The sequence below is a fragment of the Pseudomonas brassicacearum genome (assembly GCF_000585995.1).
GTDB lineage: Bacteria > Pseudomonadota > Gammaproteobacteria > Pseudomonadales > Pseudomonadaceae > Aquipseudomonas > Aquipseudomonas brassicacearum_A.
Genome location: NZ_CP007410.1, coordinates 1,030,687 through 1,086,850 on the forward strand (window position 1 = coordinate 1,030,687; position 56,164 = coordinate 1,086,850).

Annotated in this window: 57 protein-coding genes and 1 pseudogene (2 of these 58 running past the window's edge); 36 read left to right on the plus strand and 22 right to left on the minus strand. The window is 61.6% G+C overall.

Translation table 11 applies throughout. The features are described from left to right. The 4 genes from CD58_RS04260 to CD58_RS04275 form a co-directional block, all read left to right on the plus strand. Positions 1–36, plus strand: partial view of an ATP-binding protein gene (locus CD58_RS04260; RefSeq protein ID WP_025211825.1) — the 3' portion only. Its footprint begins 1,227 nt before the window's first position; the window shows 36 of its 1,263 coding nt (coding positions 1,228–1,263); the start codon falls outside the window, past its left edge; the stop codon is at positions 34–36. Next, positions 29–589, plus strand: a complete 561-nt coding sequence (locus CD58_RS04265) for a response regulator transcription factor (protein ID WP_025211826.1) — start codon at positions 29–31, stop codon at positions 587–589. Before CD58_RS04260 ends, CD58_RS04265 begins: the two co-directional genes overlap by 8 nt. Positions 590–840: 251 nt before the next feature. Further along, positions 841–2,568: an ABC transporter ATP-binding protein/permease gene (locus tag CD58_RS04270; RefSeq protein WP_025211827.1), complete on the plus strand. Its 1,728-nt coding sequence runs from the start codon at positions 841–843 to the stop codon at positions 2,566–2,568. A 276-nt stretch (positions 2,569–2,844) separates the two neighbouring features. Continuing rightward, on the plus strand, positions 2,845–3,591 hold the full coding sequence (locus CD58_RS04275) for a FadR/GntR family transcriptional regulator (protein WP_025211828.1): 747 nt from the start codon (positions 2,845–2,847) through the stop codon (positions 3,589–3,591). Between the two features lie 188 nt (positions 3,592–3,779). Here CD58_RS04275 and CD58_RS04280 read toward each other — a convergent pair whose 3' ends face one another. Beyond that, entirely contained in the window at positions 3,780–4,139 is a 360-nt protein-coding gene (locus tag CD58_RS04280; protein ID WP_025211829.1) for a hypothetical protein, read from the minus strand. Positions 4,140–4,508: 369 nt separating this feature from the next. Here CD58_RS04280 and kdgD point away from each other — a divergent pair, with 369 nt between their 5' ends. From kdgD to garD, 4 genes are all read left to right on the plus strand, one after another. Next, positions 4,509–5,420: a 5-dehydro-4-deoxyglucarate dehydratase gene (kdgD, locus tag CD58_RS04285; protein ID WP_025211830.1), complete on the plus strand. Its 912-nt coding sequence runs from the start codon at positions 4,509–4,511 to the stop codon at positions 5,418–5,420. Between the two features lie 129 nt (positions 5,421–5,549). Continuing rightward, positions 5,550–6,995 carry an aldehyde dehydrogenase family protein gene (locus tag CD58_RS04290; protein WP_025211831.1) on the plus strand — a complete coding sequence of 482 codons (1,446 nt, stop codon included), beginning with the start codon at positions 5,550–5,552 and terminating at the stop codon, positions 6,993–6,995. Between the two features lie 85 nt (positions 6,996–7,080). Next, positions 7,081–8,445, plus strand: a complete 1,365-nt coding sequence (locus CD58_RS04295) for an MFS transporter (RefSeq protein WP_025211832.1) — start codon at positions 7,081–7,083, stop codon at positions 8,443–8,445. Between the two features lie 13 nt (positions 8,446–8,458). Further along, entirely contained in the window at positions 8,459–10,012 is a 1,554-nt protein-coding gene (gene garD / locus CD58_RS04300; RefSeq protein ID WP_025211833.1) for a galactarate dehydratase, read from the plus strand. 28 nt (positions 10,013–10,040) lie between these two features. Here garD and CD58_RS31775 read toward each other — a convergent pair. Further along, positions 10,041–10,127: pseudogene (locus tag CD58_RS31775) on the minus strand (metal ABC transporter ATP-binding protein); the annotation flags it as partial. A 148-nt stretch (positions 10,128–10,275) separates the two neighbouring features. Between CD58_RS31775 and CD58_RS04305 the strand changes: the two are divergent. After that, entirely contained in the window at positions 10,276–11,217 is a 942-nt protein-coding gene (locus tag CD58_RS04305; RefSeq protein ID WP_025211834.1) for an AEC family transporter, read from the plus strand. Between the two features lie 127 nt (positions 11,218–11,344). Here CD58_RS04305 and CD58_RS04310 read toward each other — a convergent pair whose 3' ends face one another. The 6 genes from CD58_RS04310 to gatC form a co-directional block, all read right to left on the minus strand. After that, positions 11,345–11,725, minus strand: coding sequence for a carboxymuconolactone decarboxylase family protein (locus CD58_RS04310; protein WP_025211835.1), 381 nt, complete (start codon positions 11,723–11,725; stop codon positions 11,345–11,347). Further along, positions 11,722–12,783 carry a calcium/sodium antiporter gene (locus CD58_RS04315; RefSeq protein WP_025211836.1) on the minus strand — a complete coding sequence of 354 codons (1,062 nt, stop codon included), beginning with the start codon at positions 12,781–12,783 and terminating at the stop codon, positions 11,722–11,724. Before CD58_RS04315 ends, CD58_RS04310 begins: the two co-directional genes overlap by 4 nt. Before the next feature lie 49 nt (positions 12,784–12,832). Continuing rightward, positions 12,833–13,210: a septal ring lytic transglycosylase RlpA family protein gene (locus CD58_RS04320; protein ID WP_025211837.1), complete on the minus strand. Its 378-nt coding sequence runs from the start codon at positions 13,208–13,210 to the stop codon at positions 12,833–12,835. 185 nt (positions 13,211–13,395) lie between these two features. Beyond that, on the minus strand, positions 13,396–14,841 hold the full coding sequence (gene gatB / locus CD58_RS04325; RefSeq protein WP_025211838.1) for an Asp-tRNA(Asn)/Glu-tRNA(Gln) amidotransferase subunit GatB: 1,446 nt from the start codon (positions 14,839–14,841) through the stop codon (positions 13,396–13,398). Between the two features lie 10 nt (positions 14,842–14,851). Further along, complete coding sequence (gatA, locus tag CD58_RS04330) at positions 14,852–16,303, minus strand: Asp-tRNA(Asn)/Glu-tRNA(Gln) amidotransferase subunit GatA (protein WP_025211839.1); 1,452 nt, start codon at positions 16,301–16,303, stop codon at positions 14,852–14,854. A 16-nt stretch (positions 16,304–16,319) separates the two neighbouring features. After that, on the minus strand, positions 16,320–16,607 hold the full coding sequence (gene gatC / locus CD58_RS04335; RefSeq protein WP_003197816.1) for an Asp-tRNA(Asn)/Glu-tRNA(Gln) amidotransferase subunit GatC: 288 nt from the start codon (positions 16,605–16,607) through the stop codon (positions 16,320–16,322). A gap of 214 nt (positions 16,608–16,821) precedes the next feature. Here gatC and mreB point away from each other — a divergent pair, with 214 nt between their 5' ends. From mreB to tldD, 8 genes are all read left to right on the plus strand, one after another. After that, entirely contained in the window at positions 16,822–17,859 is a 1,038-nt protein-coding gene (gene mreB / locus CD58_RS04340) for a rod shape-determining protein MreB (protein WP_002555108.1), read from the plus strand. Positions 17,860–18,001: 142 nt separating this feature from the next. Continuing rightward, entirely contained in the window at positions 18,002–19,135 is a 1,134-nt protein-coding gene (gene mreC, locus CD58_RS04345; RefSeq protein WP_080712505.1) for a rod shape-determining protein MreC, read from the plus strand. After that, entirely contained in the window at positions 19,132–19,620 is a 489-nt protein-coding gene (mreD, locus tag CD58_RS04350; protein ID WP_003197820.1) for a rod shape-determining protein MreD, read from the plus strand. Before mreC ends, mreD begins: the two co-directional genes overlap by 4 nt. 38 nt (positions 19,621–19,658) lie before the next feature. After that, a complete protein-coding gene (locus CD58_RS04355; RefSeq protein ID WP_025211841.1) occupies positions 19,659–20,255 on the plus strand; it encodes a Maf family protein in 597 nt (198 codons plus the stop codon). Between the two features lie 56 nt (positions 20,256–20,311). Continuing rightward, positions 20,312–21,769: a ribonuclease G gene (rng, locus tag CD58_RS04360; RefSeq protein WP_025211842.1), complete on the plus strand. Its 1,458-nt coding sequence runs from the start codon at positions 20,312–20,314 to the stop codon at positions 21,767–21,769. Between the two features lie 60 nt (positions 21,770–21,829). Further along, on the plus strand, positions 21,830–25,633 hold the full coding sequence (locus CD58_RS04365) for a YhdP family protein (protein WP_025211843.1): 3,804 nt from the start codon (positions 21,830–21,832) through the stop codon (positions 25,631–25,633). Positions 25,634–25,773: 140 nt separating this feature from the next. Further along, the gene (locus tag CD58_RS04370; protein WP_025211844.1) at positions 25,774–26,637 is read left to right on the plus strand and encodes a carbon-nitrogen hydrolase family protein; all 864 of its coding nucleotides are present in this window, start codon (positions 25,774–25,776) and stop codon (positions 26,635–26,637) included. Positions 26,638–26,642: 5 nt separating this feature from the next. Then, positions 26,643–28,085, plus strand: coding sequence for a metalloprotease TldD (gene tldD / locus CD58_RS04375; protein WP_025211845.1), 1,443 nt, complete (start codon positions 26,643–26,645; stop codon positions 28,083–28,085). Between the two features lie 147 nt (positions 28,086–28,232). On the opposite strand, the gene yjgA is transcribed toward tldD, so the two are convergent. Next, positions 28,233–28,757, minus strand: coding sequence for a ribosome biogenesis factor YjgA (gene yjgA / locus CD58_RS04380; RefSeq protein WP_025211846.1), 525 nt, complete (start codon positions 28,755–28,757; stop codon positions 28,233–28,235). Between the two features lie 129 nt (positions 28,758–28,886). Between yjgA and pmbA the strand changes: the two genes are divergently transcribed. The 6 genes from pmbA (at position 28,887) to CD58_RS04410 (ending at position 34,308) form a co-directional block, all read left to right on the plus strand. Continuing rightward, positions 28,887–30,233, plus strand: a complete 1,347-nt coding sequence (pmbA, locus tag CD58_RS04385; RefSeq protein ID WP_025211847.1) for a metalloprotease PmbA — start codon at positions 28,887–28,889, stop codon at positions 30,231–30,233. A gap of 307 nt (positions 30,234–30,540) precedes the next feature. Beyond that, the gene (locus CD58_RS04390; RefSeq protein ID WP_025211848.1) at positions 30,541–30,936 is read left to right on the plus strand and encodes a hypothetical protein; all 396 of its coding nucleotides are present in this window, start codon (positions 30,541–30,543) and stop codon (positions 30,934–30,936) included. Beyond that, positions 30,929–32,305, plus strand: a complete 1,377-nt coding sequence (locus CD58_RS04395) for a class II fumarate hydratase (RefSeq protein WP_025211849.1) — start codon at positions 30,929–30,931, stop codon at positions 32,303–32,305. Before CD58_RS04390 ends, CD58_RS04395 begins: the two co-directional genes overlap by 8 nt. Before the next feature lie 27 nt (positions 32,306–32,332). Continuing rightward, on the plus strand, positions 32,333–32,773 hold the full coding sequence (locus CD58_RS04400) for a hypothetical protein (protein WP_025211850.1): 441 nt from the start codon (positions 32,333–32,335) through the stop codon (positions 32,771–32,773). A gap of 2 nt (positions 32,774–32,775) precedes the next feature. Then, the gene (locus tag CD58_RS04405) at positions 32,776–33,387 is read left to right on the plus strand and encodes a superoxide dismutase (RefSeq protein WP_025211851.1); all 612 of its coding nucleotides are present in this window, start codon (positions 32,776–32,778) and stop codon (positions 33,385–33,387) included. Positions 33,388–33,417: 30 nt separating this feature from the next. Further along, on the plus strand, positions 33,418–34,308 hold the full coding sequence (locus CD58_RS04410; RefSeq protein ID WP_025211852.1) for a ZIP family metal transporter: 891 nt from the start codon (positions 33,418–33,420) through the stop codon (positions 34,306–34,308). A 193-nt stretch (positions 34,309–34,501) separates the two neighbouring features. Here the strand turns inward: CD58_RS04410 and CD58_RS04415 are convergent, their stop codons facing one another. The 10 genes from CD58_RS04415 to CD58_RS04460 all read right to left on the minus strand — a co-directional run bounded on the left by CD58_RS04415 (position 34,502) and on the right by CD58_RS04460 (position 41,510). After that, positions 34,502–34,777, minus strand: a complete 276-nt coding sequence (locus CD58_RS04415) for an HPr family phosphocarrier protein (RefSeq protein WP_025211853.1) — start codon at positions 34,775–34,777, stop codon at positions 34,502–34,504. 15 nt (positions 34,778–34,792) lie between these two features. After that, positions 34,793–35,650: an RNase adapter RapZ gene (gene rapZ, locus CD58_RS04420; protein ID WP_025211854.1), complete on the minus strand. Its 858-nt coding sequence runs from the start codon at positions 35,648–35,650 to the stop codon at positions 34,793–34,795. A gap of 2 nt (positions 35,651–35,652) precedes the next feature. Beyond that, positions 35,653–36,117, minus strand: coding sequence for a PTS IIA-like nitrogen regulatory protein PtsN (gene ptsN, locus CD58_RS04425; protein ID WP_025211855.1), 465 nt, complete (start codon positions 36,115–36,117; stop codon positions 35,653–35,655). Positions 36,118–36,129: 12 nt separating this feature from the next. Continuing rightward, positions 36,130–36,438, minus strand: coding sequence for a ribosome hibernation-promoting factor, HPF/YfiA family (hpf, locus tag CD58_RS04430; protein WP_025211856.1), 309 nt, complete (start codon positions 36,436–36,438; stop codon positions 36,130–36,132). Between the two features lie 76 nt (positions 36,439–36,514). Next, entirely contained in the window at positions 36,515–38,008 is a 1,494-nt protein-coding gene (locus tag CD58_RS04435; protein ID WP_025211857.1) for an RNA polymerase factor sigma-54, read from the minus strand. A 165-nt stretch (positions 38,009–38,173) separates the two neighbouring features. Next, positions 38,174–38,899, minus strand: coding sequence for an LPS export ABC transporter ATP-binding protein (gene lptB / locus CD58_RS04440; RefSeq protein ID WP_025211858.1), 726 nt, complete (start codon positions 38,897–38,899; stop codon positions 38,174–38,176). After that, a complete protein-coding gene (gene lptA, locus CD58_RS04445; RefSeq protein ID WP_025211859.1) occupies positions 38,899–39,447 on the minus strand; it encodes a lipopolysaccharide transport periplasmic protein LptA in 549 nt (182 codons plus the stop codon). Before lptA ends, lptB begins: the two co-directional genes overlap by 1 nt. Further along, positions 39,434–40,003: an LPS export ABC transporter periplasmic protein LptC gene (gene lptC, locus CD58_RS04450; RefSeq protein ID WP_025211860.1), complete on the minus strand. Its 570-nt coding sequence runs from the start codon at positions 40,001–40,003 to the stop codon at positions 39,434–39,436. Before lptC ends, lptA begins: the two co-directional genes overlap by 14 nt. A gap of 7 nt (positions 40,004–40,010) precedes the next feature. Next, a complete protein-coding gene (locus CD58_RS04455) occupies positions 40,011–40,535 on the minus strand; it encodes a KdsC family phosphatase (RefSeq protein WP_025211861.1) in 525 nt (174 codons plus the stop codon). Next, complete coding sequence (locus tag CD58_RS04460) at positions 40,536–41,510, minus strand: KpsF/GutQ family sugar-phosphate isomerase (protein ID WP_025211862.1); 975 nt, start codon at positions 41,508–41,510, stop codon at positions 40,536–40,538. It lies immediately after the preceding gene. Positions 41,511–41,785: 275 nt separating this feature from the next. On the opposite strand from CD58_RS04460, the gene CD58_RS04465 reads away from it, so the two are divergent. The 10 genes from CD58_RS04465 (at position 41,786) to hisC (ending at position 49,759) form a co-directional block, all read left to right on the plus strand. Next, positions 41,786–42,595 (plus strand): ATP-binding cassette domain-containing protein, encoded by an 810-nt coding sequence (locus tag CD58_RS04465; RefSeq protein WP_025211863.1) that lies wholly within the window; start codon positions 41,786–41,788, stop codon positions 42,593–42,595. After that, on the plus strand, positions 42,595–43,392 hold the full coding sequence (gene mlaE, locus CD58_RS04470) for a lipid asymmetry maintenance ABC transporter permease subunit MlaE (protein WP_025211864.1): 798 nt from the start codon (positions 42,595–42,597) through the stop codon (positions 43,390–43,392). The genes CD58_RS04465 and mlaE overlap by 1 nt, the downstream gene beginning before the upstream one ends. After that, complete coding sequence (mlaD, locus tag CD58_RS04475) at positions 43,392–43,859, plus strand: outer membrane lipid asymmetry maintenance protein MlaD (protein ID WP_025211865.1); 468 nt, start codon at positions 43,392–43,394, stop codon at positions 43,857–43,859. Before mlaE ends, mlaD begins: the two co-directional genes overlap by 1 nt. A gap of 10 nt (positions 43,860–43,869) precedes the next feature. Continuing rightward, positions 43,870–44,523, plus strand: a complete 654-nt coding sequence (locus CD58_RS04480; protein WP_025211866.1) for an MlaC/ttg2D family ABC transporter substrate-binding protein — start codon at positions 43,870–43,872, stop codon at positions 44,521–44,523. Positions 44,524–44,531: 8 nt separating this feature from the next. Then, positions 44,532–44,837 carry an STAS domain-containing protein gene (locus CD58_RS04485; RefSeq protein WP_025211867.1) on the plus strand — a complete coding sequence of 102 codons (306 nt, stop codon included), beginning with the start codon at positions 44,532–44,534 and terminating at the stop codon, positions 44,835–44,837. A gap of 114 nt (positions 44,838–44,951) precedes the next feature. Further along, positions 44,952–45,191 (plus strand): BolA family protein, encoded by a 240-nt coding sequence (locus CD58_RS04490; RefSeq protein ID WP_025211868.1) that lies wholly within the window; start codon positions 44,952–44,954, stop codon positions 45,189–45,191. A 22-nt stretch (positions 45,192–45,213) separates the two neighbouring features. Beyond that, positions 45,214–46,479, plus strand: a complete 1,266-nt coding sequence (murA, locus tag CD58_RS04495; protein WP_025211869.1) for a UDP-N-acetylglucosamine 1-carboxyvinyltransferase — start codon at positions 45,214–45,216, stop codon at positions 46,477–46,479. Positions 46,480–46,607: 128 nt separating this feature from the next. After that, the gene (hisG, locus tag CD58_RS04500; protein WP_025211870.1) at positions 46,608–47,243 is read left to right on the plus strand and encodes an ATP phosphoribosyltransferase; all 636 of its coding nucleotides are present in this window, start codon (positions 46,608–46,610) and stop codon (positions 47,241–47,243) included. A 123-nt stretch (positions 47,244–47,366) separates the two neighbouring features. Next, positions 47,367–48,710 carry a histidinol dehydrogenase gene (gene hisD / locus CD58_RS04505; RefSeq protein ID WP_025211871.1) on the plus strand — a complete coding sequence of 448 codons (1,344 nt, stop codon included), beginning with the start codon at positions 47,367–47,369 and terminating at the stop codon, positions 48,708–48,710. Next, positions 48,707–49,759 (plus strand): histidinol-phosphate transaminase, encoded by a 1,053-nt coding sequence (gene hisC / locus CD58_RS04510; protein WP_025211872.1) that lies wholly within the window; start codon positions 48,707–48,709, stop codon positions 49,757–49,759. Before hisD ends, hisC begins: the two co-directional genes overlap by 4 nt. A gap of 129 nt (positions 49,760–49,888) precedes the next feature. Here the strand turns inward: hisC and CD58_RS04515 are convergent, their stop codons facing one another. The 3 genes from CD58_RS04515 to algW form a co-directional block, all read right to left on the minus strand. Next, the gene (locus CD58_RS04515; protein ID WP_025211873.1) at positions 49,889–50,608 is read right to left on the minus strand and encodes a DUF4198 domain-containing protein; all 720 of its coding nucleotides are present in this window, start codon (positions 50,606–50,608) and stop codon (positions 49,889–49,891) included. Between the two features lie 12 nt (positions 50,609–50,620). Next, positions 50,621–52,726 (minus strand): TonB-dependent siderophore receptor, encoded by a 2,106-nt coding sequence (locus CD58_RS04520; protein WP_025211874.1) that lies wholly within the window; start codon positions 52,724–52,726, stop codon positions 50,621–50,623. A 234-nt stretch (positions 52,727–52,960) separates the two neighbouring features. Further along, complete coding sequence (algW, locus tag CD58_RS04525; protein ID WP_025211875.1) at positions 52,961–54,121, minus strand: Do family serine endopeptidase AlgW; 1,161 nt, start codon at positions 54,119–54,121, stop codon at positions 52,961–52,963. A 104-nt stretch (positions 54,122–54,225) separates the two neighbouring features. Here algW and CD58_RS04530 point away from each other — a divergent pair, with 104 nt between their 5' ends. The 3 genes from CD58_RS04530 to cysN form a co-directional block, all read left to right on the plus strand. Next, positions 54,226–54,984 (plus strand): Nif3-like dinuclear metal center hexameric protein, encoded by a 759-nt coding sequence (locus tag CD58_RS04530; RefSeq protein ID WP_025211876.1) that lies wholly within the window; start codon positions 54,226–54,228, stop codon positions 54,982–54,984. A gap of 249 nt (positions 54,985–55,233) precedes the next feature. Next, a complete protein-coding gene (cysD, locus tag CD58_RS04535; protein ID WP_003178041.1) occupies positions 55,234–56,151 on the plus strand; it encodes a sulfate adenylyltransferase subunit CysD in 918 nt (305 codons plus the stop codon). 9 nt (positions 56,152–56,160) lie between these two features. Continuing rightward, positions 56,161–56,164, plus strand: the start of a protein-coding gene (gene cysN / locus CD58_RS04540) for a sulfate adenylyltransferase subunit CysN (protein ID WP_025211877.1). Its footprint extends 1,895 nt past the window's final position; only the first 4 of its 1,899 coding nucleotides appear in the window; it begins with the start codon at positions 56,161–56,163; its stop codon lies beyond the right edge, outside the window.

The window sequence follows — 56,164 nt, forward strand, 5'->3', positions numbered from 1 at the left end:
CTGCCCCATGCCGACCGAGGAAACGAACATGAGTGACGAGATCCAAGTCGACGGCGAAGAACTGCCGCACCTGTTGCTGGTAGATGACGACGCCACGTTTACCCGCGTCATGGCCCGGGCGATGTCCCGTCGCGGCTTTCGCGTCAGCACCGCCGGTTCCGCCGAGGAAGGCCTGGCCATCGCCCAGGCTGACCTGCCGGACTACGCCGCCCTGGATTTGAAAATGGACGGCGATTCCGGCCTGGTGCTGCTGCCCAAGCTGCTGGAGCTGGACCCGGAAATGCGCGTGGTGATTCTCACCGGTTATTCGAGCATCGCCACCGCGGTCGAAGCCATTAAACGCGGCGCCTGTAATTACCTGTGCAAACCGGCGGATGCCGATGACGTACTGGCGGCGCTGTTGTCCGAGCACGCCGACCTCGACACCCTGGTGCCGGAAAACCCCATGTCGGTGGACCGCCTGCAATGGGAACACATCCAGCGGGTGCTGACCGAGCACGAAGGCAATATCTCCGCCACCGCCCGCGCCCTGGGCATGCACCGGCGGACCTTGCAGCGCAAATTGCAGAAGCGTCCCGTGCGACGCTGAACCTGTGCTGAACAGGTGTTGTCCACCCTCGCGACACATCGGGCCGTTGCTTTATGATCGGCCCCAGCGTCATGTATCACAAATACTGTTCCTTTTTGACGGCGTCTGTTGCCGTCATGCTGCGTTGCCGCTCCTCGCCATAGCGGGCTATGACACGTCGCAGCGCCTTGCCTGACGACAACAGCCACTCATCAAAAAGAAACGTATTTGCGAAACATGACACTAGTTCTTTTCTTTATCGAGCCTTAACCATGAATCAGAACGCTGAATATTCCGCGGTCAATGACGCGGTGAGCGGGCAGTTTTTCCGCCGTGTCTGGCAAATGACCACGCCGTACTGGCGCAGTGAGGAGAAGGGCAAGGCCTGGACGTTGTTGATTGCCGTCATCGCGCTGTCGCTGTTCAGCGTGGCGATTTCGGTGTGGATCAACAGTTGGTACAAGGATTTCTACAACGCCCTGCAAGAGAAGGACAGCGCGGCGTTCTGGCAGTTGATCCTGTATTTCTGCGGCATCGCTGCGGTGGCGATCCTGGGCGCGGTGTACCGCTTGTACCTCACTCAGATGCTCACCATCCGCTGGCGGGCCTGGCTGACGGAGCAGCACTTTACCCGCTGGCTCAGTGACAAGAATTATTACCGGCTGGAGCAGGGCGGCTACACCGATAACCCGGACCAGCGGATTTCCGAAGACCTCAACAGCTTTACCACCAATACCCTGAGCTTGGGTCTGGGCCTGCTGCGCACCGTGGTCAGCCTGGTGTCGTTCTCGATCATCTTGTGGGGTGTGTCGGGCAGCATCGAAGTGTTCGGCTATACCATCCCGGGCTACATGTTCTGGTGTGCCTTGGTGTACGCGGCGGTGGGCAGTTGGCTGACGCATCTGATCGGCCGCCGCCTGATCGGCCTGAACAACAACCAGCAACGCTTCGAAGCCGACCTGCGTTTTTCCATGGTCCGGGTGCGTGAGAACGCCGAGAGTATTGCGCTGTACAACGGCGAGCCTAATGAGAACCGCCGCCTGAGCGGGCGGTTCGGCCTGGTCTGGCATAACTTCTGGGACATCATGCGGGTGTCCAAGCGCCTGACGTTCTTCACCTCCGGTTATGGTCAGATCGCGATCATCTTCCCGTTCATCGTTGCTGCGCCGCGCTACTTCGCTGGCAAGATCCAACTGGGCGAGCTCATGCAGATCAACTCGGCGTTCGGCAACGTGCAGGAGAACTTCAGCTGGTTCATCAGTGCCTACTCCGACCTCGCCGCGTGGCGCGCCACCTGTGATCGTCTGCTGAGTTTCCGCCAGGCCATGAGCGACAATGAAGGCCGCGTGCCGGCCATCGATGTGCAAAACCAGGGCAACGCCTTGGAGGTGCACAACCTGGGGCTGGACCTGGCCGACGGGCGCCATTTGCTCAGCAGCGCCGACATGACTGTTGAATCCGGCGAGCGGGTGATGCTCAGCGGTCGTTCAGGCAGTGGCAAATCAACCCTGTTTCGAGCGATGGGGCATTTGTGGCCCGCGGGGCACGGCGCGATCCGGCTGCCGGCCGCGCGTTATCTGTTCCTGCCGCAGAAACCTTATCTGCCGATTGGCAGCCTGCGCGAAGTGCTGAGTTATCCACAGCCCGGCGATGTCTACCCCAACGAACGTTATGCACAGGTGCTGGAAACCTGCCGCCTGCCGCACCTGATCGCGCGGCTGGATGAAAGCAACCACTGGCAGCGCATGCTCTCGCCCGGCGAGCAACAGCGCCTGGCCTTTGCCCGCGCGTTGCTTTATGCACCGCAATGGTTGTACATGGATGAAGCCACATCGGCGATGGATGAAGAAGACGAGGCAACGCTGTATCAGGCGCTGATCGACCAGTTGCCGGGCCTGAGCATCGTCAGCGTTGGCCACCGAAGCAGTTTGAAACGTTTCCACCCGCGACATGTACGTATCGAAAATGGCCAACTGGTGGAGCGCACCGTGACAGCATAAACACTCAAAACCTGTGGGAGCGAGCTTGCTCGCGATAGCGATGTATCAGTTGGTGTTGATGTGGCTGACCCTCCGCCATCGCGAGCAAGCTCGCTTCCACAAGGGTTTGTGGTGAATCGGATGTTCATGTCTACAACCGATCCAATGTGGGAGCGAGCTTGCTCGAGATGAAGGCGACTCGGTCTCAGCACCCGACTCGCCACTGCATCCACGGTGATCGTACAACCACGTTGCGCTATGATGATGCCATTCAGCCGCTTGCCGAGACACTGACACATGGAAACTCCGATCGACATACCCCGCCTTCCCCGCAAGCGCCGCAGCCTGGCGCAGGAGCTGGTGACGGTGCTGACCGAGCAGATTCGCGACGGTCTGCTCAAGCGCGGCGATAAATTGCCCACCGAGTCGGCGATCATGGAAGCCCATGGCGTCAGCCGCACCGTAGTGCGCGAGGCGATTTCCCGCTTGCAGGCGGCCGGCCAGGTGGAAACCCGCCACGGCATCGGCACTTTCGTGCTGGATCCGCCCAGCCCGAGCGGCTTTCGCATCGACCCGGCCACGGTGGTCACGTTGCGGGACGTGCTGGCGATCCTGGAATTGCGCATCAGCCTGGAAGTGGAATCCGCCGGGCTGGCGGCACAGCGCCGCAGCGCCGAGCAGTTGGCCACGATGCGCGCCGCCCTCGACGCATTGAACGAGAGCGCGGCCCATGCCACCGACGCGGTGGCCTCGGACTTCGCCTTCCACCTGGAAATCGCCCTGTCCACCGGCAACCGCTATTTCACCGACATCATGACCCACCTGGGCACCAGCATCATCCCGCGCACCCGGGTGAACTCGGCGCGCCTGGCCCATGATGACCATCAGCACTACATGAACCGCCTGAGTCGCGAGCACGAAGAAATCTACGAAGCCATCGCCCGCCAGGACTCCGATGCGGCCCGTGCCGCCATGCGCCTGCACTTGACCAACAGCCGTGAGCGGCTGCGCCAGGCTCATGAAGAGGCGCAGGCGCAGGGTTGAAGCGGCTTCGCTGCTAGAGTGACAAGGATGCTTTGTGGCGAGGGAGCTTGCTCCCGCTGGGCTGCGAAGCGGCCCCGTTTTTTGAGTGAGTGCTTCGCACTCAAGCGGGAGCAAGCTCCCTCGCCACATGGGAGTGGTGTCCGGTTTTCTATCGGTGCGCCTGTCTACCAAATAGCAGGCACGCCGTCCTACGCGCTGATCCGCAACATTTGCGGCTCGGATATATCGCTGTCCCTGCCGCTCTCGTAACTAACCTCGTAACAAAGCTCGACCAATTGGCCGACGTAAGCTGTCAAGTCGGCATTGGTTAGCGTCACTGTCACACCCTTGCGTGGCGTACCTTCCTCGCCTTCGGTCAGCGATGTAAACGCGCCTACCGAAGTGGGAGGCATCGAGCCGACGCCCACAGTCAGTTGGGCGTTCGAGTACTGGTGGAAAGCTGCATCCGGAATTTTCACGGTTAACGTCTTTGTCTTTGACAAGCTGACCGTGACTTCCCCGGTGGCCGGAAAATCCTTGAGCGTCGGTTTCGCATACGTCTTCACCATGATGTCACTCCTTGTGAGGTGGCCCTGATCGTTGCGTAAGGGCGACTCACTTTAAAGATTTCGGAAAAGGACCACGGCCGGCGCCGCACGGCCACACTGCCGTTATGCCTCCTTCCCGTAACGTCGCCTACTGACAGAGTTGACAGTCGCGATGAGCGGTCCGGGGTACTCGATCGCAAGTTTCAATGGCTTCCCAATCCGCCAAGTGGCCTGATTTACAAGGCTTTGCGACCACCCCTCCATGCCCCCACACCGCACAAAAGACGAAATGCAGTTGACGTGTGTATTTTAAGTTGTACGATGACCTACAACTTCTGGCCGAAGCTTAACCTTTCATACACATCATTTGCGTACCAGGGTGTTCGAATAATGAATCCACAAGAACTGAAGTCCATCCTCTCGTCTGGCCTGCTGTCGTTCCCGGTCACCGATTTCACTGCCCAAGGCGATTTCAATCGCGCCAGCTACATCAAGCGCCTCGAGTGGCTGGCCCCGTATGGCGCCTCTGCACTGTTCGCGGCGGGCGGCACCGGTGAATTCTTCTCCCTGGCGGCCAGCGAGTATTCGCAAGTCATCAAGACCGCTGTCGATACCTGCGCCACCAGCGTGCCAATCCTCGCCGGTGTTGGCGGCGCCACCCGCCAGGCCATCGAATACGCTCAAGAAGCCGAGCGCCTGGGCGCCAAGGGTCTGCTGCTGCTGCCGCACTACCTGACCGAAGCCAGCCAGGACGGTGTTGCCGCCCACGTTGAAGCCGTGTGCAAGTCGGTGAAGATTGGCGTGGTGGTGTACAACCGCAACGTCTGCCGCCTGAACGCCACTCAGCTGGAACAACTGGCCGAGCGCTGCCCGAACCTGATCGGCTACAAGGATGGCCTGGGCGACATCGAACTGATGGTGTCGATCCGTCGTCGCCTCGGCGATCGTTTCAGCTACCTGGGCGGCTTGCCGACCGCTGAAGTCTACGCCGCGGCCTACAAGGCCCTGGGCGTGCCGGTCTACTCCTCGGCGGTGTTCAACTTCATCCCGAAAACCGCGATGGATTTCTACCACGCCATTGCCCGCGACGATCACGAAACCGTCGGCAAGATCATCGACGACTTCTTCCTGCCTTACCTGGACATCCGCAACCGCAAGGCCGGTTACGCCGTGAGCATCGTCAAGGCGGGCGCGAAGATCGTTGGCTATGACGCAGGTCCTGTGCGCACGCCGCTGACCGATTTGCTGCCAGAGGAATACGAAGCCCTGGCCGCGCTGATCGACAAGCAAGGCAAGCAATAACAGACCCGACAAGGCCGCTGAGTAATCAGCGGCTTTTTGCGTAAGGCTTGATCGTTCCCATGCTCTGCGTGGGAATGCAGCCAGGGACGCTTGGCGTTCCTAGACAGCTTTTGTAGAAGGAGTAGCTCCGTGGCAGATGCAAAGCGTTTCGATAACTACATCAACGGTCAGTGGGTGGCCGGTGCCGACTATTGCACCAACATCAACCCGTCTGACCTGTCCGATGTCATCGGTGAATACGCCAAGGCTGACGCAGCGCAAGTCAATGCCGCCATCGAAGCCGCCCGCGCCGCATTCCCGGCCTGGTCGACCTCGGGCATTCAGGCCCGTCACGATTCGCTGGACAAAGTCGGCAGCGAGATCCTCGCCCGCCGTGAAGAACTCGGCCAATTGCTGGCGCGGGAAGAGGGCAAGACCCTGCCCGAAGCCATCGGCGAAGTGACCCGCGCCGGTAACATTTTCAAGTTCTTCGCCGGTGAGTGCCTGCGCCTGTCCGGCGATTACGTGCCGTCGGTGCGTCCGGGCGTCAACGTCGAAGTCACCCGCGAAGCCCTGGGTGTGGTCGGCCTGATCACCCCGTGGAACTTCCCGATCGCCATCCCCGCCTGGAAAATCGCCCCGGCCCTGGCCTATGGCAACTGCGTGGTGATCAAGCCCGCCGAGCTGGTGCCGGGTTGTGCCTGGGCCCTGGCGGAAATCATTTCCCGCGCCGGTTTCCCGGCTGGTGCGTTCAACCTGGTGATGGGCAGCGGCCGTGTGGTCGGTGAAGTCCTGGTCAACAGCCCGAAAGTCGACGGCATCAGCTTCACCGGTTCCGTGGGCGTGGGCCGCCAGATCGCCGTCAACTGTGTGTCGCGCCAGGCCAAGGTGCAACTGGAGATGGGCGGCAAGAACCCGCAGATCATCCTCGACGATGCCGATCTCAAGCAGGCCGTCGAACTGGCCGTGCAGAGTGCGTTCTACTCCACCGGCCAGCGTTGCACGGCCTCGAGCCGACTGATCGTCACCGCTGGCATTCACGACAAGTTTGTCGAGGCCATGGCTGAGCGCATGCAGTCGATCAAGGTCGGTCATGCCTTGAAGTCCGGCACTGATATCGGCCCGGTGGTTTCCGAAGCCCAGCTCAGCCAGGACTTGAAGTACATCGACATTGGCCAGAGCGAAGGTGCACGGCTGGTGAGCGGTGGTGGCTTGGTGACGTGCGATACCGAAGGTTACTTCCTGGCGCCGACCCTGTTCGCCGACAGCGAAGCGTCGATGCGCATCAGCCGCGAAGAGATCTTCGGCCCGGTGGCCAACGTCGTGCGCGTGGCTGATTACGAAGCGGCGCTGGCGATGGCCAACGACACTGAATTCGGTCTGTCCGCCGGTATCGCCACCACATCGCTGAAGTATGCCAACCACTTCAAGCGCCATTCCCAGGCGGGCATGGTGATGGTCAACCTGCCGACCGCCGGCGTGGATTACCACGTGCCGTTCGGCGGGCGCAAAGGTTCGTCCTATGGTTCGCGTGAGCAAGGTCGCTACGCGCAAGAGTTCTACACCGTGGTTAAAACTTCTTACATCGGCTCGTAAGTGCGACACCGCCAGGGCCGGTGATCCAGCCCTGGCGTCACAATCTGCTGACCCGCATAAAAATAAATAGTGGGAGTACCTCTACATGCAAGCGACCAAGCCGACACACGTCCGCTATTTGATCCTGCTCATGCTGTTTCTGGTGACGACGATCAACTATGCCGACCGTGCCACCATCGCTATCGCAGGCTCCAGCCTGCAGAAAGACCTCGGCATCGATGCCGTTACCCTCGGTTATATCTTCTCCGCTTTCGGCTGGGCCTACGTGGCCGGGCAGATTCCTGGCGGCTGGCTGCTCGACCGTTTCGGGTCGAAGAAAATCTATGCCTTGAGCATTTTCACCTGGTCGCTGTTCACCGTGCTGCAAGGCTATGTCGGTGAGTTCGGCCTGTCCACGGCCGTGGTTGCGCTGTTCATGCTGCGCTTTATGGTCGGGCTGGCCGAAGCGCCGTCCTTCCCGGGCAACGCACGGATCGTCGCCGCCTGGTTCCCCACCGCTGAACGCGGCACCGCCTCGGCGATCTTCAACTCGGCGCAGTACTTCGCCACGGTGCTGTTCGCGCCGCTGATGGGTTGGATCGTCTACCGCTTCGGCTGGCAGCATGTGTTCATCGTGATGGGCGTGATCGGCATCGTGTTCTCGCTGATCTGGTTGAAAGTGATCCACAGTCCGCGCCAGCACCCGATGATCAACGAAGCCGAGTTCAATCACATCGCCGCCAACGGCGCGATGGTCGACATGGACCAGGACAAGGGCAAGGACAAGAAAGCCGATGGTCCGAAGTGGGATTACATCCGCCAACTGCTGACCAACCGCATGATGCTCGGCGTTTACCTGGGTCAATACTGCATCAACGGCATCACTTACTTCTTCCTGACCTGGTTCCCGGTGTACCTGGTGCAGGAACGCGGCATGACCATCCTCAAGGCTGGTTTCATCGCGTCCTTGCCGGCGATCTGCGGTTTTATCGGTGGCGTCCTGGGCGGGGTGATTTCCGACTACCTGCTGCGCAAGGGCCACTCGCTGACCTTCGCTCGCAAAGCGCCGATCATCGCCGGCCTGCTGGTGTCCAGCAGCATCGTGGCCTGCAACTACGTGGACATCGAATGGATGGTGGTGGGCTTCATGGCCCTGGCCTTCTTCGGTAAAGGCGTGGGCGCACTGGGCTGGGCCGTGGTGTCCGACACCTCGCCAAAACAGATCGCCGGTTTGAGCGGTGGCTTGTTCAACACCTTTGGTAACCTGGCGTCGATCACGACGCCGATCGTCATCGGCTACATCATCAGCGCCACCGGTTCGTTCAAGTGGGCACTGGTGTTCGTCGGGTGCAACGCGTTGGTGGCGGTGTTCAGCTACCTGGTCATCGTTGGGCCGATCAAGCGTGTGGTACTCAAGGAACCGACGGCCAAGGATGCCGGCATCTCCAGTCTGTCTGAAGCGAAATCCTGAAGGAGCGGCGTCAATGCAACTGATTGAACATGCCGATTCGCCGCGTTACATCCGCCTGCACGAGCGGGACAATGTGGTGATCGTCGTCAATGACCAAGGCGTACCGGCCGGGACCGAGTTCCCGGACGGCCTGGTTACCGTGGACTTTGTACCCCAGAGCCACAAGGTCACCCTGGAAGATATTCCCGAGGGCGGCGAGGTGATTCGCTACGGCCAGGTCATTGGCTATGCGTTGCAACCGATCCCCCGTGGCAGTTGGGTCAAGGAAGACCAGCTGCGCATGCCCACCGCGCCGCCGCTGGACAGCTTGCCGCTGTCTACCGATGTGCCGGTGGCCGATGCGCCGCTGGAGGGCTACACCTTCGAGGGCTATCGCAACGCCGACGGCACCGTCGGTACGCGCAATATCCTCGGTATCACCACCACGGTGCAGTGCGTGACCGGGGTACTGGACCACGCGGTCAAGCGCATCAAGGATGAATTGCTGCCCAAGTACCCGAACGTCGATGACGTGGTGGCGCTGACCCACAGCTACGGCTGTGGTGTGGCGATCACCGCCACCGATGCGTACATCCCGATTCGCACCGTGCGCAACCTGGCGCGCAATCCGAACCTGGGTGGCGAAGCGTTGGTGATCAGCCTGGGCTGCGAGAAATTGCAGGCCGGGCAGGTGATGCACGAAAACGACAGTTCGGTGGACCTCAGCGAACCGTGGTTGTATCGCTTGCAGGATTCCAGTCACGGCTTCACCGAAATGATCGAACAGATCATGGAACTGGCCGAGACCCGCCTGAAGAAACTCGACCAGCGCCGCCGCGAAACCGTACCCGCGTCGGAACTGATCCTGGGCATGCAGTGCGGCGGCAGTGATGCGTTCTCCGGCATCACCGCCAACCCGGCGCTGGGCTACGCCTCGGACCTGTTGCTGCGGGCGGGGGCGACGGTGATGTTTTCCGAAGTCACCGAAGTGCGCGATGCGATTTACCTGCTGACCTCCCGGGCGCAAACCCAGGAAGTCGCCCAGGAACTGGTGCGCGAAATGGACTGGTACGACCGTTACCTGGCCAAGGGCGAAGCCGATCGCAGTGCCAACACCACGCCGGGCAACAAGAAGGGCGGCTTGTCGAACATCGTCGAAAAATCCCTGGGCTCGATCGTCAAGTCCGGCAGCAGCGCGATCAATGGCGTGCTCGGCCCGGGCGAGCGCTTCAAGCAAAAGGGCTTGATCTTCTGCGCCACACCGGCCAGCGATTTCGTCTGCGGCACCTTGCAACTGGCGGCGGGGATGAACCTTCACGTCTTCACCACCGGCCGGGGTACGCCGTACGGCTTGGCCATGGCCCCGGTGGTGAAGGTCTCGACCCGCACCGAACTGGCCCAGCGCTGGCCGGACCTGATCGACATCGACGCCGGCCGCATCGCCACCGGACGGGCAACCATCGAGGAGCTGGGCTGGGAGCTGTTCCACTACTACCTGGACGTGGCCAGCGGCAAGAAGCAGACCTGGGCCGAGCGGCACAAGCTGTACAACGACATCACGTTGTTCAACCCGGCGCCGATTACCTGATGATTTCGTGATCGTTGGAGACCCAGTGTGGGAGCGGGCTTGCTCGCGAATGCGGTGGTTCAGCTAGCATTGATGTTGGATGAGCCGACGCCTTCGCGAGCAAGCCCGCTCCCACAGGGGATGTGGGGGTGAATGTGGATTTTTGCGTTCACCAAAGAACAAATGTAGGAGCGAGCCTGCTCGCGATAGCACTTCACCAGACGCCAATGTCGCGAGTGGCTTATCATTAGCCACCTAACGACATCCCTCTCAAGGTCCCCGGCATGCTGGCAATTTTCCTCGAAACCCTGAACATCACCGCGCCGGTGTTTGCCATGCTGTTTCTGGGGGTGTTGCTCAAGCGCATCTATTGGATCAACGACAACTTCATCCACATCGCCTCGTCCCTGGTGTTCAACGTCACCATGCCGGCGCTGCTGTTCCTCGGCATCCTCCATGCCGACCTGCATGCGGCGTTGCAGCCAGACCTGCTGATCTACTTCTCCATCGCCACTCTGGTGAGTTTTTCCATGGCCTGGGGCTGGTCGATCTGGCGTTGCCCGCGGGAGGATCGCGGCATCTATACCCAGGGTGCGTTTCGCGGCAACAACGGCGTGATTGGCCTGGCGTTGGCGGCGAGTATGTACGGCGACTACGGGATTTCCCTGGGGGCGATCCTCGCGGCGCTGGTGATCCTGTTCTACAACACCTTGTCGACCATCGTGCTGGCGGTCTACAGCCCGGTGATCAAGTCCGATCCGTGGAGCATCTGCAAAAGCGTGGTCAGCAACCCGCTGATCATCAGCGTGATCGTCGCCGCGCCGTTCGCCTATTGGCAGATCGGCCTGCCGAACTGGTTCGAGACCTCGGCCAAATACCTGTCGCAAATGACCTTGCCCCTGGCGCTGATCTGCATCGGCGGCACGCTGTCGCTGGCGGCGTTGCGCAAGAGCGGCAAGATGGCCCTGAGTTCGAGCCTGGTGAAAATGGTCGGCCTGCCGCTGCTGACCACCCTCGGTGCCTGGCTCTGGGGCTTTCGCGGTGCGGAGTTGGGCATCCTGTTCCTGTACTTCGGCAGCCCCACCGCCGCCGCCAGTTACGTCATGGCCCGGGCGGCCGATGGCAACCATGAACTGGCCGCGGCGATCATCGTCATCACCACGTTGATGGCGGCGATTACCACCAACCTGGGGATTTTTGTGTTGCAGTGGGGTGGGTGGATCTAGACTTGGGCTTGTGGTGTTCTTGAGGTCCAATCGCGAGCAAGCTCGCTCCCACAGTGGTCTGCAGGTGCATTCAAATTTCCCATACACCCCTGTGGGAGCGAGCTTGCTCGCGATAGCGATCTAACGGTCACTCCGGTTTTTGATAGCTATCGATCACTTCCTGCGCCGCCCGAAACGCATCGATCGCCGCCGGCACCCCGGCATACACCGCGCAATGCAGCAACGCCTCGCGAATTTCTTCCACCGTGCAGCCATTGTTCAGCGCACCGCGCACATGGCCTTTGAGTTCCTGCGGGCACTTGAGGGCGGTGAGGGCGGCGAGGGTGATCAGGCTGCGGGTCTTCAGCGGCAACCCCTCGCGCTGCCAGACACTGCCCCAGGCATGTTCGTTGACGAAGTCCTGCAGCGGCTGGGTGAATTCCGTGGCATTGCCCAGGGCGCGGTCGACGAATGCGTCGCCCATGACCTGGCGACGCATGTCCAGGCCGGTCTTTGGAGTGTCGGTCATGGCAAATCCCTCTTGTGATGTTGGCGGCGCCAGGCGCGCAAGGAGGTGAACAGCAAAAACGCGAGCAGGGCCGGCAGCACGTAAAACAGCATCAGCCGTTCCAGCTGGCCGGCCAAGGGCATGCCGGTGGTGAACGACATCACGTGCAGCCCGTAGGCCAGGTACAAGCCCAAAAACAGCAGGCCTTCGGCGCGGGTGACGCGATAGCCGGAATAAAACACCGGCAGGCACAGCACGGCCACGCCGAGCATGACCGGCAGGTCGAAATCCAGGGCGTTGGGCGAGACCGAGAGAGGCGTTGGCGCGACGAGGGCCGTCACCCCCAGCACGCCCAGCAGGTTGAACAGGTTGCTGCCGATGACGTTGCCCACCGCGATGTCCCGTTGGCCCCGCAGGGCGGCGATCAGCGAGGTGGCGAGTTCCGGCAACGAGGTGCTGATGGCGACGATGGTCAGGCCGATGACGCGTTCTGAAAGCCCGAGATCCGTCGCCACTTCTACCGCCGCGCCCAGCAGCAGGTGCCCGGCAAAAATCAGCATCGCCAGGCCCAGCACGATCATCGACAGGCTCTTGAACCAGGACACCTGGGCCACGTCGACGCCCACCGGATGCGGTCGTCCCGAGTGCCGTGATTGGCGCAGCAACAGGCCCAGGTATACCGCCAGGGCGATGAGCAGCAGCACACCGTCCAGTCGCGTCAGTTCCTCGTTCCAGGCCAGCACGAACACCAGCAGGGCGGCGCCGATCATCAGCGGGATGTCCAGGCGCACCAACTGGCGCGAGACGCGCAGCGGAATGATCAGTGCCGACAACCCGAGGGTGACGAGGATGTTGAAGATGCTGCTGCCGATCACGCTGCCCACCGCGATGTCAGCGTTCTGCGCCAGGGTCGCCTGCAGGCTGACCGCCATTTGCGGTGCGCTGCTGCCGAAGGCGACAACGCTCAGGCCGATGATGAGTGGCCGTACCTGCAAACGTGCCGACAGGCCCACGGCGGCGCGCACCAGCAGCTCGGCGCCGGTGATTAGCAACAGCAGGCCGCCGAGTAATTCGATCAGGCTGAGCAGCGGTAGGGCGGTGAGTAGGGAAATGGCCGGGCTCCGTCTATCAATCGTCGAGGGCTTGCACGCGTACCCGTGCGGTGCCTTTGCGCAACATGCCCAGTTGCTCGGCGGCTTCGCGGGATACGTCGATCAAACGACCACGGGAGTATGGGCCACGGTCGTTGATGCGGACCACGACACTGTTATTGTTGCCCAGGTTGGTGATTTTCACCCGTGTGCCGAACGGCAACTGGCGGTGGGCGGCGGTCAGGCTGTGTTGGTCGAAACGCTCGCCACTGGCGGTGCGCTTGCCATGGTGCCTGGCACCGTAATAAGAGGCGACGCCGGTCTGGTCGTAGCCGTGTGGGTCGACCGTCCCGCTCTGGCTGGCGCAACCGGCCAGCAGGGACAGCAGGGCGCAGGCGCCGAGGAGACGCTTCATGTAGAGGGTTCCCACATCAATGTGGTTGTGGAATGCATTGTGGCGAGGGAGCTTGCTCCCGCTGGGGCGCGAAGCGGCCCCCAACAATCTGCTGCCAGATACAGGGGGCTGCTGCGCAGCCCAGCGGGAGCAAGCTCCCTCGCCACAGGGAATTGAGCCAGGCTGAAAGACTGGCTCCATGGTCATCAACCTTCGAGCTTGCTTTTGAGCAGTTCGTTGACCTGTTGCGGGTTGGCCTTGCCCTTGGAGGCTTTCATGGCCTGGCCGACGAAAAAGCCGAACATCTTGCCGCGTTTGGCTTCGTCTGCCGCACGGTATTGTTCGACCTGCTCGGCGTTGGCCGCGAGCATTTCATCGAGCACGGCACTGATCGCGCCGCTGTCGGTGACTTGCTTCAAGCCGCGCTTCTCGATGATCTCGTCGGCGCTGCCTTCACCATTGGCCATGGCTTCGAACACCATCTTGGCGATCTTGCCGGAAATGGTGTTGTCCTTGATCCGCAGCAGCATGCCGCCCAGTTGCTCGGCCGAGACCGGCGATTCGTCGATTTCCAGGCCCTGCTTGTTCAGCAGGCTGCCCAATTCGACCATCACCCAGTTGGCCGCCAGCTTGGCGTCGCCGCCGATGCTCACGACTTTCTCGAAGTAATCGGCCTGCTCGCGGCTGGTGGCCAGGACGTTGGCGTCATAGCTCGACAGCCCGAACTGCGCCTGGAAGCGCTCGCGTTTTTGCGGCGGCAGTTCCGGGAGGGTGGCGCGCACGTCATTGAGGAACGAATTCTCGATGACCACCGGCAGCAGGTCCGGATCGGGGAAGTAACGGTAGTCGTTGGCTTCTTCCTTGCTGCGCATCGGACGGGTTTCGTCCTTGTTCGGGTCGTACAGGCGGGTCTGCTGGATGACCTTGCCACCGTCTTCGATCAGTTCGATCTGGCGCTGGATCTCGCTGTTGATCGCTTTCTCGATGAAGCGGAACGAGTTGACGTTCTTGATCTCGCAGCGGGTGCCGAACTCGACCTGGCCCTTGGGCCGGATCGACACGTTGCAGTCGCAGCGCAGCGAGCCTTCGGCCATGTTGCCGTCGCAGATGCCCAGGTAGCGCACCAGCGCATGGATCGCCTTGACGTAGGCCACGGCTTCCTTGGCGCTGCGCATGTCCGGTTCGGAGACGATTTCCAGCAGCGGCGTGCCAGCACGGTTCAGGTCGATGCCGGTGGCACCGTTGAACTCTTCGTGCAGGCTCTTGCCGGCGTCTTCCTCCAGGTGCGCACGGGTGATGCCGACGCGCTTGACCGTGCCGTCTTCCAGGGCGATGTCCAGGTGGCCCTTGCCGACAATCGGCAGCTCCATCTGGCTGATCTGGTAGCCCTTGGGCAGGTCCGGGTAGAAGTAGTTCTTGCGGGCGAACACGTTGTGCTGACCGATCTCGGCGTCGATCGCCAGGCCGAACATCACCGCCATACGCACGGCTTCGGCGTTGAGCACCGGCAGCACGCCGGGCATGCCCAGGTCGACCAGGCTGGCCTGGGTGTTGGGCTCGGAGCCAAAGGTGGTGGAGCTACCGGAAAAGATTTTCGACCGGGTGGTGAGCTGGGTGTGTATCTCCAGCCCGATCACGACTTCCCATTGCATGTGTTTCTCCTCAGAAGCCGGTTGGGGTGCGGGTGTGCCAGTCAGTGTTCTGCTGGTACTGGTGCGCCACATTGAGCAGGCGGCCTTCCTGGAAGTACGGCGCGAGCAACTGTACACCTACCGGCAGGCCATCGACGAAACCGGCCGGCATGGACAGGCCCGGCAAGCCGGCGAGGTTGGCGGTGATGGTGTAGACGTCTTCCAGATACGCAGCGACCGGGTCGCTGTTCTTGGCGCCGAGTTTCCAGGCCGGGTTCGGCGTGGTCGGGCCGAGGATGATGTCGACCTCATTGAAGGCGGCCATGAAATCGTTCTTCACCAGGCGCCGGATTTTCTGCGCCTTGAGGTAGTAGGCATCGTAGTAGCCGGCGGACAACGCGTAGGCACCGACCATGATCCGGCGCTGCACTTCGGCGCCGAAGCCTTCGCCACGGGAGCGCTTGTACAGGTCGATCAGGTTTTCCGGGTTCTCGCAGCGATGGCCGAAGCGCACGCCGTCGAAACGCGACAGGTTCGAGGACGCCTCCGCTGGAGCGATCACGTAGTACGCGGGAATCGCGTGCTGCATGTTCGGCAGGCTGATTTCCTTGACCACCGCGCCGAGCTTTTCCAGTTCCTTGATGCTGTTGTGGATCAGGTCGGCGATGCGCGGGTCGAGACCGGCGCCGAAGTATTCCTTCGGCACGCCGATGCGCAGGCCCTGCAGTGAGCCGTTGAGGCTGGCGCTGTAGTCCGGCACCGGTTCATCGATGCTGGTGGAATCGTTCGGGTCGAAGCCGGCCATGCCTTGCAGCAGGATCGCGCAGTCTTCGGCGGTGCGGGCCAGCGGGCCACCCTGGTCGAGGCTAGAGGCGTAGGCGATCATGCCCCAGCGCGAGACGCGGCCGTAGGTGGGCTTGAGGCCGGTGAGGTTGGTGAACGCCGCCGGCTGGCGAATCGAACCACCGGTGTCGGTGGCGGTGGCGGCTGGCAACAGGCGCGCGGCCACGGCGGCGGCGGAACCGCCGGACGAACCGCCCGGTACGTGTTCCAGGTTCCACGGATTCTTCACCGCGCCGTAGTAGCTCGACTCGTTGGCCGAACCCATGGCGAATTCGTCCATGTTGGTCTTGCCCAGGGTCACGGCGCCGGCGGCGGCCAGTTTGGCGACCACGGTGGCGTCGTACGGGGCCTTGAAGTTGTCGAGCATCTTCGAGCCGCAGCTGGTGCGGATGCCCTGGGTGCAGAACAGATCCTTGTGAGCAATCGGTGCGCCGAGCAGGGCGCCGTTCTCACCGTTGGCGCGACGGGCGTCGGCGGCCTTGGCCTGGCTCAGGGCCAGCTCCGGGGTGAGGCTGATGAAACTGTTGAGCTGTGGGTCGAGCTGGGCGATACGCGCCAGCAAAACCTGGGTCAGCTCTTCGGAAGAAAACTTTTTATCGGCGAGTCCGCGGGCGATCTCGGCCAGGGTCATGTGATGCATGAGAGGCTCTTTCCCTTTAGTCGATGACTTTCGGAACCAGGTACAGGCCGTTTTCGACCGCTGGTGCGATGGACTGGTAGGCCTCGCGGTGATTGGACTCGGTCACGACGTCGGCGCGCAGGCGCTGGCTGGCTTCCAGTGGGTGAGCCAGTGGTTCGATACCGTCGGTATTGACCGCCTGCATCTCGTCGACCAGCCCCAGAATGCTGTTCAGGGCAGAAGTAATGTGTGGAAGATCGGCTTCATTAAGGCCCAGACAGGCCAGATGAGCGATTTTTTCCACGTCGGAGCGTTCAAGCGCCATGGGATTCTCCAGTGGAAAACAAAACGGACGCAGTCTGTCCGTGTGTTAGATTGTCGGAACACTACCGCATTTCTACGGCCTTACGGCCGCGATTGTGGGGTTTGGTGCACAGAAAAGCGGCCAATTTAACATATTGGCGCCTTGCCCAAAATCCCTGTCGTTGTTAGAGTTTGCCGCACTTTTTTACCCACGCGTTGCCTAGGGTCCCTTTCCCATGTTCAAGAAACTGCGTGGCATGTTTTCCAGCGATCTTTCCATTGACCTGGGCACTGCCAACACCCTTATTTACGTGCGCGAGCGCGGTATCGTCCTGAATGAACCCTCGGTCGTGGCCATCCGTACCCACGGTAACCAGAAGAGCGTCGTGGCTGTCGGCACGGAAGCCAAGCGCATGCTGGGCCGTACGCCGGGCAACATTGCCGCCATTCGTCCGATGAAAGACGGCGTGATCGCCGACTTCAGCGTCTGCGAAAAGATGCTGCAGTACTTCATCAACAAGGTTCATGAAAACAGCTTCCTGCAGCCCAGCCCTCGTGTGCTGATCTGCGTTCCATGCAAATCCACCCAGGTGGAGCGTCGCGCCATCCGTGAATCGGCCCTTGGTGCCGGTGCCCGTGAAGTGTTCCTGATCGAAGAACCGATGGCCGCTGCCATCGGTGCCGGCCTGCCGGTCGAAGAAGCACGCGGTTCGATGGTCGTCGACATCGGTGGGGGTACCACTGAAATCGCCCTGATCTCCCTGAACGGTGTGGTCTATGCCGAATCCGTACGTGTGGGCGGCGACCGTTTCGACGAAGCGATCATCACCTACGTGCGTCGCAACTACGGCAGCCTGATCGGCGAGTCCACCGCCGAGCGCATCAAGCAGGAAATCGGCACGGCCTACCCGGGCGGCGAAGTGCGTGAAGTCGACGTGCGCGGCCGCAACCTGGCCGAAGGCGTTCCACGGGCCTTCACCCTCAACTCCAACGAAGTGCTCGAAGCGCTCCAAGAGTCGCTGGCGACCATCGTGCAGGCGGTCAAGAGCGCCCTGGAGCAATCGCCGCCGGAACTGGCGTCGGACATCGCCGAGCGTGGCCTGGTGCTGACCGGTGGTGGCGCGCTGTTGCGTGACCTCGACAAGTTGCTGGCCCAGGAAACCGGCCTGCCGGTGATCGTTGCCGAAGACCCGCTGACCTGCGTTGCCCGCGGCGGTGGCCGTGCATTGGAAATGATGGACAAGCACACCATGGATCTGCTCTCCAGCGAATAAGTCTTGCTGGGATGGTCTATGTTGTTCGCTCCCGGGCAGCACTTTGCAGTGCTGCCCGTTGGCGTTTATCTTCTGTCATTCGTATCCAGGCCGGTTTGATGCCGTATGAATAAAGAGAACATTTGCCTGGGAGGAGCGGCCTATTAAACCGCTTTTCGCCAAAGGCCCCTCATTGGGTGTGCGCCTGTTGGTGCTGACCGTGCTATCGGTTGCGCTGATGGTGGTCGATGCCCGTTTCACGCTGCTCAAGCCCGTGCGCAGCCAGATGTCGCTGGTGTTGATGGAGTCCTACTGGATCACCGACCTGCCGCAGCGGTTGTGGCAAGGTGTGGCCAGCCAGTTTGGCAGCCGGACCGAACTGGTCGCTGAAAACGAAAAACTCAAGACCGAGAACCTGCTGTTGCAGGGGCGCATGCAGAAGCTCGCGGCCCTCACCGAGCAGAACGTTCGGCTGCGTGAGTTGCTCAACTCTTCTGCGCTGGTCAACGAGAAGGTCGAAGTGGCCGAGTTGATCGGCATGGACCCCAACCCCTTCACCCACCGCATCATCATCAACAAGGGTGAGCGCGACGGTGTGGTCCTCGGTCAGCCGGTGCTCGACGCCCGGGGCCTGATGGGCCAGGTGGTGGAGCTGATGCCCTACACCTCCCGGGTGCTGCTGCTGACCGACACCACCCACAGCATTCCCGTGCAGGTCAATCGCAACGGCTTGCGGGCGATTGCCAGCGGCACCGGCAACCCGGAGCGCCTGGAACTGCGGCATGTGGCCGACACCGCGGACATCAAGGAAGGCGACCTGCTGGTCAGCTCCGGCCTCGGCCAGCGCTTTCCGGCCGGTTATCCGGTGGCGACGGTCAAGGAAGTCATCCATGACTCCGGCCAGCCATTCGCTATCGTGCGCGCGGTGCCGACGGCCGCGTTGAACCGCAGTCGTTATCTGCTGCTGGTGTTCAGCGACACCCGGACGCCCGAGGAGCGCGCCAACGAAGCCGCGGCGGCCCAGGAAGCCCAGGACCGGCAAGGCGGCGAGTCGGCTGCCCCGGCTGCCCCGGCGCCTGTCCCTGCAATCGTACCCAAGCCGCAAGCGGCCGCACCGGCCCCGGCAGCTCCGGCAACAACGCCAGCGCCCGCCCCGGCTACCCCGGCCGCGCCTGCTGCGAAACCGCCCAGGTCGGCCAACCAAGCGCCGGCGTCTCAGCCGGCCCGGCCCGCAGCCAAACCACCTGTCTCCACGCCGGCCGCCGCGCCAGCCACCAGGGGAGCACGAGAAGAATGAGCAGTACTCAATCCGGTAACGGTTGGATGGTCTGGCTGACCTTCGCCATCGGCCTGTTGCTCAGCGTGTCGCCGCTGCCGCAGTTCATGGAAATCCTGCGGCCGCTGTGGCTGGCGCTGCTGCTGGCATTCTGGGCACTGGCGTTGCCGCACAAGGTCGGCATGGTCACCGCCTGGTGCCTGGGCCTGGCCGAGGACGTGCTCTATGGCACGTTGCTGGGGCAGAACGCGCTGATCCTGACGCTGATCACGTTTCTGGTGCTGTCGCTGCAACAGCGCTTGCGGATGTTCCCCATGTGGCAACAATGCCTGGTGATCCTGGTGATTTTCGGCCTGGCGCAACTGGTGCAATTGTGGCTCAGCGCGCTCACCGGCAATCGTCAGCCGACCCTGGCGCTGGTGCTGCCGGCCCTGGTCAGCGCCTTGCTCTGGCCGTGGGTCAGCTTCGGTTTACGTGGCCTGCGCCTGCGTTTCAAAATCAACTGATTCGGTCAGGCATTGGCCTTGATAGGGAGAATGTCTTGATGAAACCGCTTTACCTCGCCTCCGGCTCACCGCGTCGACGTGAGCTCCTCACGCAGATCGGCGTGCCTTTTACCGCCATCAGCGCGGACATCGATGAAACACCCCTGGATCACGAAACCCCTTCGGCCTATGTCGAGCGTTTGGCGCGCGGCAAGGCCGAGGCCGGGCGGCGCGCCATGCCGGCCGGCGTGGATGGCTGTGTGTTGGGGGCCGACACGGCCGTGGTGCTGGACGGAAGGATTCTCGGCAAACCACTGGACCAGGCCGACTCCCTGGCCATGCTCTTGAGCCTGTCCAACCGCGACCATGAAGTGTTGACCGCCATTGCGATCCTGGACGGGCAGCGTTGCGAATCCCGCGTCGTGCGCAGCCGGGTGCGTTTTCGTTGCATCACTGAACAGCAAGCGCTTGCCTACTGGGCCAGCGGTGAACCCCGGGACAAGGCCGGTGGCTATGGCATCCAGGGGCTGGGCGCGGTATTTGTCGCCGGGCTTGAAGGCAGTTATTCGGCGGTGGTTGGCCTGCCGCTGTGCGAAACCGCAGAACTCCTGGGCCATTTCGGCATACCCTGTTGGCAAACCTTGAACGCGCGCTGAGCGCCGTCTGACTTGATGCGGCCATAATCGTGAACACGCCTGAACGAGACCCTGCCATGAGTGAAGAGATCCTGATCAACATCACGCCGATGGAATCACGCGTGGCGGTGGTTGAAAACGGTGTGCTGCAAGAGGTCCACGTCGAGCGTACGCAAAAGCGTGGCATCGTCGGCAATATCTACAAGGGCAAGGTGGTGCGGGTGTTGCCGGGCATGCAGGCGGCCTTCGTCGACATCGGCCTGGACCGCGCAGCGTTCATTCATGCCTCGGAAATTTCCATGCGCGAAGGGCCGGCCGTGGAGAGCATCAGCGCGCTGGTCCATGAAGGCCAGAGCCTGGTGGTGCAGGTCACCAAGGACCCCATCGGTTCCAAGGGCGCGCGCCTGACCACGCAGCTGTCGATTCCATCGCGTTACCTGGTGTACATGCCGCGCACCGCCCATGTCGGCATTTCCCTGAAAATCGAAGATGAAGCCGAACGCGAGCGCCTCAAGCAGGTGGTCAGCGATTGCGTGGAAAAAGAAGGCATCAAGGAAGCCGGTGGTTTCATCCTGCGCACGGCGGCCGAAGGGGCCGGGGCTGATGAGATCCTCATGGACATCCGTTACCTGCGAAGGCTCTGGGACCAGATCGCCGCACAAATCAAGACCATCGCCACCCCCAGCGTGATCTACGAAGACCTGGGCCTGGCACTGCGCACGCTGCGGGACCTGGTCAGCCCCAAGATCGAGAAAATCCGCATCGACTCCCGGGAAACTTTCCAGAAGACCACTCAGTTCGTCGCCGAGCTGATGCCGGAAATCGCCGATCGCCTTGAGCATTACCCAGGCGAGCGGCCGATTTTCGACCTGTACGGCGTCGAGGACGAAATCCAGAAAGCCCTTGAACGCAAGGTGCCGCTCAAATCCGGCGGTTACCTGGTGGTCGATCCGGCCGAGGCCATGAGCACCATCGACGTCAACACCGGGGCGTTCGTCGGCCATCGCAACCTCGAAGAAACCATCTTCAAGACCAACCTGGAAGCGGCCACGGCCATTGCCCGCCAACTGCGCCTGCGCAACCTGGGCGGGATCATCATCATCGACTTCATCGACATGGAGCATGAAGAGCACCAGCGCCAGGTGTTGCGGACCCTGGAAAAACAACTGGAGCGGGACCACGCCAAGACCAACATCATCGGCATCACCGAGCTGGGCCTGGTGCAGATGACCCGCAAGCGCACCCGCGAAAGCCTTGAGCAAGTGCTGTGCGAGCCATGCAGCAGTTGCCAGGGCCGGGGCAAGCTCAAGACCCCCGAAACCGTGTGTTACGAAATCTTCCGGGAAATTCTCCGGGAGGCGCGCGCTTACCAGGCTACCGGCTATAGAGTGTTGGCGAACCAGAAAGTGGTGGACCGCCTGCTCGATGAAGAGTCAGGCAATGTCGCCGAGCTGGAGGCCTTTATCGGCCGTACGATTCGCTTCCAGGTGGAAACCATGTATTCCCAGGAACAATACGACGTGGTGTTGCTCTGAAGGGCTTGGGAAGCGGCGGGCCCGCGGATTTGATTTTCTTTGCCAGGGGAGCCCACTGACATGGAGCGTCTGACACGCATTTTGGCCGCGCTGACCCGCTGGGGGCTGGGCCTGTGCGCGCTCCTCCTGGTGCTGCTGGCCTTATACGTCAGCCTTGGTCGGGAGTTGGTCCCGCTGGTGGCCGAATACCGCGCCGAGGTCCAGGCCCGGGCCGGCGAGGCCTTGGGCATGCCCGTGCACATCGGCAGCCTCGAGGGCAGCTGGAGCGCGTTGGCGCCGATTCTGGCGGCGCGCGACGTGGTGGTCGGCGAGGGCCCCAATGCCTTGCACCTGGATCAGGTGCGGGCCGTGCCAGACCTGTGGGCCAGCCTGTTGGCGCGCCAGGTGCGGATTGCTCACCTGGAGCTCAGCGGGCTGAAAATCAGCCTCAAGGAGGGTGCCGACGGCAAATGGGCCCTGGAAGGCTTGCCGGTGCAGGACGACCAGCCCCTCGATCCGCAGCAATTGCTTGATCGCATGCAGGTGGTTTCCCGGTTGTCGGTGCTCGACAGCCAGGTGACCTTGCAACCCCTTGATCAGCCACCGTTGACCCTGACCTACGTCGGCCTGAGCCTGCGCACCGGCGTCACTCGCCAGCGCCTGGACGCACGCCTGACCCTGCCCGACGGCCAGCCCGTGGCGATCAACCTGCGCACGCGCATCCGTGCCAGCGATTGGAAGAACGGCCAAGCTGATGCTTACCTGAGCCTGCCGCAAAGCGACTGGGCCCAATGGTTGCCGAAACGCCTGACCCAGCAATGGCATTTTTCCCAGATCAAGGCCGGCGGTGAATTCTGGTTGAGCTGGGGTGACGGCACGGTGCAAAGCGCGGCCATGCGATTGAACGCGCCGCAACTCCAGGGCGCCTATGCCGAGCGCAAGCCGGTGCAGATCCACAACCTGGCCCTCAACGGTTATTTCCAGCGGGGTAGCCAAGGGTTCACCGCGACGTTCGACTCCCTGGCGATGAGCCTCGGCGAGACGCGCTGGGAAACGCGCCTGCAACTGCAACAGAGCGATGCTACCGAGACGGCTGAAGAGCGCTGGCACTTACAGGCCGATCGCCTCGACTTGACCCCGCTGACGCCCTTGCTCAATGCCCTGGCGCCGCTGCCCGAAGGCGTCGCCACGACCATCGACCATCTCAAGGTGACGGGCGGCCTGCGCAACGTGCTGGTGGACTATCGACCGCAAAACAGCGGTGATCAAAAAATCAGCTTTGCCACGAATCTGGACACGGTGGGGTTCGATGCCTATCGCGGTGCGCCGGCTGCGCGCAACGTATCGGGCAGCCTGAGCGGCGACCTGGGCGGCGGCGAGCTGCGCATGGACAGCAAGGATTTTTCCCTGCACCTGGACCCGATCTTCGCCAAGCCCTGGCAATATCTGCAGGCCAACGCCCGACTGACCTGGAAGCTGGACAAACAAGGTTTCACCCTCATCGCGCCGTATCTCAAGGTGCTGGGCGAGGAGGGCCGGATTGCCGGCGATTTCCTGATCCGCCTGCATTTCGATCACAGCCAGGAAGACTACATGGACCTGCGGGTCGGACTGGTGGACGGTGATGGGCGCTACACCGCCAAGTATCTGCCTGCGGTCCTGAGCCCGGCGCTGGATGAGTGGCTGCGCACGGCAATCGTCAAGGGCGCGGTGGATGAGGGCTTTTTCCAGTATCAGGGCTCGCTGAACCACGGTGCCGAGGATGCGGCTCGCAGTATCAGCCTGTTTTTCAAGGTGCACGACGCCGAACTGGCGTTCCAGCCGGGCTGGCCTTCGGTCAGCAAAGTCAGTGGCGATGTTTTTGTCGAAGACAGCGGCGTGCGCATCTATGCCAGCCAAGGGCAATTGCTGGGCACCCAGGTCAAGGACGTTGCAGTGAATATTCCCCATGTACCGAGCGGGCAGAGTTCTCATCTGCTGCTGGACGGCGGCTTCGCCGGTGGTTTGGGAGACGGTCTGAAAATCCTCCAGACGGCGCCGATTGGCACCGCCGAGACGTTCGCCGGCTGGGAGGGAGAGGGGGATCTGCAGGGCAGCGTGAAGCTCGATATCCCGCTGGTCAAAGGCGAGCAGCCGAAGATCCTGGTGGATTTCGTCACCGACAAGGCCCGGCTCAAACTCAGCGAACCGGCGCTGGAGCTGACTCAGCTCAAAGGCGACTTCCGTTTCGACAGCAACAAAGGACTCAGCGGCAAGGGCATTACGGCTCGGGCCTTCGACCGTCCTGTCACGGCGCAGATTTTTGCCGAAGGCCGCGCCGGTGCGCTCAATACCCGGGTCACCGCGGCCGGGCAGGTGGAGATCAAGAAGCTCACCAACTGGCTGAACGTCACCCAGCCGCTGCCCGTGTCCGGGGTGATTCCCTATCAGTTGCAAGTGATCCTCGACGGTGCCGACAGCCAGTTGTCGGTCAACTCCAGCCTCAAGGGCGTGGCGGTGGACCTGCCGGCGCCCTTCGGCATGGCCGCCGATGTGGGGCGCGACACGGTGTTTCGCATGACCCTGCAAGGGCCGGAGCGCCGTTACTGGGTCGACTATGGCGACCTGGCCAGCTTCACTTACGCGGCGCCGGGCGGGAAGTTCGCCGACGGTCGCGGCGAGTTGCTGCTGGGGGATGGCGATGCTGTCTTGCCAGGTGCCAAGGGCCTGCGATTGCGCGGGACGCTTTCGGAACTGGACGTCGGCCCCTGGCAAACACTGGTGAGCAAGTACGCCGGCCAGGACCCGGGCGGCAGCGCCAAGCAGTTGCTCAGCGGTGCCGATCTGAAAATCGGCAAGCTCACGGCAATGGGTACGACCCTGGACCAGGCTTCCGTGCAGCTTGATCGTAAGCCGGACGCCTGGGGCTTGCGGCTCGATAGCCAGCAGGCCAAGGGCAGCGTCAGCTTGCCAGACGCCAAAGCCGCTCCGATTGGTATCAAGCTTGACTATGTCCGCCTGCCGGCCGTGGACCCGACGGTTCAGGCCGACGAAAACGCACCGGACCCGCTGGCGTCGGTCGATCCCACTGCAATTGCGGCGATGGATATCGCCATCGACCAGTTGTTCCAAGGCCCGGACCTGATCGGTGCCTGGTCGTTGAAGGTGCGTCCGACAGGCAAGGGTATCGCGCTGAACAATCTGGACCTGGGCCTCAAGGGCATGGTGTTGCAGGGCAACGGCGCCTGGGAGGGCGCGCCCGGTTCCACCAGCAGCTGGTACAAGGGCCGCATCGGTGGCAAGAACCTGGCAGACGTGCTCAAGGGCTGGGGCTATGCCCCGAGCGTGACCAGCCAGGAGTTCCACATGGATGTCGATGGTCGCTGGCCGGGCTCGCCTGCGTGGGTCGCGACCAAACGTTTTTCCGGCAGTCTCGATGCGTCGCTGAGCAAGGGCCAGTTCGTCGAGGTTGAAGGCAGTGCCCAGGCATTGCGGGTCTTCGGACTGCTGAATTTCAACTCCATCGGCCGGCGCTTGCGCCTGGACTTCTCCGACTTGTTCGGCAAGGGTTTGAGCTACGACCGGGTCAAGGGGCTGCTGGTGGCGAGCGATGGCATCTACGTCACCCGTGAACCCATCACCCTGACGGGGCCGTCAAGCAACTTGGAACTCAACGGAACGCTGGACATGGTGGCCGATCGGGTCGACGCCAAGTTGCTGGTGACGCTGCCGGTGACCAACAACCTGCCAATTGCCGCTCTGATTGTCGGTGCGCCGGCGGTGGGTGGCGCACTGTTTTTGATCGACAAATTGATCGGCGACCGCGTGGCGCGTTTCGCCAGCGTAAGATACGACGTCAAGGGGCCGTGGAAAGAGCCGAAGATCACCTTTGACAAGCCGTTCTGACGGCTGGCGCCAACCCCTTGTGGGAGCGGGCTTGCTCGCGAAAGCGTCAGTACCTTCAACATTGATGTGACAGACACACCGCTTTCGCGAGCAAGCCCGCTCCCACAGGGGGAACTATGCAAAAAAGTGATGGAGGCACCATGCCAGTCGCAGTGATTCAAATGGTCAGCCAGAGCGATGTGCTCGCCAACCTGGCGCGTGCCCGTGCGCTGCTGGAGCAGGCGGCCGCCGGCGGGGCCAGGCTGGTGGTGCTGCCTGAGAACTTCGCGGCCATGGGCCGGCGGGACATCGGTGACATCGGTCGCGCCGAAGCCTTTGGTCAGGGCCCGATCCTGCCCTGGTTGAAACAGGCCGCCCGCGACCTCAAGTTATGGATTGTGGCCGGTACCTTGCCGTTGCCGCCGGTGGACCGGCCCGAGGGCAAGGTCCATGCCTGTTCGTTGTTGATCGACGACCAGGGCCAGATCGTGGCGCGCTACGACAAGCTGCACCTGTTCGATGTGGACGTGGCGGACAATCGCGGGCGCTATCGCGAGTCTGATGACTATGCTTATGGCAGCCAGGTGGTGGTCGCCGATACACCCGTAGGGAAGGTTGGCCTGACGGTGTGCTATGACGTGCGTTTCCCGGAGCTGTACAGCGAATTGCGTGCGGCCGGCGCCGAGCTGATCACGGTGCCCTCGGCATTCACTGCGGTGACCGGCGCCGCCCATTGGGAGGTGCTGATTCGCGCCCGGGCCATCGAGACCCAGTGTTATGTGCTGGCGGCCGCCCAGGGCGGGATGCACCCAGGGCCACGGGAAACCTTTGGCCACGCCGCGATTGTCGATCCGTGGGGCCGTGTGCTGGCGCACCAGGATCAAGGCGAGGCCGTGCTGCTGGCCGAACGCGACAGCAGCGAACAGGCGTCCATCCGGGCGCGCATGCCGGTGGCCAGCCATCGGCGCTTTTTCTCGCAGGGCGCTTCACCGCGACCTGTCCAAGACGACGAATTCAAGGCGTAAAACATATGAGCGGGTTGTTATCCTCAGTCAGTGAACACCTTTTAGCCCCCGGCGGCGTCACCCTGGAGAGCCTGCAAGGCGTGCTGGGCGACCTGGCCGGCCCGGGCATCGATGCGGCCGACCTGTATTTCCAGGGGCAGATCTCCGAGTCCTGGTCGCTGGAAGACGGCATCGTCAAGGAAGGCAGCTTCAACCTTGACCAAGGCGTGGGTGTGCGGGCCCAGTCCGGGGAAAAAACCGGCTTCGCCTACAGTAACGCCATTACGCTGGAGGCCCTCGGCGCTGCAGCTCGCGCCGCTCGTTCGATTTCCCGGGCCGGGCAGAATGGCACGGTCCAGGCCTTCAGCAGCCAGGACGTGACACAGCTGTATGCACCGGATAACCCGCTGGAAGTCATGAGCCGCGCCGAGAAGGTCGAACTGCTCAAGCGCATCGACGTCGCCACTCGCGCCCTCGACCCACGTATCCAGCAAGTGACGGTGAGCATGGCCGGTGTCTGGGAACGGATCCTGGTGGCGTCCACCGACGGCGGCCTGGCGGCGGACGTTCGGCCGCTGGTGCGGTTCAATGTCAGCGTCATCGTCGAGCAGAACGGTCGTCGCGAACGTGGCGGCCATGGCGGCGGCGGACGTACCGATTACCGCTATTTCCTCAGCGAAGACCGCGCCATGGGCTATGCCCGCGAAGCGTTGCGCCAGGCGCTGGTCAACCTCGAGGCGATCCCGGCGCCGGCTGGCACGTTGCCGGTGGTGCTGGGTTCCGGCTGGTCCGGCGTGCTGCTGCACGAAGCGGTGGGCCACGGCCTGGAAGGCGATTTCAACCGCAAAGGCAGTTCAGCCTACAGCGGGCGCATGGGTGAAATGGTTGCCTCGAAACTCTGCACCATCGTCGATGACGGCACCCTGGCTGGGCGCCGCGGTTCCCTGAGCGTCGACGACGAAGGCACGCCGACCGAGTGCACCACGCTGATCGAGAACGGTGTACTCAAGGGTTACATGCAAGACAAACTCAACGCCCGGCTGATGGGCGTGGCCCGCACCGGCAACGGTCGCCGCGAGTCTTACGCGCACCTGCCCATGCCGCGCATGACCAATACCTACATGCTGGGCGGCCAGAGCGATCCGGCGGAAATCATCGCCTCGGTGAAAAAAGGCATTTATTGCGCCAACCTCGGTGGCGGCCAGGTGGACATCACCAGCGGCAAATTCGTGTTCTCCACCAGCGAGGCCTACCTGATCGAAGACGGCAAGATCACCGCGCCGGTCAAGGGTGCGACGCTGATCGGCAACGGACCGGAGGCGATGAGCAAGGTGTCGATGGTCGGTAACGACCTGGCGCTGGACAGCGGTGTGGGGACGTGCGGCAAGGACGGGCAATCGGTGCCGGTTGGCGTGGGTCAACCGACCCTGAAGATCGATGCGATTACCGTGGGTGGCACGGGCGCATGAACATATTCACGGGCCCCGTGGCGAGGGAGCTTGCTCCCGCTGGGCTACGCAGTAGCCCCAATGCGGTCGCTGCGCAACCGAGCGGGAGCAAGCTCCCTCGCCACGGTAATTGCTACCCCGGCAAGGGATTAGTGAGCCAGTGAACGATCAGCGCAGGCCGCGTTGGGTTTCGTCCAGCTCACGGATGTACTTGAAGATCTTTCGGCTCGAGGCCGGTGGCTTGTTATGCGCCAACTCGTGCTGGGCCTGACGAATCAGGGAGCGCAATTGCTGGCGATCGGCCTCCGGGTAGTCGATGACGAATTTTTCCAGCACGCCGTCATCGCCTGCGATCAAGCGATCACGCCAGCGTTCCAGACCATGGAAGCGTTCGTTGTACTGTCGGGTGGAGGCATCGAGTTGATCGAGCAGAACCAGAATGGCGGCAGTGTCCTGGTCGCGCATCAGTTTGCCGATGAATTGCAGGTGCCGTTTACGCGCGATATTCGCGGTGTGCTTGGGCGCATCGGCCAGGGCCCGGCGCATGGCGTCGGTCAAGGGCAGTTTGGCCAGCAAGTCAGGCTTGAGTGTTGTCAGGCGCTCGCCGAGGTCAACCAGAGCATGCAGCTCGCGTTTGACCTGGGATTTGCTTTTTTCACCCTCGTAGAGGGAGTCGTCGTAAGAATCAACCATGGTGGCAGTCCGCAAAGAAACGCCGCCATGATAACCAGTCGGGGGCCGCTTGTCCGGCCCGGTCGCTCGAAGGCCTCGGGTTTGTTCGTACATACCCTGACCGAAAACAGAATTTGAGTGGAGAACACCATGAGTGCAGTTCAGAGCGTCGGCCCGCAAGCATTGCCGGCACTGCAGGAACAAGTCGAGCAGATCCTCGCCGAAGCCAAGCGGCAGGGCGCCAGTGCCTGTGAGGTGGCGGTGTCCCTGGAGCAGGGGCTGTCGACGTCGGTGCGCCAGCGCGAGGTGGAAACCGTCGAATTCAATCGCGACCAGGGGTTTGGCATCACCCTGTACGCCGGCCAGCGCAAAGGATCGGCCAGCACGTCGGCCAGCGGCCCTGATGCCATTCGCGAAACCGTTGCCGCGGCGCTGGCGATTGCCCAGCACACCTCGGAAGACGAAGCCTCGGGCCTGGCCGATGCCGCGCTGATGTGCAAGGAACTGCGTGACTTCGACCTGTTCCACGCCTGGGACATCACCCCTGAACAGGCCATCGAGCAGGCGCTGCGTTGCGAAGCGGCGGCGTTCGAGGCTGACAGCCGGATCAAGAACGCCGACGGGACCACCCTCAATACCCACCAGGGTTGCCGCGTCTACGGTAACAGCCACGGTTTCATCGGCGGTTATGCTTCGACCCGTCACAGTCTCAGCTGCGTGATGATCGCGGAAGCCAACGGCCAGATGCAGCGCGATTACTGGTACGACGTGAGTCGCCAGGGCAATTTGTTGGCAGACCCGGTCAGCATCGGCCAGAAAGCCGCGCAGCGGGCGGCCAGCCGCCTGGGCGCCCGGCCGGTGCCGACCTGTGAAGTGCCGGTGCTGTTTGCCGCCGAGTTGGCCGGTGGCTTGTTCGGCAGCTTCCTGTCGGCGGTGTCCGGCGGCAACCTGTACCGCAAGTCGTCCTTCCTCGAAGGTGCACTGGGGCAGAAGTTGTTCCCGGAGTGGATGACCATCGACGAACGTCCGCACCTGATGCAAGCCATGGGCAGCTCGGCGTTCGACGGTGATGGCCTGGCGACCTACGCCAAGCCGTTCGTGGAAAACGGCGAGTTGGTGTCCTACATTCTCGGCACCTATTCGGGCCGCAAGCTCGGTATGCCGAGCACCGCCAATGCCGGCGGCGTGCATAACCTGTTCGTGACCCATGGCGAAGAAGACCAGGCCGCCTTGCTTCGGCGGATGGGGCGCGGCCTGCTGGTGACCGAACTGATGGGCCATGGCCTGAACATGGTCACCGGGGACTATTCCCGTGGCGCGGCGGGGTTCTGGGTCGAAAATGGCGAGATCCAGTTCCCGGTCCAGGAAGTGACCATCGCCGGTAACATGCGCGATATGTTCAAACAGATCGTGGCCGTGGGCAATGACCTGGAACTGCGCAGCAACATCCGCACCGGCTCGGTACTGATCGAGCGGATGACGGTGGCGGGTAGCTGACCTTCAATCGCTGAAAAAAGGCGCGTCATCCTAGCGGGTGACGCGCTTTTTTCATGTTCGCAGAACCCTGTTTGGACCGGGGGACACGGTGGACACCCTGTGGCGAGGGGATTTATCCCCGCTGGGGTGCGCAGCGCCCCCAAAAAGATCCATGCAATCAACCAGAGACACCGCGAGAGTAGGGTTTGGGGCTGCTTCGCACCCCAGCGGGGATAAATCCCCTCGCCACAATGTGTTCCTCTCAAGACTTGTGTTGCTTCTTATTATCATCTAATAATAAATCTCATTCGCCGAGTGAGCCGCGGTCATGAGTTCTGCCCTGCACGAGCAACCCTACCTTGAAAGCTGGCGCTGGATGAGTCGCCAGATCCGCTGTGCGATGAGTCCGGACGAGCCGCGACTGATCGAGCACTACCTGGCCGAGGGCCGCTATCTGGCCTGTTGCACCGCCACTTCGCCGTGGATGATTTCCGAAACCGCGTTCCGCTTGCTGCTCGACACCGCTGCTGACGTCGCGCTGCCGTGGCATTGGCGCAATCTCTGCCTCGACCAGGCCTGGCGCCCATTGCGCGATCTCGAACGCCAATCGCTCTGCCGCTGCCGCCTCAAGCGCTGGCAGAGCCATGCCTGGGCGCTGGCGACCTGCGCCCTGGAGCCATCGATTCCTCTTATTGAACTGGTGCAAGGATCTCCCGATGAGTAATACCCGTATCGAACGCGACAGCATGGGCGAACTGCAAGTCCCGGTGGACGCCCTCTACGGCGCGCAGACCCAGCGTGCCGTGGATAACTTCCCTGTCAGCGGCCAGCGCATGCCGGCGCAGTTCATTCGCGCCCTGATCCTGGCCAAGGCCGCCGCCGCTCGGGCCAACGTCGAACTGGAACAAATCAGCGCGGCCCAGGGCAAGGCCATCGTCGACGCCGCCCAAGGGCTGCTCGAAGGCCAATTCATGGACCATTTCCCGGTGGATATCTTCCAGACCGGCTCGGGTACCAGTTCCAACATGAACGCCAACGAAGTCATCGCCACCCTGGCCAGTCGTCTGCTGGGGGAAGCAGTCAATCCTAACGATCACGTCAACTGCGGCCAGAGCAGTAACGACATCATTCCCACCAGCATTCATGTCAGTGCCGCGTTGGCCTTGCATGAGCAACTGCTGCCGGCGCTGTTGCACCTGGTGCAGGTGATCGAGCGCAAGGCTGTAGAGGTGCACCCGTTCATCAAGACCGGCCGCACCCATTTGATGGATGCCATGCCGGTGCGCTTGAGCCAGGTGCTTGAGGGGTGGGCGCAGCAGCTCAAGGCCAATATCGGCCATTTGCAGGATCTGTTGCCGAGCCTGCAATCCCTGGCTCAGGGCGGTACGGCAGTCGGCACTGGGGTCAACGCCCATCCCCGGTTCGCCGAGCTGTTCAGTCAACAACTGACGCAACTGACCCAGGTGCAATTTACCCCGGGCAAGAATCTGTTCGCGCTGATCGGCTCCCAGGACACCGCCGTGGCGGTGTCCGGACAGCTCAAGACCACGGCGGTGTCGCTGATGAAAATCGCCAACGACCTGCGCTGGATGAACTCCGGTCCGCTGGCAGGCCTGGGGGAGATCGAACTCGAAGGCTTGCAGCCGGGCTCCTCGATCATGCCCGGCAAGGTCAACCCGGTCATTCCCGAGGCCACTGCGATGGTGGCGGCCCAGGTGATCGGCAATGACACGGTGATCACCGTGGCCGGTCAGTCGGGCAACTTTGAACTGAACGTGATGCTGCCGATCATCGCCCAGAACCTGCTGAGCAGCATCGCCTTGATGTCCACCACCAGCCGCTTGCTGGCAGACAAGGCCATCGCCACTTTCAAGGTCAACGAGGCCAGGCTCAAGGAAGCGTTGTCGCGCAATCCGATCCTGGTCACCGCGCTGAACCCGATCATCGGTTACCAGAAAGCCGCTGAAATCGCCAAGAAGGCCTATCAGCAAGGTCGCCCGGTCATCGAGGTCGCCCTGGAACACACCGACCTGACGCGCAGCGAGCTCGAGGTCCTGCTGGACCCGGAAAAGCTCACCGCCGGCGGTGTGTAAACCCGACACTGCTGTGGAGGACTCACCGTGGAACATTGGAAACGCACGATCGAACGAGCCAATCGCTGTTTCATGCTAGGTGAACTGGTGGACGCCCGCGAAGGCTATCTGCAAGCGCTGGCCTTGGCCCAAGTGCTGTTTGAGCGCTGGGCGGATGCCGACGAAGCCGTTGCCGCCTGCGTCGTCTCCCACCACAACCTGGCGGATCTGCACTTGCGCCTGAACCAGCCGGAGGAGAGCGCCGAGTACCTCTGCGCCATCCACCAGCGTTTGCTGCAAACCCTGCAGGACGAGCGTATGGCGCCGGCCCTGCGCGCTGCCGCGTTGCGTCAGAGCCACAAGACCTATGTCGAACTGCTGACGTTCATCAGCGAGCACGGTGAATACCCTCGCACCCAGCGCCTGCTGCACTGCAATGCCGCTTCGCCCCGGCAGCGCAACGCCCCTGTTCATTACGGAGTTCATTGAAAATGGCTTTTACCTTGCCTGCTTTGCCCTACGCCTACGACGCCCTGGAACCGCACATCGATGCGCAGACCATGGAGATCCACTACACCAAGCATCACCAGACTTACATCAACAACCTCAACGCTGCGGTGGACGGCACCGAATACGCCGGATGGCCCGTCGAAAAACTGCTGGCCAGCGTCGAGCAATTGCCGCAAGGCCTCAGGGCCGCAGTGATCAACCAGGGCGGTGGCCATGCCAACCATTCGCTGTTTTGGGAGGTCATGGCACCCCAGGGCGGCGGTCAACCCGAGGGGCCCCTGGCCGCCGCGATCGAGGCGCAACTGGGCGGTCTCGAGCGGTTCAAGGAAGCGTTCACCAAAGCCGCGCTGACCCGTTTCGGCAGCGGTTGGGCCTGGTTGAGCGTGACCCCGCAAAAGACATTGGTGGTGGAAAGCAGCGGCAACCAGGACAGCCCGTTGATGAACGGCCATACGCCGATCCTTGGCCTGGACGTTTGGGAACACGCGTATTACTTGCAGTACCAGAACCGTCGGCCTGAATACATCAACGCGTTCTACAACGTGATCAACTGGCCGGAAGTCGCACGCCGTTACCAGGCTGCGCTGGCCTGAGTGCCTCATAAAAACCATCCAAGGCTGACTATGGATACTGAAACGCTGGCGATAGGGAGCGGGCGGATGTTCCGCTACGCCTTGGGATCGTTGTTGCTGTTGGCCGGGATGACATTGCTGGCGGCCCAGGGCCTGGAGTGGCTGGACCTGGAGCCGAAACTGTTGCGTGCGCTGCAGGGCGGTGGGCTTTGCGCCTTGGGTACGGCGTTGGGCGCCGTGCCGGTGCTGGTCATTCGGCGCATGCCCCAGGCCGTGAGTGATTCGCTGTTGGGCTTCGGTGCCGGCGTGATGCTGGCCGCCACGGCGTTTTCGCTGATCGTACCGGGCATTGCCGCGGCCGAACAGCTGGGGCTCACGCCTTGGGCGGCCAGTGGCCTGATCAGCTTCGGCATCCTGCTGGGGGCCTTCGGACTGTATCTGGTGGATCGCAAGGTGTCAGCCAGCCCCGCAAGGCTGATAGAGACGCCCGGACGCCCGATCATCGCGCCGCGGATCTGGTTGTTCGTGTTTGCCATTGTGGCCCACAACATTCCCGAAGGGATGGCCGTCGGCGTGTCGGCGGGTGGCGGCATGCCCGATGCCGATAGCCTGGCGATGGGGATCGCCTTGCAGGATGTACCGGAAGGGCTGGTGATCGCGCTGGTGCTGGCTGCGGCTGGGATGTCGCGGGTCAAGGCGTTCTTGATTGGCGCCGCGTCAGGGTTGGTCGAGCCCGTGTTCGCATTGTTATGCGCCTGGTTGGTGAGCCTGGCCGAGATGCTGCTGCCCCTGGGGTTGGCACTGGCGGCCGGGGCGATGTTGCTGGTGGTGACTCATGAGGTCATTCCCGAATCACGCCGCAATGGTCATGACAAACTGGCGAGCCTGGGGTTGCTGGTGGGGTTTTGCCTGATGATGGTGATGGACACGGCGTTGGCGTGACAGGGAAAATCTGTGGGACAGGGATCAATCTGTGTGGCAGGGATAAATCTGTGGCGAGGGGATTTATCCCCGCTGGGCTGCGAAGCAGCCCCAAAACCTACTTTCGCGGTGTCTCTGGTTGATTGCATGGACCTTTTTTTGGGGGGGGGCGCTTCGCACCCCAGCGGGGATAAATCCCCTCACCACAGGGGGATTATTCGCCTTCGTCGAAGTACCTGTTGATCAGGTCCACCAGGGCATCCATCGCTTCCTGCTCTTGATCACCTTCGGTTTGCAGGTGGATTTTGGTGCCCTTGCCGGCTGCGAGCATCATCATCGCCATGATGCTTTTACCGTCGACCGTAGACTCTGGCGTGCGCCCGACCCGAATGCTGGTGTCCTTGAATTGACCGGCAACCCCGACGAACTTGGCCGACGCACGGGCATGCAAACCCAGCTTGTTGATGATTTCAATTTCCCGAGCAGGCATCGCGATGTGAATCCTTTAGCTGAGGTCGCGGTGGCGAACCTGGACGTTCTTCAGGGATTGTTGCAGGAGCTGACCCAGGCGTTCGGTCAGGTATACAGAACGGTGATGGCCACCCGTGCAGCCGATGGCGATCGTGACGTAGGCACGGTTGCTCGCGGCAAAGCGGGGCAGCCATTTGAGCAGGTAGCTGGAGATATCCTGGTACATGTCCTCGACATCCGGCTGGGCGGCCAGGTAGTCGATCACCGGCTGGTCGAGCCCGGACTGCTCACGCAATTCCGGTTTCCAATAAGGGTTGGGCAGGCAGCGCACATCGAACACCAGGTCGGCGTCTACCGGCATGCCACGCTTGAAACCGAAGGATTCCACCAGGAACGCCGTGCCTGGTTCCGGCTGGTTCAGCAGGCGCAACTTGATGGTGTCGCGTAGCTGATACAGGTTCAGGTTCGTGGTGTTGACCTTCAGGTCGGCCAAGTCGGCGATCGGGCTCAGCAGCTGGCTTTCGTCATGAATAGCTTCAGCCAGGGAGCGGCTGGCGTTGCTCAGCGGGTGGCGTCGACGGGTTTCGGAAAAACGCTTGAGCAGCGTCTCTTCATCGGCATCCAGATACAGCACATCGCACTGGATATGCCGGCTGCGTACTTCCTCGAGCAAGTCAGGAAAGCGTGACAGATGGCTCGGCAGGTTGCGTGCATCGATGGACACCGCCACCAGCGGTTGCGCCAGTTCAGTGTGGATCAGGGCGCGTTCGGCCAGCTCCGGCAGCAGGCCGGCTGGAAGGTTATCGATACAATAGTAGCCGTTGTCCTCAAGCACATTGAGCGCCGTGCTTTTACCGGAGCCGGAGCGGCCACTGACAATGATCATGCGCATGTTTAATGACCGTTCTGCTCGTCCAGGACAACCTGATACAAGGCTTCGTTGCTCGGTGCGCTGCGCAGTTTTTCGCGAACTTCCTTGCGGTCCAGCATGCTGGCAATCTGGCGCAGCAGCTCAAGATGCGCATCGGTCGCCGCTTCCGGAACCAGCAGTACGAACAGCAGGTCGACCGGTGCGCCGTCGATGGCGTCGAAATCTATGGGGGCTTCAAGGTGCAACAACGCACTGATTGGCGCGGTACAACCCTTGAGGCGGCAGTGAGGAATGGCGATGCCGTTGCCAAAACCGGTGGAGCCGAGTTTTTCACGGGCAACCAGGGCCTCGAAGACATCCTGCATTTCCAGATCCGGATTTTCGCGGTGGATCAGGTTGGCGATTTGTTCGAGGGCTTTCTTTTTACTGCCGCCCGGCGCGTTCACTTGGGAACGGCCGGGGGTCAGGATGGATTCTAGTCGGATCATGGATTGGGGGGGTTAACGACCGGTTGCGCCCTGGAGGAGGCTCTGGGTCTTTTCCTTATGCTTTTTAAGTTGGCGATCCAGCTTGTCGGTCAGCAGGTCAATTGCGGCATACATGTCTGAATGCTCCGCGTTGGCGACCACTTCTCCGCCGGGGATATGCAGCGTGGCTTCGATTTTCTGCAGCAGCTTCTCGACGGTCATCGTGACTTGCACGTTGGTGATCTTGTCGAAATGCCTCTCCAATCGGTCGAGTTTTTCGCCGATATAGGTGCGCAGGGGTTCGGTCACTTCCAGTTGGTGTCCACTGATGTTGACTTGCATACAGCTTCTCCTTCGTTGCCAGTGCATAAAGCGGCAGGCAGAAATACCTGCCACTGGAACGCTGTGGCGTGGCCTGTTACATCAACCGCTTGCGTTCGCTCGAAGGCGCGATCCCGAGGGACTCGCGGTATTTGGCGACGGTACGGCGGGCCACCTGAATGCCTTGTGCCTCCAGTAAACCAGCGATCTTGCTGTCACTCAACGGCTTTTTCTGATTTTCCGCCGCCACCAGTTTTTTGATGATCGCGCGGATGGCCGTGGACGAGCATTCGCCGCCTTCGGAGGTGCTGACGTGGCTGGAGAAAAAGTATTTCAATTCATAGATACCCCGTGGGGTATGCATGAATTTCTGGGTGGTTACCCGGGAAATCGTCGACTCGTGCATGCCCACCGCCTCGGCGATGTCATGCAGGACCAACGGTTTCATCGCTTCGTCGCCGTACTCCAGGAAGCCGCGCTGATGCTCGACGATCTGGGTGGCGACTTTCATCAGGGTTTCGTTGCGGCTTTGCAGGCTCTTGATGAACCAGCGCGCTTCCTGCAACTGGTTGCGCATGAAGGTGTTGTCGGCACTGGTGTCGGCGCGCCTGACGAAACCGGCGTACTGGGCGTTGACCCGCAGCTTGGGCACCGACTCCTGGTTGAGCTCCACCAACCAGCGATCGTTGTGTTTGCGCACGATCACGTCAGGGACCACGTATTCGGGTTCGGTGGACTCGATCTGCGAGCCTGGGCGCGGGTTGAGGCTCTGGACCAGTTCGATCACCTGGCGCAGCTCGTCTTCCTTGAGTTTCATGCGACGCATCAGTTGGCTGTAGTCGCGACCGCCCAGTAGATCGATGTAGTCAGTGACCAGTCGCTTGGCTTCGGCCAGCCAAGGCGTCTTGGCAGGCAACTGGCGCAGTTGCAGCAGCAGGCATTCGCCCAGGTTGCGGGCACCGATGCCGGCCGGCTCGAACTGCTGGATGCGGTGCAGGACGGCTTCGATCTCGTCCAGCTCGATGTCGAGCTCGGGGTCGAAGGCTTCGAGGATTTCTTCGAGGGTCTCGTCCAGGTAGCCTTGATTGTTGATGCAGTCGATCAGGGTCACGGCGATCAGGCGATCGGTATCGGACATCGGCGCCAGGTTCAGCTGCCACAGCAGGTGGCTTTGCAGGCTCTCCCCGGCGGAGGTACGGGTGGTGAAGTCCCACTCGTCATCATCGCTGCTCGGCAGGTTGCTGGCGCTGGTCTGGTAGACGTCTTCCCAGGCAGTGTCCACGGGCAGGTCGTTGGGGATGCGTTCGTTCCATTCGCCATCCTCAAGGTTATCCACCGTCGGGGCGGCTTCCTGGTAGGAGGGTTCCGGGATTTCCGTATTGGTTTTTTGCTCGACGTTGTCGGCCAGCGGATCGGTGTTGTCGAAGTCGTCGCCTTCTTCCTGGCGTTCGAGCATCGGATTGGACTCCAAGGCCTCCTGGATTTCCTGTTGCAGGTCCAGGGTCGACAATTGGAGCAGGCGGATGGCCTGTTGCAGCTGCGGTGTCATCGTCAGCTGCTGGCCCATTCTCAAGACTAGCGATGGTTTCATGGCAGGGGCTTAACACCTTAATTCGCCGGCGCACATGCGCCATCCACTACAGGGCGCCGAAGCGCCAAACTTAAGCAAATTATATGCCTGAAACTGAAGTGTTTGCCTAGGGCGCCGCCATAATAAAATTAGCGGCACCCGGGCGATTTGCCAGACACTTTGCGCTTACAGGCGGAACTCATGGCCCAGATACACTTCCTTGACCAGCTCGTTGGCCAGGATGGTGGCGGAGTCGCCTTCAGCAATCAACTGGCCATCATTGACGATGTAGGCGGTTTCGCAGATATCCAGCGTCTCTCGCACGTTGTGGTCGGTGATCAGCACCCCGATCCCCTTGGCCTTGAGGTGATGGATGATCTGTTTGATGTCACCCACCGAAATCGGGTCCACGCCGGCGAACGGTTCGTCGAGCAGAATGAATTTCGGCGCGGTGGCCAGGGCGCGGGCGATTTCCACGCGGCGTCGTTCGCCGCCGGACAGGCTCATGCCCAGGTTGTCGCGGATGTGGTTGATGTGGAATTCCTGCAACAGGCTTTCCAGCTCCTGGCGACGACCGGCCTTGTCGAGCTCCTTGCGGGTCTCGAGGATGGCCATGATGTTGTCGGCCACCGACAGCTTGCGGAAGATCGACGCTTCCTGTGGCAGATAGCCGATACCGGCCTTTGCCCGGCCATGCATGGGCTGGTGGCTGACGTCCAGGTCGTCGATCAAGACGCGGCCCTGATCGGCCTGGACCAGGCCGACGATCATGTAGAAGCAGGTGGTCTTGCCCGCGCCGTTGGGGCCGAGCAGGCCGACGATCTGGCCGCTGTCGATAGACAGGCTGACATCACGCACGACTTGACGGCTCTTGTAGCTCTTGGCCAGATGCTGAGCTTTCAGAGTTGCCATTACGGGGCCTTCTGCTCGTCGGTTTTCTTTTTCGGCTGGATCACCATGTCGATGCGTGGGCGCGATTCAGTGACCTTGCTGCCGGTGGCACGACCGGCGCTGGCCAGCTTTTTGTTCGTGTCGTAGACGATTTTCTCGCCCAGGGTGGTGTTGCCGTCCTTGTCGATGACCTTGGCGCGGTCGATCAGCACGACGCGGTCTTGGGACGCGTGATACTGGATGGTCACCCCGTAGCCTTGCACAGGCTTGGTGTCGCCAGCGGTTTGGATCTGTTCGAAGTAGGCCAGGTTGCCCACCGAGGTCACCACGTCGATATCGCCGGACTGAGTGCGGGTGATGGTCACGGTGTTGCCGGTGACCTTCATCGAGCCCTGGGTGATGATCACGTCACCCTTGTAGGTGGCTACACCGTTTTTGTCGTCCAGCTGGGCGTCGTCGGCCTGGATACGGATAGGTTGGTCACGATCGTTGGGAAGAGCCCAGGCGCTCGCGCTTCCCAGTGCTGCGCCCAGACTGAGCAAAATAGGGAGGGTTTTAGCGAGCTTCATACTGTCCTCTTACGTTCGATAGCAGGTGTATCCTGCTTTCCTTCAAATACGCTTTCATTCCCGTGCCGGTCGATACACCCCCGGCGCCGTCGATTCTAACGGGTTGCTCGGTCTGCGCATATTCTTGCTGTGGGAACACGGTCATACGACTGCTGGTGATGATAGTCGTACGGTTTTTCTCATCGGTCCGGGCCACGCGGACCGAATCGATCAGTTCCACTTCGGTGCCCCCGGAGTTGACTTCGGCGCGCAGGCTCTGCACGTGCCACGGAAATTCGGTGCCGCGGAACATGTTCAGGTCCGGTTTGGTCACCAGCGTAATATCGGTGGCCTTTACATGGTCGACCTTGTCGGACGTCATCTCATACTGCACTTTGCCATCGGGCAGGTATTGCAGGGTATGCGTGTTGGTCGCGTACCAGTCGATATTTTCTTCGACCGTGGCCGCGGGTTGGTCGAGAAAGCGTTCCGGGCTGATGTTCCAGTAGCCCACCGCTGCGAAAATCGCCGCGATACAGCCGAACACCACGATGGTGCGAATCTTCTTGCTCAGCATAAATGGCTCACAGGTACGCGGCGTTGGCCGCTTCGAGGCGGCCCTGGGCGCGCAGGATCAGTTCACAGAATTCACGCGCGGCGCCTTCGCCGCCTCGTGCCGTGGTAATGCCGTGGGCGTGCTCGCGTACGAACGCAGCCGCGTTGGCGACGGCCATGCCCAGGCCGACCCGGCGAATCACCGGCAGGTCCGGCAGGTCGTCACCGAGGTAGGCGACCTGTTCATAGCTTAGGTTGAGTTGGCCCAAAAGTTCGTCCAGTACCACCAGTTTGTCTTCGCGACCTTGGTAAAGGTGCGGGATGCCGAGGTTCTTTGCACGCCGCTCGACCACCGGGGTCTTGCGGCCGCTGATGATAGCGGTCTGTACGCCGGCGGCCATCAGCATCTTGATGCCCTGGCCGTCGAGGGTGTTGAAGGTCTTGAATTCGCTGCCGTCTTCGAGGAAATACAGGCGGCCGTCGGTCAGCACGCCGTCCACGTCGAACACGGCCAGTTTGATTGCTTTGCCACGTTGCAGCAGGTCTGTGTTCATTTACATGACTCCCGCACGCAGCAAGTCGTGCATATTCAAGGCGCCCACCGGACGGTCTTCGTCGTCGACGACCACCAGGGCGCTGATCTTGTGGTCTTCCATGATTTTCAGGGCCTCGGCGGCGAGCATTTCGGCGCGTGCGGTCTTGCCGTGGGGCGTCATGACTTGTTCGATGGTCGCACTGTGGATGTCGATGGTGCGGTCCAGGGTACGACGCAGGTCGCCGTCGGTGAAGATCCCGGCGAGCTTGCCGTCGGCTTCGAGAACGACCGTCATGCCCAGGCCCTTGCGGGTCATCTCCATGAGCGCGTCCTTGAGCAGCGTGCCGCGTAGCACCTGCGGCAACTCCTGGCCGGCATGCATCACGTTCTCGACTTTCAGCAACAAGCGACGGCCCAGGGCACCACCGGGATGGGAAAAGGCGAAATCTTCAGCGGTGAACCCCCGCGCTTCCAACAGGGCGACGGCCAGGGCATCACCCATGACCAGCGCCGCAGTGGTGGAAGAGGTGGGCGCCAGGTTCAATGGGCAGGCTTCGTGCTCGACATGGACATTGAGATTCACTTCGGCGGCCTTGGCCAGCGGCGAATCCGGATTGCCGGTGACGCTGATCAACTGGATGCCCAGGCGCTTGATCAGCGGCAGCAGGGTGATGATCTCATTGGTGGAGCCGGAGTTGGACAGGGCCAGGATGACGTCGTCCCGGGTGATCATGCCCATGTCACCGTGGCTGGCTTCGGCCGGGTGGACGAAAAATGCCGTGGTGCCCGTGCTGGCCAGGGTGGCGGCGATCTTGTTGCCGACGTGCCCGGACTTGCCCATGCCGACCACGACCACGCGGCCCTTGCTGGCCAGAATCATCTCGCAGGCGCGTACGAAATCAGCGTCGATATGGGGCAGCAAGCCTTGTACGGCTTCGAGCTCGAGGCGGATGGTACGTTGTGCCGATTGAATCAGGTCGCTGGATTGGCTCATGTCTGAAATCGTATAGCCCGATGAAAAGGCGGCGATTATAGCGGCAATGAACAATTCCCTCACGTAAGTTCGTCATGCTTTGTTCGAGGGGCCGCAAGGTTCGACATAAAAATGTAGCTTTTTACCTTAAGCCAGGCTTAACGGGCGGGGGGTTGGTCTTGGGCGCTTGGCTGTTGCAGTGATATAGTTCGCCGCCGGTTCGCATGCCCGGCGGTACCGGCGCTCGTCGGCTGGCCAGGGCATTCGAATGTGAGGCTGCATCGCAAGGAGTTTAGATGAGTGCCGACAACGCCTACGCGGTCGAGCTGAAGGGGCTGACCTTCAAGCGAGGGACGCGCAGCATTTTTAATGACATTGATATTCGCATCCCGCGCGGCAAGGTGACCGGCATCATGGGGCCTTCCGGGTGTGGCAAGACCACACTGCTGCGTCTGATGGGCGCACAACTGCGTCCCAATGCGGGCGAAGTCTGGGTCAACGGCCAGAACCTTCCCGAACTGTCGCGCGGCGACCTGTTCGATGCGCGCAAGCACATGGGTGTGCTGTTCCAGAGTGGCGCGCTGTTTACCGATCTCGACGTCTTCGAGAATGTGGCGTTCCCCCTGCGGGTCCATACCGACCTGCCGGAAGAGATGATCCGCGACATCGTCCTGCTCAAGTTGCAGGCGGTGGGGCTGCGTGGCGCCCTCGATTTGATGCCGGACGAGTTGTCCGGTGGCATGAAGCGCCGGGTTGCACTGGCGCGAGCGATTGCCCTCGATCCGAAGATCCTCATGTACGACGAACCCTTCGTCGGGCAGGACCCGATCGCCATGGGCGTGCTCGTACGCCTGATCCGCCTGCTCAACGATGCCCTGGGCATCACCAGTATCGTGGTGTCCCACGACTTGGCTGAAACCGCGAGCATTGCCGACTACATCTATGTCGTCGGTGACGGCCAGGTGCTGGGGCAGGGCACGCCCCAGGAGCTGAAGGATTCTGACAACCCGCGCATTCGCCAATTTATGAAAGGTGATCCGGACGGCCCGGTGGCGTTCCATTTTCCGGCCACGGATTACCGTACCGATCTGCTGGGGAAGCGCTGATGCGCAAGAAATCACTGATAGAAAGAGTTCGCCTGTTCGGCCGTTCCGGCATCGACGTGGTGGCGATATTGGGTCGTTCCTCGCTGTTTCTGATGCATGCCTTGTTTGGGCGCAACTCGACGGGCGGCGGTTTTGGCCTGCTGGTCAAGCAGTTGCACTCGGTGGGCGTGATGTCCCTGGTGATCATCGTGGTCTCAGGGATCTTCATCGGTATGGTGCTGGCGCTGCAGGGCTTCAGTATTTTGTCCAGCTACGGTTCGGAGCAGGCGGTCGGGCAGATGGTCGCGCTGACGTTGCTGCGCGAACTCGGGCCGGTGGTGACTGCGCTGCTGTTTGCCGGGCGTGCCGGTTCGGCGCTGACGGCCGAAATCGGTAACATGAAGTCCACCGAGCAGTTGTCGAGCCTGGAAATGATCGGGGTCGACCCGCTTAAGTACATCGTTGCCCCGCGCCTGTGGGCTGGCTTCATTTCCCTGCCTGTGCTGGCAATCATTTTCAGCGTCGTGGGGATCTGGGGTGGCTCATGGGTGGCCGTCGACTGGCTGGGGGTCTATGAAGGTTCCTACTGGTCCAACATGCAGAACAGCGTCGACTTTCTCGACGATGTGCTCAACGGCGTTATTAAAAGTGCCGTATTCGCTTTCGTGGTGACTTGGATCGCCGTGTTTCAAGGCTATGACTGTGAGCCCACGTCAGAGGGGATCAGCCGTGCCACAACCAAGACCGTGGTGTACGCCTCGCTGGCGGTCCTGGGCCTTGACTTTATTCTGACCGCCTTGATGTTTGGAGATTTCTGATGCAAAACCGCACCCTGGAAATCGGTGTCGGCCTTTTCTTGCTGGCTGGCATCCTGGCTTTGCTGCTGCTGGCCCTGCGAGTCAGTGGCCTGGCGCCGACGGCAAGCACCGATACTTATAAACTTTATGCTTATTTTGACAATATCGCCGGTTTGACGGTCAGAGCCAAGGTGACCATGGCCGGTGTAACCATCGGCAAGGTCACGGCAATCGATCTGGACCGTGACAGTTTCACTGGTCGGGTGACGCTGCAGCTGGAAAAGCGCGTGGATAACCTGCCGACTGATTCCACTGCATCTATCCTCACGGCTGGGTTGCTGGGCGAGAAGTACATCGGTATCAGCGTGGGCGGGGAAGACAAACTGCTCAAGGATGGCGAGACCATCCACGATACGCAGTCTTCGCTGGTGCTCGAGGACCTGATCGGTAAATTCCTGCTCAATACCGTTAGCAAAGACGCCAAATGAGGAGCTTTGAATGATCTCTATCTTGCGACGTGGCCTGTTGGTGTTGCTCGCGACGCTGCCGTTGATGGCTAACGCCGTGGCCGCGCCTTCGGCTCACGAAATCATCCAGGACACCACGAACCGGTTGCTGGCGGATCTTGCCGCCAATAAAGAGAAGTACAAGCAGGACCCTGGTGCGTTCTATGATGCGCTGAACGGTATCGTCGGCCCGGTGGTGGATGCCGACGGCATCTCCAAGAGCATCATGACCGTCAAGTACTCGCGCAAGGCTAGCCCTGCGCAGATGACCCGCTTCCAGGAAAACTTCAAGCGCAGCCTGATGCAGTTCTATGGCAATGCCTTGCTCGAGTACAACAACCAGGGCATCACCGTTTCGCCGGCCAAGGACGAAAGCGGCAGTCGTACCAGCGTCGACATGCAGGTCAAGGGCAGCAATGGCGCGGTCTATCCTGTGTCCTACACACTCGAGAACATCAACGGCGAGTGGAAAGTGCGCAACGTGATCATCAATGGCATCAACATCGGCAAGCTGTTCCGTGATCAGTTCGCCGACGCGATGCAGCGCAATGGCAATGATCTGGACAAGACCATCAACGGTTGGGCCGGTGAAGTGGCCAAGGCCAAGGAAGTGACCGAAGAAGCCAAAGAGAAGCAGGAACAATGATCGAGTCGGTGAGTGAGTCGGCCGTTCGTCTGGGTGAGGCCGGCGAGCTGATGCTCAGCGGCGTGCTGGACTATCGCACCGGCCCGGCCCTGCGCAAGCAGGGCCAGGCGCTGATCAGGTCCGCGAAAGCCGCCGAGCTGGTGATTGACTGCTCGGGCGTCGAGAAGTCCAGCAGTGTCGGTCTGTCGCTGCTGCTGTGCTTTATGCGTGACGCCAAGGCTGCCGGTAAAACGTGGAGCATCCAAGGGATGCCCGAAGACATGCGTGAGATAGCCCAGGTCAGCGAACTGACCGAGCTGCTTGTGCACCCCTGACCCACATCCTTGGAAAAGCCCCCCGTCAGAGTCCTGCTTCGCGGGGTTCGCAGGCGCGGGGCTTTTTTGTATGATGTGCGACCCGCGCGCACAGGGCGCCGATTGAGGTTGAGCATGCAGGCCATAGAAGTGAAGAGCTTCCTCGAAGGAAAGCTGCCCGGAACTGTCATTGAAGTTGAGGGCGAAGGCTGCAACTTTCAGCTGAACGTGATTAGCGATGAACTGGCGGCATTAAGCCCAGTCAAGCGTCAGCAGAGCATCTATGCCCATTTGAACCCGTGGATCGCCGATGGCAGCATCCATGCGGTCACTATGAAATTTTTCAGCAGCGCGGCCTGGGCCGAGCGCACCTGAGCCCAAGGGCGTCGAGATTCTTATGGATAAACTGATTATTACCGGCGGTGTTCGTCTTGATGGCGAAATCCGTATTTCCGGGGCAAAGAACTCCGCCCTGCCGATCCTGGCCGCAACCCTGCTGTGCGATGGCCCGGTCACCGTGGCCAACCTGCCGCACCTGCACGACATCACCACGATGATCGAGCTGTTCGGGCGCATGGGCATTGAGCCGGTGATCGACGAGAAGCTCAGCGTCGAGATCGACCCGCGCACCATCAAGACCCTGATCGCGCCGTACGAGCTGGTGAAAACCATGCGCGCGTCGATCCTGGTGCTGGGCCCGATGGTCGCCCGCTTCGGTGAGGCGGAAGTTGCACTGCCTGGCGGTTGCGCCATTGGCTCGCGTCCGGTGGACCTGCACATTCGTGGCCTGGAAGCCATGGGTGCGGTAATCGACGTCGAAGGCGGCTACATCAAGGCCAAGGCACCTGAAGGTGGCCTGCGTGGTGCGAATTTCTTCTTCGATACTGTCAGCGTGACCGGTACCGAGAACATCATGATGGCCGCTGCACTGGCCAAGGGTCGCAGCGTACTGCAAAACGCCGCGCGCGAGCCGGAAGTGGTCGACCTGGCGAACTTCCTGATCGCCATGGGCGCCAAGATCAGCGGTGCCGGCACCGATACCATCACCATCGATGGTGTCGAGCGTCTGCATTCGGCTACCTACAAAGTGATGCCGGACCGGATTGAAACCGGCACCTACCTGGTGGCCGCTGCCGTTACCGGTGGCCGCGTCAAGGTCAAGGACACCGATCCGACCATCCTCGAAGCCGTCCTGGAAAAACTCAAGGAAGCGGGTGCCGAAGTCACCTGCGGCGAAGACTGGATCGAAGTGAACATGCACGGCAAGCGGCCCAAGGCCGTCAACGTGCGGACCGCTCCGTACCCGGCGTTCCCGACGGACATGCAGGCCCAGTTCATCTCCCTTAACGCCATTGCCGAAGGCACGGGCGCGGTGATCGAGACGATCTTCGAAAACCGTTTCATGCACGTCTACGAGCTGCACCGCATGGGCGCCAAGATCCAGGTCGAAGGCAACACGGCCATCGTTACCGGCACCGAGAAGCTCAAGGGCGCGCCAGTGATGGCCACCGACCTGCGGGCCTCGGCCAGCCTGGTGATCTCGGCCCTGGTGGCCGAAGGCGATACCCTGATCGATCGCATCTACCACATCGACCGTGGTTATGAGTGCATCGAAGAGAAGTTGCAGATGCTTGGCGCCAAGATCCGCCGCGTACCGGGCTAGTTCTGGTTGCATGGATGCAGGGACGCATCCGTTGATTTCGTTTCATTCGAGGGTGGTTGCACCCTCGATGTATGTCCGGCGCCGCTTGCGACCGGGCATGAGTACCTTGATAAGGACTGACGTTTCCCATGTTGACCATCGCACTGTCCAAGGGCCGCATCCTTGACGACACCCTGCCGCTTCTGGCTGAAGCAGGCATCGTGCCGACCGAGAATCCGGACAAGAGCCGCAAGCTGATCATCCCCACGACCCAGGCCGATGTGCGCTTGTTGATCGTGCGTGCCACCGATGTGCCGACTTACGTGGAACATGGCGCCGCCGACCTGGGCGTTGCCGGTAAAGACGTGCTGATGGAATACGGCGGCCAGGGCCTGTACGAGCCCCTGGACCTGCAGATCGCCCGTTGCAAGCTGATGACCGCCGGTAAAGTCGGCGCGCCGGAGCCTAAGGGCCGCTTGCGGGTGGCGACCAAGTTCGTCAACGTTGCCAAGCGTTATTACGCCGAGCAGGGCCGTCAGGTCGATATCATCAAGTTGTACGGTTCGATGGAGCTGGCGCCGCTGATCGGCCTGGCGGACAAGATCATCGACGTGGTCGACACCGGCAACACCCTGCGGGCCAATGGCCTGGAACCCCAGGATTTCATCGCGGACATCACCTCCCGGCTGATCGTCAACAAGGCTTCGATGAAGATGCAGCACGCCCGAATCCAGGCTTTGATCGATACCCTGCGCAAGGCAGTGGAATCGCGACACCGCGGCTGATTCACCTGCGCGACCTTGAGTCGCGCCCGTCTATCCGTGTCATAGCCAATTTTCTCAGGTGCCCACGCGAATGGACTGGTAGCTTAGGGCGCCTGAGCATTTGCCATTAATGAGGCCCTCGCTATGACCGCTCCCACTTCGATTCGCCGACTCAACGCTGCCGACCCGGATTTCGCACATCATCTGGATCATCTGCTGAGCTGGGAAAGTGTGTCTGACGACTCGGTCAATCAGCGGGTGCTGGACATCATCAAGGCCGTGCGCGAGCGTGGCGATGCAGCCCTGGTGGAGTTCACCCAGAAATTCGACGGCCTGCAAGTGGCGTCCATGGCCGACCTGATCCTGCCGCGCGAGCGCCTGGAGCTGGCCCTGACCCGGATCACCGTGCTCCAGCGCGAAGCCCTGGAAAAAGCCGCATCCCGGGTGCGCGACTATCACGAAAGACAGAAACAGGACTCCTGGAGCTACACCGAAGCCGACGGCACGGTGCTGGGCCAGAAAGTCACGCCACTGGACCGCGCCGGCCTGTATGTACCGGGTGGCAAGGCATCCTATCCATCCTCGGTGCTGATGAACGCCATCCCGGCCAAGGTGGCCGGCGTGACCGAGGTGGTCATGGTGGTCCCGACCCCGCGGGGTGAAATCAACGAACTGGTGCTGGCCGCCGCCTGCATCGCCGGGGTGGACCGGGTGTTCACCATCGGCGGCGCCCAGGCCGTCGCCGCGCTGGCCTACGGCACCGAGAGCGTGCCGAGGGTCGACAAGGTGGTCGGGCCGGGCAACATCTATGTCGCCACCGCCAAACGCCACGTGTTTGGCCAGGTCGGCATCGACATGATCGCCGGCCCTTCGGAAATCCTCGTGGTGTGTGACGGCCAGACCGATCCGGACTGGATTGCCATGGACCTGTTTTCCCAGGCCGAGCACGACGAAGACGCCCAGGCGATCCTGGTCAGTCCGGACGCTGAGTTTCTCGACAAGGTCGCCGCCAGCATCGACAAGCTGCTGCCGACCATGGATCGCGCCGAGATCATCAACACTTCGATCAACGGTCGTGGCGCACTGATCAAGGTCCGCGACATGGAACAGGCCATCGAGGTCGCCAACCGCATCGCGCCGGAGCACCTGGAACTGTCGGTCGCCGACCCGCAGGCCTGGCTGCCACTGATCCGCCACGCCGGTGCGATCTTCATGGGCCGCCACACCAGCGAAGCCTTGGGTGATTATTGCGCGGGGCCCAACCACGTATTGCCCACTTCCGGCACCGCGCGCTTCTCATCGCCGCTGGGGGTGTATGACTTCCAGAAACGTTCGTCGATCATCTTCTGCTCCGAGCAGGGTGCCTCCGAACTGGGCAAGACCGCTTCCGTGCTGGCCCGTGGCGAATCGCTGAGTGCCCACGCCCGCAGCGCCGAATACCGCATTCTTGACGAGCGCTCCATTGAAGAGCAGGGGAAACTGAAATGAGTAAATTCTGGAGCCCGTTCGTCAAGAACCTGGTGCCCTACGTGCCGGGCGAACAGCCGAAGCTGACCCGCCTGGTCAAGCTCAACACCAATGAGAACCCCTACGGGCCATCGCCCAAGGCGCTCGCGGCGATGCAGACCGAGCTGAATGACAACCTGCGCCTGTACCCGGATCCCAACAGCGACCTGCTGAAAAGCGCCGTGGCCCGGTATTATGGGGTGCAGGGCAACCAGGTGTTCCTGGGCAACGGCTCGGATGAAGTGCTGGCGCACATCTTTCACGGCCTGTTGCAACACGACCAGCCGTTGCTGTTTCCGGACATCAGCTACAGCTTTTATCCGGTGTATTGCGGGTTGTACGGCATCCAGTTCGACGCCGTGCCCCTCGACGCACAGTTCCAGATCGATCCGGCGGACTATGCCAAGCCGAACGGCGGGATCATCTTCCCCAACCCGAACGCGCCGACCGGCTGCCTGTTGGCGCTGGAGGCCGTGGAGCAGATCCTCAAGGCCAGCCCGGATTCGGTGGTGGTGGTCGATGAAGCCTATATCGACTTTGGCGGCGAGACGGCCATCAGCCTGGTGGACCGTTACCCGAACCTGCTGGTGACCCAGACCTTGTCCAAGTCCCGCTCGCTGGCGGGGCTGCGGGTGGGCCTGGCGGTGGGCCATCCGGACTTGATCGAAGCGCTGGAGCGGATCAAGAACAGCTTCAACTCCTATCCGCTGGATCGCCTGGCGAATGTCGGCGGCGCGGCGGCGTTCGACGACCGCGAGCACTTCGACAAGACTTGCCGGTTGGTCATCGAGCACCGTGAATGGGTGGTGGCGCAACTGCAAGCCAAGGGCTTTGAAGTGCTGCCTTCGGCGGCCAACTTCATCTTCGCCCGTCACCCCCAGCACGATGCGGCAGGCCTGGCGGCGAAACTGCGGGAGCAAGGGGTGATCGTGCGGCACTTCAAGCAGGAGCGGATCGCCCAGTTCCTGCGGATCAGCATTGGCACGCCTGAGCAGAACCAGGCGCTGATCGAAGCCCTCGGCGAACTCTAAAGCCCGGCGCTGGACCTAATGTGGGAGCGAGCTTGCTCGCGATAGCGGTATGTCAGTTACTTCAGTACTGACTGAACCATCGCTATCGCGAGCAAGCTCGCTCCCACATTGCTTTCAGGCGTTCAGGATTTAATCGTGATGCGGCTCGCCGACGAATGTCAGCGAGGTGAACACGCCGCGGGTTGCCACATCCTTGTTGTCCTTGAGGGTAATTTCCATCTGAGCGGCAATCACATTCAACCCTTCATTACGCACCACGACCTTGGCCCGGCCTTCGGCATCGGTTTCAGTCGATACGGTGTCCGGGGCGCTGCGGTAGTCGCCTACGAGTTTCACGCCGGCCGCTGGCTTGCCATCAAGCAGTACCCGTACCGGCAATGACTGGCCCGGACCGACGGTCAGTGGGTCGGCTTCCGGCAAGATCAGGAACTTGACCTGATCGAGCTTCGGCAACTTCGCCCCAGGCTCGTAGATCGCCAGGCTGTACTTGAAGGTGTGGGTCGACTCAATCGCGCCGGGTACTTTGCTGCGACCCTCATTGATCCACTTCTTGTCGGCGGTCTGTGACCACATGCCGTTGTCCAGGGCCACCGCCAGCACGGCTGGCGGCTTGAGTGGTTGCAGGCGGGCGTGGTCCGGCAGGCGCTCCACGGTGACCGGGATCATCTTGCCACCCAGGTCATAGGCCCAGGCGCCGCTGATTTTCTGTGCCTTGAAGGCATTGTCCTCGGCGCCGTGACCGTAAATCACCTCAATGTTGCCGCGCCGTTGTTCGGTCCACAGGCCATGGGCCGAAACTTGTGTAGCCAGGAGCAAGCCGAGAAGGGCGAGTGTCTTGGGGTGTTTCATAGGGATTTTCCTTTACAGATCGAGGGTGAGGCTGACGGTGAAGTTGCGCGGCGCGCCGGGGGTGACCCAGTAATTGCTGTAGGAGCGCTCGTAGTATTTTTCGTCGAAGACGTTGTTCAGGTTCAGGCCCACGGTGACGTTATCGCTGGCTTTGTAATGGGCCAGCAGGTCCACGGTGTGGTAGGCCGGCAACTCGAAATCCTTGCCGGCTTCACCCGAGCGGTCTCCGACATAGGTGAACGCCGCGCCGACATCAGAGCCCCGCAGGTGCCCGTCCTGGAATTCGTAGACGCCGAGCAGGCTGCCGCTGCGCTTGGCGACGCCGAGGATCCGGCTGCCTGTGGGAATGGTTTCGTCACCCTTGGTCACTTCGGCATCGATGTAGGCGAAGGCGCCGATCACCCGTATGGCGTCGGTGACTTGCCCGGTGACTTGCAGATCGATCCCCTGGCTGCTGGCCTTGCCCGTGGCGACATTGGTGTCGGTGCCCGGAACCGGCGCCAGGACGTTTTCCTTCTCTATATGGAACGCTGCCAGCGTGCTGCTCAGGCGATGGTCGAACAGCTCGCTCTTGATCCCCACTTCATAGCCAACCCCTTCCTCCGGGTCGAAAGTCTTACCGTCCGCATCCAGGCCATTGTTGGGCTTGAACGAGGTGGAGGCATTGGCGAACAGCCCGACCTGCGGCGTCAGTTGATACAGCAAGCCGGCCCGTTGCGTCAGGGCGTCGTGACGTTGGCGGCTGGTGACGTCGGTGGTGTGGTCGTCGATGCTCTGCTCTAAATGCTCATAACGCACGCCGAGCATGCCCCGCAGTTTGTCGGTGAACACGATCTGATCCTGAAGGTTCAGCGCCCGGCTTTGGACATGCTCGAAGAAGTCTGTGCCGGAGCGCGTGCCGTTGGGTTTTGGCTGGCCATGGATCGGTTGATAGATGTCGATGGGATAAGCACCGCCGGCGATGGTGGTCACGCGCTCGTTCTTGCGGTAATCCTCGTATTCAGTACCGACCAGCAGTTCGTGCTGCCAGGGGCCTAGGTCGAACAGACCGCGCAATTCCAGCTGAGTGATGCTGTCGTGCCAATTGTTGTCACGCTCGCGGTAGCGGCGGTTCACCGTGTGGCCGTCGGCGTTCAGCGGTCGCGCTTCTGAGGCAAAACCCCAGAGTTCGCCCTGCTTGTAGTGGCTGGCCAGGCGCACTTGCCAGGTATCGTTGAGCTGATGTTCGAGGGCGGCCTGGAGCATGTTGTTGTGGTTGTCGATGTCGCCGTCGTTGGGCTCGCCCAGGAAGGTCGAGCGGGAAACGCCGCTCCAGCGGTTGTTCGGTGCGACGATGCCGCGGTCGAACGTCGAGCTGTGGCGCACGATTTCGCTTTCCAGCAACAGGCGGGTGTCGGGGTTCAGTTGCCAACTGATGGAAGGCGCGACAAAGACGCGCTTGCTGTCGACGTGATCGCGGAAGCTGTGATTGTCCTCGACCGCCAGGTTGACCCGCGACAGCAGGTTGCCCTCGGCGTCCAATGGCGTGTTGACGTCCAGCGCGGTGCGGTAGCGATCCCAACTGCCGGCGCTGGTTTGCAAGGTGGTGAAGGCTTCGGGCTGGGGCTTCTTGGTGACGATGTTCACCGTGCCGCCGGGATCACCTCGTCCATACAGACTGGCCGCCGGGCCCTTGAGCACTTCGATGCGTTCGATGTTGGCCGCATCCGGTGCACTCGGATAGCCGCGGTTGGCGCTGAAGCCGTCTTTGTAGAACTCCGACGTCGTGAAACCGCGCACGCTGTATTCATAGAGCGTCAGGCCACCGAAGTTGTTTTGCTTGGACACGCCGCCGGCATATTCCAGCGCCCGCTCGACGCTGGTGCTGCCTAAATCCTTGAGGACGCTGGCGGGAATCACGCTGATGGATTGCGGAATGTCGCGCAGGGCGGTGTCGGTTTTGGTGGCGCTGGCCGAGCGGGTAGCGCGATAGCCTGTGACGGGGCCGGTGGGGGATTCGTAGTCGGACGTCACGCTGATGGCGTCCAGTTCCAGCGGTTGGTTTTCCTCGGCGTAGGCTGGATCGCCCAGTAGTCCCAGGGCGAGGCTGGCGAAGGAAAGCCGTTTTAGGGATGACATGTTATGTTGTTCCAAATCTTATATTTGAAACAATATAACACTACTAATGAGAATTTATGCTATCTCTGTTTTCAGAGAAATAAATCCGGACACCCGTTTTTGTAGCGAGGGAGCTTGCTCCCGCTGGGCTGCGAAGCAGCCCCTGAGAATTGAATGTGATCAGGACGATGCGCTGAGGTGGATGGTTTAGGGCTGCTGCGCAGCCCAGCGGGAGCAAGCTCCCTCGCCACGGGGTTACTCTTCTTCCTTGAGCACCACCGGTGCCGGCGGTGGGCGCAGGCCGATTTCAGCGGTGAGCTTGAGCTCCTTGCCGTTGCGCATCACCTGGATGGTGACTTTGTCGGTGGGCTTGATCCGCGCCACCTGGTTCATCGAGCGGCGGCCATCGCCAGCCGGTTCGCCGTCGATGCTCAGGATCACGTCGCCCAGCTGCAAGCCGGCCTTCTGCGCCGGGCCGTCGCGGAAGATCCCCGCCACCACGATGCCAGGCCGCCCGGACAAGCCGAAGGACTCCGCCAGTTCCTGGGTCAGCGGCTGGACCTCAATCCCCAACCAGCCGCGAATCACCTGGCCGTGTTCGATGATGGACTTCATCACTTCCATGGCCAGCTTCACCGGAATGGCGAAACCGATGCCCTGGCTGCCGCCGGATTTGGAGAAAATCGCCGTGTTGATCCCGGTGAGGTTGCCGTTGGCATCCACCAGCGCGCCGCCGGAGTTGCCGGGATTGATCGCGGCATCGGTCTGGATGAAGTCTTCGTAGTTGTTCAGGCCCAACTGGTTGCGTCCGGTGGCGCTAATGATGCCCATGGTCACGGTCTGGCCGACGCCGAACGGGTTACCGATGGCCAGGGCGACGTCGCCGATGCGGATGCTGTCGGAGCGGCCGATGGTGATGGCCGGCAGGTTCTTCAGGTCGATCTTCAACACCGCGAGGTCGGTTTCCGGGTCGCTACCGATCACCCGCGCCAGGGTTTCACGACCATCCTTGAGGGCCACCACGATCTGGTCGGCACCGCTGGTGACGTGGTTATTGGTCAAGATATAACCTTCCGGGCTCATGATCACTCCCGACCCCAGGCTCGACTCCATGCGCTTCTGTTTGGGCGAGTTGTCGCCGAAGAAACGTCGAAACTGCGGGTCTTCGAACAACGGATGGCTGGGCTTGTTGATGACCTTGGTGGTGTACAGGTTGACCACCGCCGGTGCAGCGGTGGTCACGGCGTCGGCATAGGACACCGGCCCCTGCTGCACAGCCTTGGTTTGCGGCGCCTGCTGCAGGTTGACGTCAAGGCTGGGCAGGCCGACCCATTCCGGGTAGCGCTGGATAATCAGTAGAGCGACAAGCACGCCAGCCAACAGCGGCCAGCCGGAAAAACGCAGCGCCTTGAGCATTAAGCACGTCCTACAAAGGTTGCAGGCGGTATGAGACCGCCCATAATGACGCGCATTATACGAGGCCGCGCGCGCCTCTGAACGGGATATTTAGGAGTCTTTTCATGGCCGTAGCCCTGAGCACCCTGGTCGAAGAAGCGGACCGTTACCTGGCCTGCAGCCGGATTGCCGATTATTGCCCCAACGGCCTGCAGGTCGAAGGCGCGCCGCAGGTGAGGCGTATTGTCAGCGGCGTCACTGCCAGCCAGGCGTTGCTCGATGCCGCGGTGGAAGCCGACGCCGACCTGGTGCTGGTGCATCACGGTTACTTCTGGAAAGGCGAAAACCCCTGCATCACCGGCATGAAACAACGTCGCCTGAAAACCTTGCTCAAGCATGACATCAGTCTGCTTGCTTATCACCTGCCACTGGATTTGCATGCCGAGGTGGGCAATAACGTGCAATTGGCTCGTCAATTGGACATCACTGTCGAGGGCCCGCTGGATCCGGACAACCCCAAGGTGGTCGGCCTGGTCGGCTCCCTGTCCGAGCCGCTGACGCCTCGGGATTTCGCCCGCAAGGTCCAGGAAGTGATGGGCCGCGAGCCATTGCTGATCGAAGGCGAGCAGATGATTCGCCGGGTCGGCTGGTGCACAGGCGGTGGCCAGGGCTACATCGATCAGGCGGTACTGGCCGGGGTCGATCTGTACCTCAGTGGAGAGGCGTCGGAACAGACCTTCCACAGCGCCCGGGAAAATGGCATCAGCTTCATCGCCGCCGGGCACCATGCGACCGAGCGCTACGGTGTCCAGGCATTGGGCGATTACCTGGCGCGACGGTTTGCCCTGGAGCATATCTTCATCGACTGCCCGAATCCTATTTGACTGTAACCGAACCTGTGGGAGCGGGCTTGCTCGCGAATGCGGTGGGTCAGTCAACAGATATGCAACTGAACCACCGCATTCGCGAGCAAGCCCGCTCCCACATAGCTCGGTGCAACACCCGAACACCCAGGCATATCCATATGCTGTTTCGATCTAGTTGGCGCCCTGATTAGAAGAGGTCGCTGTGCTAGGATTCCCCGCTCGAACACGGCCCGCTGGCCGTTCATAAGAAAGTTTTCGTGAGTAGCCATGGTCGACAAACTGACGCATCTGAAACAGCTGGAGGCGGAAAGCATCCACATCATCCGCGAGGTGGCCGCCGAGTTCGATAACCCGGTAATGCTGTACTCCATCGGTAAAGACTCCGCCGTGATGCTGCACCTGGCACGCAAGGCGTTCTTCCCCGGCAAGCTGCCGTTTCCGGTGATGCACGTCGATACCCGCTGGAAATTCCAGGAGATGTACAAATTTCGCGACCGCATGGTCGAGGAACTGGGCCTGGACCTGATCACCCATGTGAACCCGGACGGCGTGGCGCAGGGCATCAACCCGTTCACCCACGGCAGTGCCAAGCACACCGACATCATGAAGACCGAAGGCCTCAAGCAGGCCTTGGACAAATATGGTTTCGACGCTGCGTTTGGCGGTGCTCGTCGCGATGAAGAGAAATCCCGCGCCAAGGAGCGCGTGTACTCGTTCCGCGACAGCAAGCACCGTTGGGACCCGAAGAACCAGCGCCCGGAGCTGTGGAACGTCTACAACGGCAAGGTCAACAAGGGCGAGTCGATCCGCGTATTCCCGCTGTCGAACTGGACCGAGCTGGACATCTGGCAGTACATCTACCTCGAAGGCATCCCGATCGTGCCGCTGTACTTCGCCGCCGAACGGGAAGTGATCGAGAAGAACGGCACGCTGATCATGATCGACGACGAGCGCATCCTCGAGCACCTGTCCGACGAAGACAAAGCCCGTATCGTCAAAAAGAAAGTGCGTTTCCGTACCCTTGGCTGCTACCCGTTGACGGGCGCGGTGGAGTCCGAGGCCGAGAGCCTGACGGACATCATCCAGGAAATGCTCCTGACGCGAACTTCCGAGCGCCAGGGCCGGGTCATCGACCACGATGGCGCAGGCTCGATGGAAGATAAAAAACGTCAAGGTTATTTCTAAGGGGCTGTCATGT

Coding starts and splice junctions, on each gene's coding strand:
- kdgD (WP_025211830.1), top strand. CDS start 4,509: ATGAATCCACAAGAACTGAAGTCCATCCTCTCGTCTGGCCTGCTGTCG.
- mreB (WP_002555108.1), top strand. CDS start 16,822: ATGTTCAAGAAACTGCGTGGCATGTTTTCCAGCGATCTTTCCATTGAC.
- CD58_RS04270 (WP_025211827.1), top strand. CDS start 841: ATGAATCAGAACGCTGAATATTCCGCGGTCAATGACGCGGTGAGCGGG.
- lptA (WP_025211859.1), bottom strand. CDS start 39,447: ATGAAGCTCGCTAAAACCCTCCCTATTTTGCTCAGTCTGGGCGCAGCA.
- CD58_RS04460 (WP_025211862.1), bottom strand. CDS start 41,510: ATGAGCCAATCCAGCGACCTGATTCAATCGGCACAACGTACCATCCGC.
- CD58_RS04280 (WP_025211829.1), bottom strand. CDS start 4,139: ATGGTGAAGACGTATGCGAAACCGACGCTCAAGGATTTTCCGGCCACC.
- CD58_RS04465 (WP_025211863.1), top strand. CDS start 41,786: ATGAGTGCCGACAACGCCTACGCGGTCGAGCTGAAGGGGCTGACCTTC.
- algW (WP_025211875.1), bottom strand. CDS start 54,121: ATGCTCAAGGCGCTGCGTTTTTCCGGCTGGCCGCTGTTGGCTGGCGTG.
- garD (WP_025211833.1), top strand. CDS start 8,459: ATGCAACTGATTGAACATGCCGATTCGCCGCGTTACATCCGCCTGCAC.
- lptC (WP_025211860.1), bottom strand. CDS start 40,003: ATGCTGAGCAAGAAGATTCGCACCATCGTGGTGTTCGGCTGTATCGCG.
- tldD (WP_025211845.1), top strand. CDS start 26,643: ATGAGCGGGTTGTTATCCTCAGTCAGTGAACACCTTTTAGCCCCCGGC.
- hpf (WP_025211856.1), bottom strand. CDS start 36,438: ATGCAAGTCAACATCAGTGGACACCAACTGGAAGTGACCGAACCCCTG.
- CD58_RS04320 (WP_025211837.1), bottom strand. CDS start 13,210: ATGAAGCGTCTCCTCGGCGCCTGCGCCCTGCTGTCCCTGCTGGCCGGT.
- CD58_RS04415 (WP_025211853.1), bottom strand. CDS start 34,777: ATGCCTGCTCGGGAAATTGAAATCATCAACAAGCTGGGTTTGCATGCC.
- CD58_RS04520 (WP_025211874.1), bottom strand. CDS start 52,726: ATGTCATCCCTAAAACGGCTTTCCTTCGCCAGCCTCGCCCTGGGACTA.
- CD58_RS04265 (WP_025211826.1), top strand. CDS start 29: ATGAGTGACGAGATCCAAGTCGACGGCGAAGAACTGCCGCACCTGTTG.
- rapZ (WP_025211854.1), bottom strand. CDS start 35,650: ATGCGCATGATCATTGTCAGTGGCCGCTCCGGCTCCGGTAAAAGCACG.
- cysD (WP_003178041.1), top strand. CDS start 55,234: ATGGTCGACAAACTGACGCATCTGAAACAGCTGGAGGCGGAAAGCATC.
- CD58_RS04395 (WP_025211849.1), top strand. CDS start 30,929: ATGAGTAATACCCGTATCGAACGCGACAGCATGGGCGAACTGCAAGTC.
- CD58_RS04365 (WP_025211843.1), top strand. CDS start 21,830: ATGGAGCGTCTGACACGCATTTTGGCCGCGCTGACCCGCTGGGGGCTG.
- gatA (WP_025211839.1), bottom strand. CDS start 16,303: ATGCATCACATGACCCTGGCCGAGATCGCCCGCGGACTCGCCGATAAA.
- CD58_RS04410 (WP_025211852.1), top strand. CDS start 33,418: ATGGATACTGAAACGCTGGCGATAGGGAGCGGGCGGATGTTCCGCTAC.
- mlaD (WP_025211865.1), top strand. CDS start 43,392: ATGCAAAACCGCACCCTGGAAATCGGTGTCGGCCTTTTCTTGCTGGCT.
- murA (WP_025211869.1), top strand. CDS start 45,214: ATGGATAAACTGATTATTACCGGCGGTGTTCGTCTTGATGGCGAAATC.
- CD58_RS04370 (WP_025211844.1), top strand. CDS start 25,774: ATGCCAGTCGCAGTGATTCAAATGGTCAGCCAGAGCGATGTGCTCGCC.
- CD58_RS04355 (WP_025211841.1), top strand. CDS start 19,659: ATGAAACCGCTTTACCTCGCCTCCGGCTCACCGCGTCGACGTGAGCTC.
- CD58_RS04530 (WP_025211876.1), top strand. CDS start 54,226: ATGGCCGTAGCCCTGAGCACCCTGGTCGAAGAAGCGGACCGTTACCTG.
- CD58_RS04405 (WP_025211851.1), top strand. CDS start 32,776: ATGGCTTTTACCTTGCCTGCTTTGCCCTACGCCTACGACGCCCTGGAA.
- pmbA (WP_025211847.1), top strand. CDS start 28,887: ATGAGTGCAGTTCAGAGCGTCGGCCCGCAAGCATTGCCGGCACTGCAG.
- mlaE (WP_025211864.1), top strand. CDS start 42,595: ATGCGCAAGAAATCACTGATAGAAAGAGTTCGCCTGTTCGGCCGTTCC.
- mreD (WP_003197820.1), top strand. CDS start 19,132: ATGAGCAGTACTCAATCCGGTAACGGTTGGATGGTCTGGCTGACCTTC.
- yjgA (WP_025211846.1), bottom strand. CDS start 28,757: ATGGTTGATTCTTACGACGACTCCCTCTACGAGGGTGAAAAAAGCAAA.
- CD58_RS04295 (WP_025211832.1), top strand. CDS start 7,081: ATGCAAGCGACCAAGCCGACACACGTCCGCTATTTGATCCTGCTCATG.
- hisC (WP_025211872.1), top strand. CDS start 48,707: ATGAGTAAATTCTGGAGCCCGTTCGTCAAGAACCTGGTGCCCTACGTG.
- CD58_RS04305 (WP_025211834.1), top strand. CDS start 10,276: ATGCTGGCAATTTTCCTCGAAACCCTGAACATCACCGCGCCGGTGTTT.
- CD58_RS04390 (WP_025211848.1), top strand. CDS start 30,541: ATGAGTTCTGCCCTGCACGAGCAACCCTACCTTGAAAGCTGGCGCTGG.
- CD58_RS04455 (WP_025211861.1), bottom strand. CDS start 40,535: ATGAACACAGACCTGCTGCAACGTGGCAAAGCAATCAAACTGGCCGTG.
- CD58_RS04275 (WP_025211828.1), top strand. CDS start 2,845: ATGGAAACTCCGATCGACATACCCCGCCTTCCCCGCAAGCGCCGCAGC.
- ptsN (WP_025211855.1), bottom strand. CDS start 36,117: ATGATCCGACTAGAATCCATCCTGACCCCCGGCCGTTCCCAAGTGAAC.
- CD58_RS04310 (WP_025211835.1), bottom strand. CDS start 11,725: ATGACCGACACTCCAAAGACCGGCCTGGACATGCGTCGCCAGGTCATG.
- gatC (WP_003197816.1), bottom strand. CDS start 16,607: ATGGCGCTTGAACGCTCCGACGTGGAAAAAATCGCTCATCTGGCCTGT.
- CD58_RS04480 (WP_025211866.1), top strand. CDS start 43,870: ATGATCTCTATCTTGCGACGTGGCCTGTTGGTGTTGCTCGCGACGCTG.
- hisG (WP_025211870.1), top strand. CDS start 46,608: ATGTTGACCATCGCACTGTCCAAGGGCCGCATCCTTGACGACACCCTG.
- CD58_RS04435 (WP_025211857.1), bottom strand. CDS start 38,008: ATGAAACCATCGCTAGTCTTGAGAATGGGCCAGCAGCTGACGATGACA.
- rng (WP_025211842.1), top strand. CDS start 20,312: ATGAGTGAAGAGATCCTGATCAACATCACGCCGATGGAATCACGCGTG.
- CD58_RS04490 (WP_025211868.1), top strand. CDS start 44,952: ATGCAGGCCATAGAAGTGAAGAGCTTCCTCGAAGGAAAGCTGCCCGGA.
- CD58_RS04515 (WP_025211873.1), bottom strand. CDS start 50,608: ATGAAACACCCCAAGACACTCGCCCTTCTCGGCTTGCTCCTGGCTACA.
- gatB (WP_025211838.1), bottom strand. CDS start 14,841: ATGCAATGGGAAGTCGTGATCGGGCTGGAGATACACACCCAGCTCACC.
- lptB (WP_025211858.1), bottom strand. CDS start 38,899: ATGGCAACTCTGAAAGCTCAGCATCTGGCCAAGAGCTACAAGAGCCGT.
- hisD (WP_025211871.1), top strand. CDS start 47,367: ATGACCGCTCCCACTTCGATTCGCCGACTCAACGCTGCCGACCCGGAT.